General features: G+C 62.0%; 59 protein-coding genes, 1 tRNA gene and 1 other annotated feature. Of the genes, 45 read left to right on the top strand and 15 right to left on the bottom strand.

The features are described from left to right. Window positions 1-150 precede the first annotated feature (150 nt). From NUH19_RS09500 to NUH19_RS09460, 9 genes are all read left to right on the top strand, one after another. Window positions 151-510 (top strand): winged helix-turn-helix transcriptional regulator, encoded by a 360-nt coding sequence (locus NUH19_RS09500; RefSeq protein WP_262316318.1) that lies wholly within the window; start codon window positions 151-153, stop codon window positions 508-510. A gap of 326 nt (window positions 511-836) precedes the next feature. After that, window positions 837-1,883 carry a phenylalanine--tRNA ligase subunit alpha gene (gene pheS / locus NUH19_RS09495; protein WP_262316317.1) on the top strand — a complete coding sequence of 349 codons (1,047 nt, stop codon included), beginning with the start codon at window positions 837-839 and terminating at the stop codon, window positions 1,881-1,883. A 3-nt stretch (window positions 1,884-1,886) separates the two neighbouring features. Beyond that, window positions 1,887-4,301 carry a phenylalanine--tRNA ligase subunit beta gene (pheT, locus tag NUH19_RS09490; protein ID WP_262316316.1) on the top strand — a complete coding sequence of 805 codons (2,415 nt, stop codon included), beginning with the start codon at window positions 1,887-1,889 and terminating at the stop codon, window positions 4,299-4,301. Between the two features lie 269 nt (window positions 4,302-4,570). Beyond that, on the top strand, window positions 4,571-5,665 hold the full coding sequence (mltG, locus tag NUH19_RS09485; RefSeq protein WP_276580280.1) for an endolytic transglycosylase MltG: 1,095 nt from the start codon (window positions 4,571-4,573) through the stop codon (window positions 5,663-5,665). Between the two features lie 56 nt (window positions 5,666-5,721). Next, window positions 5,722-6,360 (top strand): uridine kinase, encoded by a 639-nt coding sequence (gene udk / locus NUH19_RS09480; RefSeq protein ID WP_262316314.1) that lies wholly within the window; start codon window positions 5,722-5,724, stop codon window positions 6,358-6,360. A 73-nt stretch (window positions 6,361-6,433) separates the two neighbouring features. Continuing rightward, complete coding sequence (greA, locus tag NUH19_RS09475) at window positions 6,434-6,910, top strand: transcription elongation factor GreA (protein ID WP_262316313.1); 477 nt, start codon at window positions 6,434-6,436, stop codon at window positions 6,908-6,910. A gap of 131 nt (window positions 6,911-7,041) precedes the next feature. Further along, on the top strand, window positions 7,042-7,755 hold the full coding sequence (gene liaF / locus NUH19_RS09470) for a cell wall-active antibiotics response protein LiaF (RefSeq protein WP_262316312.1): 714 nt from the start codon (window positions 7,042-7,044) through the stop codon (window positions 7,753-7,755). Next, entirely contained in the window at window positions 7,752-8,813 is a 1,062-nt protein-coding gene (locus NUH19_RS09465) for a sensor histidine kinase (RefSeq protein WP_262316311.1), read from the top strand. Before liaF ends, NUH19_RS09465 begins: the two co-directional genes overlap by 4 nt. Then, entirely contained in the window at window positions 8,810-9,454 is a 645-nt protein-coding gene (locus NUH19_RS09460) for a response regulator (protein WP_262316310.1), read from the top strand. The genes NUH19_RS09465 and NUH19_RS09460 overlap by 4 nt, the downstream gene beginning before the upstream one ends. A gap of 58 nt (window positions 9,455-9,512) precedes the next feature. Here NUH19_RS09460 and NUH19_RS09455 read toward each other — a convergent pair whose 3' ends face one another. Further along, window positions 9,513-12,134 (bottom strand): YfhO family protein, encoded by a 2,622-nt coding sequence (locus tag NUH19_RS09455; protein WP_262316309.1) that lies wholly within the window; start codon window positions 12,132-12,134, stop codon window positions 9,513-9,515. A gap of 139 nt (window positions 12,135-12,273) precedes the next feature. On the opposite strand from NUH19_RS09455, the gene NUH19_RS09450 reads away from it, so the two are divergent. From NUH19_RS09450 to NUH19_RS09430, 5 genes are all read left to right on the top strand, one after another. Then, window positions 12,274-14,403 (top strand): peptidoglycan D,D-transpeptidase FtsI family protein, encoded by a 2,130-nt coding sequence (locus tag NUH19_RS09450; protein ID WP_262316308.1) that lies wholly within the window; start codon window positions 12,274-12,276, stop codon window positions 14,401-14,403. Window positions 14,404-14,707: 304 nt separating this feature from the next. Then, window positions 14,708-15,385, top strand: coding sequence for a rhomboid family intramembrane serine protease (locus tag NUH19_RS09445; protein ID WP_262316307.1), 678 nt, complete (start codon window positions 14,708-14,710; stop codon window positions 15,383-15,385). 4 nt (window positions 15,386-15,389) lie between these two features. Then, window positions 15,390-15,623, top strand: coding sequence for a YqgQ family protein (locus tag NUH19_RS09440; RefSeq protein ID WP_262316325.1), 234 nt, complete (start codon window positions 15,390-15,392; stop codon window positions 15,621-15,623). Further along, the gene (locus NUH19_RS09435) at window positions 15,616-16,572 is read left to right on the top strand and encodes an ROK family glucokinase (RefSeq protein ID WP_262316306.1); all 957 of its coding nucleotides are present in this window, start codon (window positions 15,616-15,618) and stop codon (window positions 16,570-16,572) included. Before NUH19_RS09440 ends, NUH19_RS09435 begins: the two co-directional genes overlap by 8 nt. Window positions 16,573-16,595: 23 nt before the next feature. Beyond that, window positions 16,596-17,000 (top strand): rhodanese-like domain-containing protein, encoded by a 405-nt coding sequence (locus NUH19_RS09430; protein ID WP_262316305.1) that lies wholly within the window; start codon window positions 16,596-16,598, stop codon window positions 16,998-17,000. Window positions 17,001-17,049: 49 nt separating this feature from the next. On the opposite strand, the gene NUH19_RS09425 is transcribed toward NUH19_RS09430, so the two are convergent. After that, entirely contained in the window at window positions 17,050-17,229 is a 180-nt protein-coding gene (locus tag NUH19_RS09425) for a DUF3042 family protein (protein ID WP_262316304.1), read from the bottom strand. A gap of 86 nt (window positions 17,230-17,315) precedes the next feature. Between NUH19_RS09425 and miaA the strand changes: the two genes are divergently transcribed. The 6 genes from miaA to NUH19_RS13105 all read left to right on the top strand — a co-directional run bounded on the left by miaA (window position 17,316) and on the right by NUH19_RS13105 (window position 23,332). After that, window positions 17,316-18,257: a tRNA (adenosine(37)-N6)-dimethylallyltransferase MiaA gene (miaA, locus tag NUH19_RS09420; RefSeq protein WP_262316303.1), complete on the top strand. Its 942-nt coding sequence runs from the start codon at window positions 17,316-17,318 to the stop codon at window positions 18,255-18,257. Beyond that, the gene (locus tag NUH19_RS09415) at window positions 18,254-19,510 is read left to right on the top strand and encodes a methionine gamma-lyase family protein (RefSeq protein ID WP_262316302.1); all 1,257 of its coding nucleotides are present in this window, start codon (window positions 18,254-18,256) and stop codon (window positions 19,508-19,510) included. The genes miaA and NUH19_RS09415 overlap by 4 nt, the downstream gene beginning before the upstream one ends. Window positions 19,511-19,682: 172 nt before the next feature. Beyond that, a complete protein-coding gene (locus tag NUH19_RS09410) occupies window positions 19,683-20,048 on the top strand; it encodes a MerR family transcriptional regulator (RefSeq protein ID WP_262316301.1) in 366 nt (121 codons plus the stop codon). A gap of 26 nt (window positions 20,049-20,074) precedes the next feature. Continuing rightward, window positions 20,075-21,415 (top strand): type I glutamate--ammonia ligase, encoded by a 1,341-nt coding sequence (gene glnA / locus NUH19_RS09405; RefSeq protein WP_262316300.1) that lies wholly within the window; start codon window positions 20,075-20,077, stop codon window positions 21,413-21,415. 255 nt (window positions 21,416-21,670) lie between these two features. After that, complete coding sequence (gene rbsK / locus NUH19_RS09400) at window positions 21,671-22,588, top strand: ribokinase (protein ID WP_262316299.1); 918 nt, start codon at window positions 21,671-21,673, stop codon at window positions 22,586-22,588. Window positions 22,589-22,744: 156 nt separating this feature from the next. Continuing rightward, a complete protein-coding gene (locus NUH19_RS13105; protein ID WP_262316298.1) occupies window positions 22,745-23,332 on the top strand; it encodes a GNAT family N-acetyltransferase in 588 nt (195 codons plus the stop codon). Between the two features lie 131 nt (window positions 23,333-23,463). Here NUH19_RS13105 and NUH19_RS09390 read toward each other — a convergent pair whose 3' ends face one another. Then, entirely contained in the window at window positions 23,464-25,851 is a 2,388-nt protein-coding gene (locus tag NUH19_RS09390) for a Xaa-Pro dipeptidyl-peptidase (protein ID WP_262316297.1), read from the bottom strand. A gap of 108 nt (window positions 25,852-25,959) precedes the next feature. Here NUH19_RS09390 and NUH19_RS09385 point away from each other — a divergent pair. The 5 genes from NUH19_RS09385 (at window position 25,960) to NUH19_RS09365 (ending at window position 30,977) form a co-directional block, all read left to right on the top strand. After that, a tRNA-Arg gene (locus NUH19_RS09385) sits at window positions 25,960-26,033 on the top strand. Between the two features lie 67 nt (window positions 26,034-26,100). Then, the gene (locus tag NUH19_RS09380) at window positions 26,101-28,284 is read left to right on the top strand and encodes a helix-hairpin-helix domain-containing protein (protein ID WP_262316296.1); all 2,184 of its coding nucleotides are present in this window, start codon (window positions 26,101-26,103) and stop codon (window positions 28,282-28,284) included. Window positions 28,285-28,344: 60 nt separating this feature from the next. After that, the gene (locus NUH19_RS09375) at window positions 28,345-28,725 is read left to right on the top strand and encodes a YueI family protein (RefSeq protein ID WP_262316295.1); all 381 of its coding nucleotides are present in this window, start codon (window positions 28,345-28,347) and stop codon (window positions 28,723-28,725) included. A 13-nt stretch (window positions 28,726-28,738) separates the two neighbouring features. Beyond that, on the top strand, window positions 28,739-29,710 hold the full coding sequence (locus NUH19_RS09370; RefSeq protein ID WP_262316294.1) for a DUF2785 domain-containing protein: 972 nt from the start codon (window positions 28,739-28,741) through the stop codon (window positions 29,708-29,710). 400 nt (window positions 29,711-30,110) lie between these two features. After that, entirely contained in the window at window positions 30,111-30,977 is an 867-nt protein-coding gene (locus NUH19_RS09365; protein WP_262316293.1) for a helix-turn-helix transcriptional regulator, read from the top strand. A gap of 90 nt (window positions 30,978-31,067) precedes the next feature. Here NUH19_RS09365 and NUH19_RS09360 read toward each other — a convergent pair whose 3' ends face one another. The 4 genes from NUH19_RS09360 to NUH19_RS09345 all read right to left on the bottom strand — a co-directional run bounded on the left by NUH19_RS09360 (window position 31,068) and on the right by NUH19_RS09345 (window position 34,531). Further along, window positions 31,068-31,547, bottom strand: a complete 480-nt coding sequence (locus tag NUH19_RS09360; RefSeq protein ID WP_262316292.1) for a glutathione peroxidase — start codon at window positions 31,545-31,547, stop codon at window positions 31,068-31,070. Between the two features lie 54 nt (window positions 31,548-31,601). Further along, complete coding sequence (locus tag NUH19_RS09355) at window positions 31,602-32,096, bottom strand: universal stress protein (protein ID WP_262316291.1); 495 nt, start codon at window positions 32,094-32,096, stop codon at window positions 31,602-31,604. A gap of 54 nt (window positions 32,097-32,150) precedes the next feature. Continuing rightward, complete coding sequence (locus tag NUH19_RS09350; protein ID WP_262316290.1) at window positions 32,151-32,426, bottom strand: hypothetical protein; 276 nt, start codon at window positions 32,424-32,426, stop codon at window positions 32,151-32,153. An 836-nt stretch (window positions 32,427-33,262) separates the two neighbouring features. After that, complete coding sequence (locus NUH19_RS09345) at window positions 33,263-34,531, bottom strand: replication-associated recombination protein A (protein WP_262316289.1); 1,269 nt, start codon at window positions 34,529-34,531, stop codon at window positions 33,263-33,265. A gap of 66 nt (window positions 34,532-34,597) precedes the next feature. Here NUH19_RS09345 and NUH19_RS09340 point away from each other — a divergent pair, with 66 nt between their 5' ends. Next, window positions 34,598-36,214 (top strand): hypothetical protein, encoded by a 1,617-nt coding sequence (locus tag NUH19_RS09340; RefSeq protein ID WP_262316288.1) that lies wholly within the window; start codon window positions 34,598-34,600, stop codon window positions 36,212-36,214. On the opposite strand, the gene NUH19_RS09335 is transcribed toward NUH19_RS09340, so the two are convergent. Then, window positions 36,211-36,651: a YueI family protein gene (locus NUH19_RS09335; RefSeq protein WP_262316287.1), complete on the bottom strand. Its 441-nt coding sequence runs from the start codon at window positions 36,649-36,651 to the stop codon at window positions 36,211-36,213. The two genes, NUH19_RS09340 and NUH19_RS09335, sit on opposite strands and share 4 nt — an antisense overlap. Before the next feature lie 50 nt (window positions 36,652-36,701). Between NUH19_RS09335 and NUH19_RS09330 the strand changes: the two genes are divergently transcribed. Next, on the top strand, window positions 36,702-37,298 hold the full coding sequence (locus tag NUH19_RS09330; protein WP_262316286.1) for a DUF1054 domain-containing protein: 597 nt from the start codon (window positions 36,702-36,704) through the stop codon (window positions 37,296-37,298). Between the two features lie 46 nt (window positions 37,299-37,344). Then, the gene (locus NUH19_RS09325) at window positions 37,345-38,193 is read left to right on the top strand and encodes an aldo/keto reductase (RefSeq protein WP_262316285.1); all 849 of its coding nucleotides are present in this window, start codon (window positions 37,345-37,347) and stop codon (window positions 38,191-38,193) included. A 63-nt stretch (window positions 38,194-38,256) separates the two neighbouring features. On the opposite strand, the gene NUH19_RS09320 is transcribed toward NUH19_RS09325, so the two are convergent. The 3 genes from NUH19_RS09320 to NUH19_RS09310 form a co-directional block, all read right to left on the bottom strand. After that, window positions 38,257-39,114 (bottom strand): TMEM175 family protein, encoded by an 858-nt coding sequence (locus NUH19_RS09320; protein ID WP_262316284.1) that lies wholly within the window; start codon window positions 39,112-39,114, stop codon window positions 38,257-38,259. A gap of 126 nt (window positions 39,115-39,240) precedes the next feature. After that, window positions 39,241-39,861, bottom strand: coding sequence for an isochorismatase family protein (locus NUH19_RS09315; protein ID WP_262316283.1), 621 nt, complete (start codon window positions 39,859-39,861; stop codon window positions 39,241-39,243). 104 nt (window positions 39,862-39,965) lie between these two features. Next, window positions 39,966-40,304, bottom strand: a complete 339-nt coding sequence (locus NUH19_RS09310) for a hypothetical protein (RefSeq protein ID WP_262316282.1) — start codon at window positions 40,302-40,304, stop codon at window positions 39,966-39,968. A 164-nt stretch (window positions 40,305-40,468) separates the two neighbouring features. Between NUH19_RS09310 and NUH19_RS09305 the strand changes: the two genes are divergently transcribed. Further along, window positions 40,469-40,654: a hypothetical protein gene (locus NUH19_RS09305; protein ID WP_262316281.1), complete on the top strand. Its 186-nt coding sequence runs from the start codon at window positions 40,469-40,471 to the stop codon at window positions 40,652-40,654. A gap of 7 nt (window positions 40,655-40,661) precedes the next feature. On the opposite strand, the gene NUH19_RS09300 is transcribed toward NUH19_RS09305, so the two are convergent. Together NUH19_RS09300 and NUH19_RS09295 are read right to left on the bottom strand one after the other, a co-directional pair. Then, entirely contained in the window at window positions 40,662-40,850 is a 189-nt protein-coding gene (locus tag NUH19_RS09300; RefSeq protein ID WP_262316280.1) for a hypothetical protein, read from the bottom strand. After that, window positions 40,843-41,163: a hypothetical protein gene (locus NUH19_RS09295; protein ID WP_262316279.1), complete on the bottom strand. Its 321-nt coding sequence runs from the start codon at window positions 41,161-41,163 to the stop codon at window positions 40,843-40,845. The genes NUH19_RS09300 and NUH19_RS09295 overlap by 8 nt, the downstream gene beginning before the upstream one ends. Before the next feature lie 87 nt (window positions 41,164-41,250). Here NUH19_RS09295 and NUH19_RS09290 point away from each other — a divergent pair, with 87 nt between their 5' ends. From NUH19_RS09290 to manA, 8 genes are all read left to right on the top strand, one after another. Beyond that, window positions 41,251-41,958, top strand: coding sequence for a histidine phosphatase family protein (locus NUH19_RS09290; protein ID WP_262316278.1), 708 nt, complete (start codon window positions 41,251-41,253; stop codon window positions 41,956-41,958). 213 nt (window positions 41,959-42,171) lie between these two features. Further along, entirely contained in the window at window positions 42,172-42,819 is a 648-nt protein-coding gene (locus tag NUH19_RS09285) for a TetR/AcrR family transcriptional regulator (RefSeq protein ID WP_262316277.1), read from the top strand. Continuing rightward, window positions 42,812-44,542 carry an ABC transporter ATP-binding protein gene (locus tag NUH19_RS09280; protein WP_262316276.1) on the top strand — a complete coding sequence of 577 codons (1,731 nt, stop codon included), beginning with the start codon at window positions 42,812-42,814 and terminating at the stop codon, window positions 44,540-44,542. The genes NUH19_RS09285 and NUH19_RS09280 overlap by 8 nt, the downstream gene beginning before the upstream one ends. Next, the gene (locus tag NUH19_RS09275) at window positions 44,542-46,419 is read left to right on the top strand and encodes an ABC transporter ATP-binding protein (protein ID WP_262316275.1); all 1,878 of its coding nucleotides are present in this window, start codon (window positions 44,542-44,544) and stop codon (window positions 46,417-46,419) included. Before NUH19_RS09280 ends, NUH19_RS09275 begins: the two co-directional genes overlap by 1 nt. Window positions 46,420-46,542: 123 nt before the next feature. Further along, window positions 46,543-47,364 carry a class I SAM-dependent methyltransferase gene (locus NUH19_RS09270; protein WP_262316274.1) on the top strand — a complete coding sequence of 274 codons (822 nt, stop codon included), beginning with the start codon at window positions 46,543-46,545 and terminating at the stop codon, window positions 47,362-47,364. A 64-nt stretch (window positions 47,365-47,428) separates the two neighbouring features. Then, window positions 47,429-48,277 carry a VOC family protein gene (locus tag NUH19_RS09265; protein ID WP_262316273.1) on the top strand — a complete coding sequence of 283 codons (849 nt, stop codon included), beginning with the start codon at window positions 47,429-47,431 and terminating at the stop codon, window positions 48,275-48,277. A 26-nt stretch (window positions 48,278-48,303) separates the two neighbouring features. Next, a complete protein-coding gene (locus NUH19_RS09260; protein ID WP_262316272.1) occupies window positions 48,304-49,284 on the top strand; it encodes a serine hydrolase domain-containing protein in 981 nt (326 codons plus the stop codon). A 28-nt stretch (window positions 49,285-49,312) separates the two neighbouring features. After that, a complete protein-coding gene (gene manA / locus NUH19_RS09255; protein ID WP_262316271.1) occupies window positions 49,313-50,332 on the top strand; it encodes a mannose-6-phosphate isomerase, class I in 1,020 nt (339 codons plus the stop codon). A 61-nt stretch (window positions 50,333-50,393) separates the two neighbouring features. On the opposite strand, the gene NUH19_RS09250 is transcribed toward manA, so the two are convergent. Further along, a complete protein-coding gene (locus NUH19_RS09250) occupies window positions 50,394-50,516 on the bottom strand; it encodes a hypothetical protein (protein ID WP_262316270.1) in 123 nt (40 codons plus the stop codon). Between the two features lie 226 nt (window positions 50,517-50,742). Between NUH19_RS09250 and NUH19_RS09245 the strand changes: the two genes are divergently transcribed. After that, window positions 50,743-50,976, top strand: coding sequence for a cytochrome b5 domain-containing protein (locus NUH19_RS09245; protein WP_262316269.1), 234 nt, complete (start codon window positions 50,743-50,745; stop codon window positions 50,974-50,976). Window positions 50,977-51,069: 93 nt separating this feature from the next. On the opposite strand, the gene NUH19_RS09240 is transcribed toward NUH19_RS09245, so the two are convergent. Next, window positions 51,070-51,303, bottom strand: coding sequence for a hypothetical protein (locus NUH19_RS09240; protein ID WP_262316268.1), 234 nt, complete (start codon window positions 51,301-51,303; stop codon window positions 51,070-51,072). A 157-nt stretch (window positions 51,304-51,460) separates the two neighbouring features. Continuing rightward, window positions 51,461-51,530 (top strand) — a sequence feature (ribosomal protein L21 leader region). A 28-nt stretch (window positions 51,531-51,558) separates the two neighbouring features. Between NUH19_RS09240 and rplU the strand changes: the two genes are divergently transcribed. The 7 genes from rplU (at window position 51,559) to nusB (ending at window position 55,285) form a co-directional block, all read left to right on the top strand. Further along, on the top strand, window positions 51,559-51,870 hold the full coding sequence (gene rplU, locus NUH19_RS09235; RefSeq protein WP_262316267.1) for a 50S ribosomal protein L21: 312 nt from the start codon (window positions 51,559-51,561) through the stop codon (window positions 51,868-51,870). Window positions 51,871-51,884: 14 nt separating this feature from the next. Beyond that, entirely contained in the window at window positions 51,885-52,226 is a 342-nt protein-coding gene (locus NUH19_RS09230; protein WP_262316266.1) for a ribosomal-processing cysteine protease Prp, read from the top strand. A 32-nt stretch (window positions 52,227-52,258) separates the two neighbouring features. Next, the gene (gene rpmA / locus NUH19_RS09225; RefSeq protein ID WP_225047541.1) at window positions 52,259-52,549 is read left to right on the top strand and encodes a 50S ribosomal protein L27; all 291 of its coding nucleotides are present in this window, start codon (window positions 52,259-52,261) and stop codon (window positions 52,547-52,549) included. Window positions 52,550-52,631: 82 nt separating this feature from the next. Further along, the gene (locus tag NUH19_RS09220; protein WP_262316324.1) at window positions 52,632-53,702 is read left to right on the top strand and encodes a M24 family metallopeptidase; all 1,071 of its coding nucleotides are present in this window, start codon (window positions 52,632-52,634) and stop codon (window positions 53,700-53,702) included. 151 nt (window positions 53,703-53,853) lie between these two features. Then, entirely contained in the window at window positions 53,854-54,411 is a 558-nt protein-coding gene (gene efp / locus NUH19_RS09215; RefSeq protein WP_262316265.1) for an elongation factor P, read from the top strand. A 31-nt stretch (window positions 54,412-54,442) separates the two neighbouring features. Next, a complete protein-coding gene (locus NUH19_RS09210) occupies window positions 54,443-54,877 on the top strand; it encodes an Asp23/Gls24 family envelope stress response protein (protein WP_262316264.1) in 435 nt (144 codons plus the stop codon). Then, window positions 54,878-55,285, top strand: coding sequence for a transcription antitermination factor NusB (gene nusB, locus NUH19_RS09205; protein ID WP_262316263.1), 408 nt, complete (start codon window positions 54,878-54,880; stop codon window positions 55,283-55,285). Window positions 55,286-55,304 lie beyond the last annotated feature (19 nt).

Below are 55,304 nucleotides of genomic sequence, written 5' to 3'. Positions count from 1 at the left end.
CGGCCGCTTGCCTGAGCCGCGAAGGGCGGCCGCTGGGGCCAGCGCCGCGGCTCTTTGTCACCGCCGCCGCATTGGCCCTTGTAATCTTCGCCGAATGCGTTATACTAATACTATCTAATTGTAAGTGCAAATTCATGAGGTGAGAAGATTATGGCTGTGAGCATTGCGACGACAACGAGTGAGTGCGACAAACTGACGCTTTGTCCGAAGTTTACCAAGACCTTTGCGATTCTGGGCAAGAAGTGGAACGGAATGATTCTCGAGGTGCTGTTGAATCACGGGCCTTCCCGCTTCAAAGACATCGCCGGGGCGATCACCAAGTGCTCCGATCGCGTCTTGGTCGAGCGGCTCAAGGAGCTTGAAGGCGAGGGCCTGGTCGATCGCATCACGCACTCGAACTCGGCTTTGATCGAGTACGCGCTGACCGGCAAGGGTGCTGCCTTGAGCCCGGTGATGGCCGCCGCCCACACCTGGGGCGACGCCTGGCTGTCGGACGCCGAGTGCGAGTAGCCGCTGACCTTGTTGCGCCGGGCAAAACGTGCTACACTGAACCCATCTGAATCAACCAAATACGATGACGGAAGCTCGGGTTGGCGACCTTTTCAGGGAATGGCACTCACAACTGGAAGGTGCCTCAAGGTCAAGAACCTGTTTTCACTTTCAGAGTAGACTTTTGAGGCCTCGCCAAGAAAGCTCCGGTCCTGCCGTTATGCTGTTGAGTTGCACGATTTCGGTCGTGAACAAGGGTGGTACCGCGACGCTTCGTCCCTTATGGGGCGAGGCGTCTTTTTTGCGTCTTGCCGCGATTGTGACCATGTCAAGAAAGGAAGTTCACCATGGATCTTAAGACCAAGTTAGAGCACCTGTTCGAAGAGAACCACCAGCAGATCAAGGAGACCCGCGACCTCGATGCGCTGAACCAGATCCGCGTCGGCCTGTTGGGTAAGAAGGGCCCCATCACCGAGGCGCTGCGCGGCATGAAGGACCTAAGCGCGGAGGATCGCCCCAAGGTCGGGGCCTTCGCCAACAAAATCAAGGCCGACCTGCAAGATGCGATTACGGAGCGCAAGGCGGCCTTGGAACACGCCGCGATTCAAAAGCGCCTGGCGGATGAAACCCTCGATGTAACCCTGCCCGGAGACGCCGTGGTGCAAGGCACCCCGCACATTCTGGCGCAGATCATGGACGACGTCGAGGAGTTCTTCATCGGCCAGGGCTACCAGGTTGTCGACGGTCCCGAGGTCGAGGAGGACCACTACAACTTCGAGATGCTCAATATTCCCAAGGACCACCCGGCCCGGGACATGCAAGACACGTTTTACATCGACTCGCAGCTTTTGATGCGGTCGCAGACCAGCCCGGTTCAGGCCCGGACCATGGAGATTCACGACTTCAAAAAGGGGCCGCTCAAGATGATCAGCCCCGGCCGCGTCTACCGCCGCGACGACGACGACGCGACCCACAGCCACCAGTTCCACCAGATCGAGGGACTGGTGATCGACAAGCACATCACGATGGCCGACCTGAAGGGGACGCTTTTGGCCCTGGCGCAGCACGTGTTCGGCGCCGACCGCCAGATTCGCCTGCGGCCGAGTTTCTTCCCGTTCACCGAACCTTCCGTCGAGGTCGACGTGTCCTGCTTCCGCTGCAACGGCGCCGGCTGCCCGATTTGCAAGTACTCGGGCTGGATTGAGGTACTCGGGGCCGGCATGGTTCACCCGAACGTGTTGAACGCGGCCGGCGTTGACGCCGACGTATACGGCGGCTTCGCCTTTGGACTTGGTCCCGACCGCTTCGCGATGCTTAAGTACGGAATCGATGACATCAGAAGCTTCTACCAGGGCGACCTGCGCTTCTTGTCCCAGTTCCAACAGGAGGGTTAATTCATGGATGTTTCATACGCTTGGCTCAAAGAACTGGTGGACGTACCGGCCACCCCTGAGGAACTGCTGGACAAGGTCTCTCGCACTGGCATCGAGGTCGACTCGGTGCGTTACCCGGACGATCGCAAGATGAAAAAGGTCGTGATCGGGAAGGTGATCGCACTCAAGGACCACCCGGACTCCGACCACCTGCACATCGCCCAGGTCGACGTCGGCGAAGACGCGTTGCGTCAGATTGTCTGCGGGGCCCCGAACATCGCGGTGGGGCAAACCGTGATCGTCGCCTTGCCGGGAGCCCGCATCGGCGGCAACGAGAAGATCAAGAAGGGCAAAATGCGCGGGGTGGAAAGCCTCGGCATGATCTGCGCCTTGCAGGAGCTCGGGTTCAGCGATTCCGTCGCCCCGAAGTCCTTCGACGCCGGCATCTACGTCTTTGACGAACCGCTGGTTCCGGGCAGCGACGCCTTGGAGGCGCTGGGGATGCACGACGCAATCTTGGATTTTGAGATCACGCCTAACCGCGCGGATGCGCTGGGCATGCGCGGGGTGGCCTGGGAGGTCGGCGCGACCTACAACACCGTGCCGCACTTTGAGGACAAGCCGGTGGTTGAAACCGGCAAGCCGGTGGCCGGTTACCTGAAGGCCACGGTTCAAGACGCCACGGATGCTCCGAGCTACCAGATGCGCGTGGTCGACGGCGTCACCATCAAGGACTCGCCGCTTTGGCTGCAGCGCCGGCTTTGGAACGCCGGCATCCGGCCGATCAACAACATCGTCGACGTGACCAACTTGATCATGTTGACTTACGGCCAGCCGCTGCACGCCTTCAACTACGCGGCCTTGACCAGCCACGAAATCCTGGTTCGCCGCGCTGCCGCCGGTGAGCACCTGAAGACGCTCGACGGCAACGACCACGAGCTGGATCCCGAAGACATCGTGATCACCGACGGCACCAAGCCGGTGGCCCTGGCCGGCGTAATGGGGGGGCTGGACTCCGAGATCACTGAGACCACGACTACGGTGGTGATTGAGGCCGCCAAGTTCGCCCCGACGCCGGTTCGCCGCACGGCGCTGCGCCACAACCTGCGTTCGCAAGCCTCCGCCCGATTTGAAAAAGGCATCGACGTCGGTAGCATCAACAAGGCGCTGGATGAGGCCGCGCGGCTGATGGCCGCGCTTGGCGACGGCGAAGTCGCCCAGGGGACGCTTGCGGCCACCAGTATTCCCGCCGAGCCGGCCGTGGTCGACATCTCGTTGTCGCGCATCAACCACGTGCTGGGCACGGCGCTTGACGCAGACGTCGTCACCGGCATTTTCAAGCGACTGGGCTTTGGCGTTACCGAGGCCGATGGGCTCTTCGCCGTGTCCGTGCCGACGCGGCGCTGGGACATCGCCATCGAGGCCGACTTGATCGAGGAGGTCGCTCGGATCTACGGCTACGACAACCTGCCAAGCACCCTGCCGACCACCACGATGACCATCGGCGCCTTCACCCCCAAGCAGGCGCGGATTCGCCGCACCCGCAAGCTCCTTGAGGGGCTGGGGCTGACCCAGGTAATTTCCTACAGCCTGACCAGCGTGGCCAAGGCCGGTCGCTTCATGATTGCACCGGGGGAGGAGACCCATGTCGCCTTGCCGATGACCGAGGATCACGCGGCGCTGCGCCGCAACCTGGTGTCCGGTTTGGTCGACGCCGTCGCCTACAACGTGGCGCGGAAGCAGACCGACCTCGCGCTTTACGAGCAAGGCCGCGTGTTCTTGCGCAGCAGCGGCCACACCCGTCCGTCCGAGCACGAGTACGTTGCCGGGGCCATCAGCGGCAACGTGATCGCCAAAAACTGGCACCAGGCCGCTGAGCCCGTGGACTTCTACTACGTCAAGGGCATCGTCTCGGCGCTTTTGGCCGACTACCGGCTCAAGGCCACGCCGCGCTTTGAGGCGCTGACCACGCTGCCCGAGCTGCACCCGGGCCAAAGCGCCGCGATTCTGCTGGGTGACCAGCAGATTGGGCTGATTGGGCGGCTGCACCCGCAGTTCGAGGCCGAAAACAGCCTGCCAGAGACCTACGTGTTCGAGCTCAACTTGGACGCCTTGATGGCCGCCGACAGAAGCCAGATGCAGGCCGTGCCGGCGCCGAAGTTCCCGGAGATGACCCGCGACATCGCGGTGCAGGTGGCCACCAACGTCACCAACGCCCAGGTTCAGGCCAAGATTCAGGAGGCTGGCGGCAAGTACCTGCGCGACATTCACTTGTTCGACCAGTACCTCGGCGTCAACGTCGGCCCAGGCCAAAAGAGTCTGGCCTACACGCTGACCTACCGCAGAGACGACGCCACTTTGACCGAAGACACCGTCAACGCGGCTTACGCGGCCGTGACGACGATCTTGCAAGAGCAGCTCGGGGCGCAGATTCGCTGATCGCCTCGCCGATCCTTGCCGCCGCTGCGTGATCCAGCGGCCAGCCCGTCGCACGTGCGGCGGGTTTTTCTGTTTAAGGAAACGTTTGCTTTGCCAAGAGCAATTGCCGCCGCGGGTCTTCGCGGGTACAATGGTTTCTGACGGCGTGGCCAAGGTCGCGCCTAACAGCTTGGAACGGCCGTGAACGCAGCGGTCCGGTCATTTTGAGGAGGGCAATCGTGGAGAACTTGCCGAATAACAACGCGCAAAAACAACGTGATCAGCAGGTGATGCAGGCCTCGCGGCACATCGTGGCTTGGGTGGTCGGGATTTTTGCCACCTTGCTGGTGGTGGTTGGCCTGATGGCGGCCCTGTACGTTCGCCGGGCCCTACAGCCGCTGGACGACAGCAGCCACACCAAGATTGAGGTCACCGTGCCGATGGGGGCCAGCACCGGCGACATCGGCACCCTGCTCGAGCAAAAGGGCGTGATCAAAAGCGCCTTGGTGTTCAAGTTCTACGTGAAGTTCCACAACGTCCCGAGTTTTCAGGCGGGGCCGTACCAGTTCACCAAGGCGGATTCCTTCGACGACATCCTGACCGCGTTGCGCGGCGGTGCCGGATCCGATGTGACCGTCGGCTCGGTGCTGGTGGCCGAAGGGGTGCGAGCCGAGCAGGTCGGCGATCAGATTGCCAAGCTCAGCAAGAAGAACCCGGCGATGACCAAGGCCAACTTCCTGTCGGCGCTGAAGGACGACACGTTCTTCAACTCGCTGGTCAAAAAGTACCCGAAGCTGCTCAAAAGCGCCCAGAGTGCCAACGGCGTTCGCTACCGGCTGGAGGGTTACCTGTTTCCGGCGACCTACGACGTCGGCAGCAAAACCACGATGGAAGCCCTGATCACCCAGATGGTGGCCAAGACCGACTCGGTGATGCACAGCTACTACAGTACGATTGCGGCCAAGTCCTACTCGGTGCAAGAGGTCATGACCCTGGCCAGTCTGGTGGAGCGTGAAGGCGTCAACGCCGTCTCCCGTCGCAAGATTGCCGGCGTGTTCCTGAACCGCCTGGCCATCAAGATGCCGCTGCAGTCGGACGTCGCGGTGATGTACGCGCTGAACACCTACAAGACGCAGCTGACCAACAAGGACACGAGCATCGACTCGCCGTACAACCTGTACAAACACGCCGGCTTTGGCCCGGGGCCGTTCGATCAGCCGTCCGAAGACGCGATTCGCGCGGTGTTGTCGCCGACCGACCGCGCGGCGAACTACCTGTACTTCGTGGCCAACCTCAAGACCGGCGAGATTCTTTACGCCAAGACGTTGGCCGAGCAGAACGTGAACGTCGCGAAGTTCGCGGCGGACAACGGCACCGCAAAGTAACCGCGTCAAAGGTGCAGCGCCGCCACCACTGGCGGCCGGATTTGGAGGCAAGTTTTTTGACAGTTCAAAAACCTATCGTGATCGGCGTGACCGGCGGCTCGGCCAGCGGCAAGACCAGCGTGTCTCGGGCCATCTTCGACCATTTTTCCGGCCACTCGCTGCTGTTGCTCGAGCAGGATTCCTACTACAAGCACTCGGATCTGCCCTTTGAACAGCGGCGCTTGATCAACTACGACCACCCGCTGGCCTTCGACACCCCGCTGCTTCACCAGCAGCTGCGGGAGCTGATCGCCGGGCGGCCGGTCGACAAGCCGGTTTACGACTACGCCGACCACAACCGCTCGACCCAAGTGGTTCACGTCGAACCCAAGGACGTGATCATCGTCGAAGGCATCTTGATTCTGGCCGATGAGGAGCTGCGCAACCTGATGGACATCAAGGTCTACGTCGACACCGACGACGATATCCGCATCATCCGGCGCATTCGCCGCGACATGAAGGAGCGGGGCCGCGACCTCGACGACATCATCCGCCAGTACCTGAAGACGGTGAAGCCGTCTTACCACCAGTTCATCGAGCCGACCAAACGCTACGCCGACATCATCGTGCCGGAAGGCGGCAGCAACTCGGTGGCCATTGACCTGCTGGTGACCAAGATCAAGGCGATTTTGGACGCCCGGGGGCTGACCAACTGAGTGCCTGGTTGTTGACAAGGGCCAACGCCAGGTTGTATATTGCGACTGATAAGAAGAAGAATTGAGGGATACCATGGCAGATAAAGTCTACCCAATGACAGCCGCCGGTAAGGTGAAGCTGCAAGAAGAATTAGAGAATCTCAAAACCGTGAAGCGTCCGGAGGTCATCAACCGCATCAAGGTGGCCCGAGGCTTCGGGGACTTGTCCGAAAACTCCGAGTACGAGGCGGCCAAAGACGAGCAATCCACGCTTGAGACCCGCATTGTGACCGTCGAGAACATGCTGCGTTACGCGCAGATCATCGACGCCAACGCGGTGGCCGCAGACGAGGTGTCGCTGGGCAAAACCGTCAGCTTCGTCGAAGACGGCGACGACGAGGAGGAAACCTACGAGATCGTCGGTGCCGCCGAGGCTGATGCCTTCAACGGCAAAATCTCCAACGAAAGCCCGATCGCCGAAGGGCTGATCGGCCACAAGGTTGGCGACGTGATCAGCATTCAGACGCCGGGCGGCGACATGACCGTCAAGATTACCAAGGTGCAGGGTTAACCTGCCGCGTCAGACTCCGGCTTGCCGGGGTCTTTTTCGGTCTCAAGCCGGACGCGGCAGGGGGCAGGGTTCGGTATAATGGGCCCATAAGCCCGACGCGATTTGGCAAGTGACCGGGCAGGGAGGTAATCATGCATAGGCGATGGCAACTATTTTGGCTGATTGAGTGCGGCCTGTTAATTCTGCTGGGCTTTCAAACTGTCACCAACCCGTCGTCTCTGGCGTCGCTTCTGGTCGGCAGCTTCGCTCTGGTGCTGGGGCTCAAGGGCCGCTTTTGGCGAACCTTCTGGCTGACGCTGGGCGCCGTTTTGATCGTGGTGGCGGTGTTCTCCAACCCCACGGTCTGGGTGATTCTCTTCATCGGCCTGATTGGGCTTTTGAGCGTGTTTTCGGGCAAGCAGCACGACCGCATCGTGCCCTGGGCCAAGAAGCAGTACGTCGCGGTTCGGGCCGGCGAAGCCGCACCCAAGGGCGGCACCCGCCGGCGCCACCCGTGGTTTGGTGACGAAACCATCGGCCAAAGCGTCTACGAGTGGGACGACATCAACCTGACTCTGGCCGCCGGCGACACCATCGTCGACCTCGGCAACACCTTGCTGCCCCAAGGCGACAGCACGATTGTGATCCGCAAGGGCTTTGGCAAGACCCGCATCCTGGTGCCGGTCGGCGTCGGCATCATGGTCGATCACAGCGCCGTTCTCGGCGATTTGACCCTTGATGGCGTCGAGCTTTCCCTGCATAATGAATGTGTGAAGCACTTCAGCCAGGATTACGACACCGCCAGCCGGCGCGTCCACATCATCACCAACGTGCTGATCGGCGACTTGGAGGTGTTATCGGTATGAAGCGGCAACGAATTTGGTGGCAGTTCTTGGTCACCTTGGTGCTCACCGGGGCCCTCGAGTTCGGTCTGGTGTACATGGTCGCGGTGCGAACCAAGACCGGCTACCTGAACCTGCTGATGACCACTGTGTTCGCCGGGCCGGTGTTGGCCTACCTGATTTCCGGTGCGGTGCTGGTCGCGCTGATCGTCAGCCTGTCGACTTACGGCATCGTGCGGTACCAGCACAATCAGCTGTCGCGCCGGCTCACACAGCTGGTGGCGGGGCAATACGAGGCGCCGGTGCTGGCGCGAACCGGCCAGGCCAACGTCGCCCTGGGCAACGACGTGGCGACGCAGCTTGAGTCCCTGCGGCAGAAAATGATTCGGCTCCAGCACGAAATCGAGCGCTACTCCAGCGCCCCGGTCATGGTCGACGGTGAATCCAAGGAACAGATTCTGACCGGCGAGCGCCACCGGCTGGCCCGTGAGCTTCACGACTCGGTGTCCCAGCAGCTGTTCGCGGCGATGATGATGCTGTCGGCGCTGCGGTCGGTGGTCACCCAGACGCGGCCGGAGGCGCCGGAGCTGCGCCAGATCACCACCATCGAAACCGTGATCAACGAGGCCCAGGCCGAGATGCGAGCCTTGCTTTTGCACCTGCGGCCGACGACGCTTGAGGGCAAGTCGTTGCGGGAAGGTATCATTGCCTTGCTGCAGGAGCTTCAGACCAAGATCAAGATTCACATCACCTGGGAGCTGGCCGATGTTCACCTGTCTGCGGCGGTGGAGGACAACCTCTTTCGCATCGTGCAGGAGCTGTTGAGCAACACCCTGCGCCACGCCAAGGCCCAGAACCTGGAGGTCTACCTGCGCCGCATCGATACCAACGTGATTTTGCGGGTGGTCGACGACGGTGTGGGGTTTGACCCCAAAACCGAAAACACGACCGGCAGCTACGGTCTGTCCAACATCTCCGAACGTGCCGCCAGCATCGGCGGGGCGGCCAAGGTGATTTCGTTCCCCAAGCAGGGAACCAGCGTTGAAATCCGCGTTCCGCTCTCAAAGGAAGTTAAAGCATGATAAAAGTTTTGATTGTCGACGACCACGAAATGGTGCGATTGGGCATCTCCACCTACCTAGGCGTGTTGCCCGACCTTGAGGTGATCGGTGAGGCCACTGACGGTCGCGAGGGGCTGACCATGGCGCTTGACCTGCGTCCCGATGTGATCTTGATGGACCTAGTGATGCCGAACATGGACGGCATCGAGGCCACCCAGAAGATCCTCGCGGCATGGCCCGAGGCCCGCATCATCATTTTGACCAGCTTCATCGACGATGAAAAGGTCTATCCCGCCATCGAGGCCGGCGCGGCCAGCTACATTCTCAAAACCGCGACCGCCGAGGAAATCGCCAACGCGATTCGCCAGACGGCCCAGGGCGAATCGGTGCTCGAGCCGCAGGTCACCACCAAGATGATGAACCGGCTGACCCAAAAACAAAAGCCCGAGCTGTACGACGACCTGACCAACCGCGAGCGCGAGGTACTGATGCTGATCGCCAAGGGCAAGAGCAACCAGGAAATCGCGACCGAGCTGTTCATCACGCTCAAGACGGTCAAGACTCATGTCTCCAACATCTTGGCCAAGCTGGAGGTGGAAGACCGCACCCAGGCGGCCATCTACGCCTTTCAGCACGGGCTGGTTCAAAAAGAACAGGATTGATTCCGCAAGACGCAAAATGGCGAGCCGACTCGGCTCGCCATTTTTGCGTTCTGCGGAATCAGCGCCGCCAAGCCAGACGCCTGCGGCCAGCGTGGCGACCCAGCGGCGTCAGCCACCACAGGAGTGCGACGACCAAAAGTGCCAACAGGCTGATCGTCACCCCGAGCCACAGGTAAGGTGGTGTGTAGGTCAGGGTGATGCGGTGGGTGCCAGCCGCAAGCGGCACGGCGATGAACAGGCGCAGCGCCGTCTTTGCCGCGGTGGGGTGGCCATCGACGGTCAGGTGCCAGCCCGGGGCGTTGGGGATCGTGGTCATCAGCACCTGGCGCTTGGCCACGGTGATGGTGGCTTGGGCGCTGCGGTCGCCCAGTTGCAGGTGCTGCCAGGTGCCACGACGCAGCGTGTTGAGGCCGGCCGTCGCCTTGGCGAAGTCGAGCTGGTACAGCTGCAAGTCGGCGAAGTCGGCGCTGTCTTTTTTGAGGGTGAAGGTCAACGTCGTCGGCTTGCCGGGCTCGGTCGGCGTGACGTTCAACAGCTCCTTGTCGCGGAAGGTGTCGTAAATCGGCACGGCGCGACCGTCCTGGGTCAGGCTGACCAGCCCGTCGGTGAAGTTGGCCCCGATTTGCAGGTAGTAGGGATCGGTCGTCTTGGCCGTGAAGGTGTACGACACCGTGGTGGCCTTGGCAATCGGCTTCTTCTTGAACACCGCGCCGGTTTGGGTGACGCCTACCAGGTGCGGCGCGGACAGCGCAAGCGGCGTGAAGTAGGTGCCGGTTTTGGCCCCCAGCAGACCGTTCATCAGCCGTTCCTGGTTGAGCACGGGGGCGCCTGCGGTCAGCTTGGTAGTCAAAATGTCGGCGCTTGCCGCAAAACCCAGCCCCAGCGCGTAAGGGTTCTCGTACAGCGATAGCGCCTCGGTGTGGCCGGCCTGGTCGTAGGTCAACAGGTCGGGTCGCGCCGACACCTGAGGCAAAAAGGCGGTGCTGGTGCCGTCGAGGTTAGGGGTGACAAAGCCCCGCAGGTCCAAGAAGGCGTCGGTCAAAACGGTGCCCGCAGTGTAGGCGACAAAGCCGTCGCCGGCGGATTGGCCGATCGCGCCAAAGAAGGTCGGCACCGCCGGCTCGAACATCGAGTTGAACTGGTCGGTGCCCATGTAGCCGACCTGCATCGCGTCGTTTTTGGTTCGCAAGACGGTTTTGCCGATGCGATCCGCCGTGCCGATGCGGCGCTGCAGCTTGGTCACCCCGCCGCGCAGGGCCTCCGTGTAGGTGTGGTAATCCGAGTGGCTGATGTAGCTGAGCTGATTGAGGGTGACCACGGCGTTGCTGCCGGCATCAAAAATCAGCAGCACGCAGACCAGCGCGTGGAACCAGGGCTTGGTGTCGTCACGAATGGCGAGTAGCACCAAGGCGGCGGCCAGCATCAGGGTGGTCAGCACAATCTGGTGGGTGCTGAGGTAGGGGTAATCGTCGGCCTGCCAAAAGACGAAGGCGCAAAGGGCCGCGGCCGCGACGATGGCCCCAATCAGTTGAACGGCGCTGGGCCCCGCGGGGTGCAGCGCAAGCTCCCGCCAGCCGAGCTGAATCACCCAAAAGACGATGACAAAGGAGAAGCGGTAGGGGTACCAGACGGGAAATTGCATGCCGTGCCACAGCAGGTCCAGTGGCTCGTACATCACCGACAGTAGCAAAAACAGGCTCCAGCCGCCGGCGACCAGCCGCTCGCGCCAGTTGACCTGGCGATCGAAGAAGTACAGGGCAAAGCCGATCAGCGCCAGGCTGCCGACGAAGATGTTGGCCTCACCGCTTGGCATCTGGTCAAAGGAGAACGAGCCGGCAAACAGCTTGCCCAACAGCTTCATCGGGTCGGACTCGAAGCGCCAGTGGATCTTGGTGACGGTGTAGGTCCCCTTGCTTTGCGCCAGCTGAAACAGTGTCGGCAACAGCACCCAGGCCGACGCGGCCCCGGCCAGCAGCGACCCGCCGGCAAAGCGGCCGAACGCTTGGATAGCCTGGCGGCGGGTCGGGTGAGCGGCGACCAGCGCAAAGCCGAAGTAGCCGATCAAAAACAGGCAGATCATGTAGCCCATGTAGTAGTTGGCCACAATCGCCACGGCCAGCCACAAGGCGTAGCCGACCACGCGCCGCGAGGTCACCAGCCGGTCGAGCCCAAGCGCCACCAGCGGCAAAAACACCGCGGCGTCCAGCCACATCAGGTTCAGCTGATTGGCCAGCATCCACCCGGACAGCGCGTAGGCGCAAGCCAGCCCGATCAGCCAGCCGCCTTTGGCCCCGTGAAAGCGCAGGTAATGGCCCATCGTCAGGCCACAGGCTGCATACTTGGCCAGCGTCATCACGGTGATGGCCAAATCCAGCGCCGTTTTGGGGAACAGCAGGATGATGACGTTGAACGGACTCATCAGGTAGTAGGCGAACACCCCGAACATGTCGCCGCCCAGGTCCTTGCTGAAGGCGTAGAACAGCTGACCGGGGTGGCCCAGCACGGTCGAACGCCACAGGCTGTAAAAATCGATGTACTGCTGGCCCATGTCGACGGTCATGACGCTGCTGTTGCCGAAGGGGTAAACCTTGGTCGCGATGAAGTAGCCGGCCATGATGACGGCCGGCATTAGGGCCGCAAACCACAAGGCGTGGCGCTGAATGAAGCGGATGAGTCGCATGCAAAACCTCCAAGAAACCTTAAAGTTCTTCAATGAATGGGTCAAAAGCGATACCCATAGTCTAACATACTGGTTGAGCCGTGGCGTTTGGTCACGATTTTTGCTACACTCGAGGCAGACACTTAAAGGGGATCTGATTTTGAAATACATCCGGACGCCAAAACCCAAGCGCGAGCACTCACACATTCCGTTTCGCCTGAACCTGCTGTTCTTTTTCGTGTTCGTCCTGCTGGCGGCCCTGGTCGCCCAGTTGGCATACCTGCAGATTATGAACGGCGGCAAGTTTCGGGCCGCGGTCGATAGCACGGGTACCGCGACGGTGACCGGCACGGTGCCGCGCGGCGAGATTTTCGACAGCAAGGGCCGGGCCTTGGTCACTAACCAGCCGGATTCCGCCATCACCTACACCAAGGGCGTCGGCGTGACGTCTGAGCAGATGCGCCAGGTCGCAGACACGCTGGGCGGCTACATCACGGTGACGGTCGAGAGCATGCTCGACGGCGACTACGCGGATTACTACCTGGCCGATCCGGCGACCTCCAAGGCGGTGATTGCCAAGCTGCCGGCCGCCATGCAAAAAAGCGGTGTGAAGCCGGCGGTGTTGTACCAGGCCGAGCGTGAGTACGCCAAGAAGCACCTGCCGACCTTCACGGACAAACAGCGGCAGGCCGCCTTTATCTACAAGAAGCTCAACGGGGCCTCCCAGCTGACGACGGTGTACGTCAAGGACCAAGACGTCACCACCAAGGAGGTCGCGACCGTCGGCGAGCACCTGACCAAGATGTCCGGGGTCAACCTGGGTACCAACTGGACCCGCACCTACCCCAACGGTAGCTCGATGGCCGGCATCATCGGCACCGTGTCGAGTGAAAAGGCCGGGCTGCCCGAGGAAACCATTAACGCATACCTGGCCAACGGCTACGCCCGCAACGACCGGGTCGGGACGTCTTACCTCGAAAAGGCCTACGAGAACGTGTTGCGCGGTGCCAAGTCCCGCACCCAAGTCGAGATCGGCAACAACAACGCGATTGTCGATCAGGTCCAGCAGTTCAAGGGCGAGCAGGGGGCCAACCTCAATTTGACCATCGACTCCCAGTACCAGGCCAAGGTGCAAAGCGCGTTGACCAAAACCTTCGCCGCCGCGCTGAAGGCCGGCAAGGCGCAGTACGCCGACGGGGCCTACGCCGTGGCCATCAACCCCAATACCGGGGCGATTCTGGCCATCGCCGGCCGGGCCCACAACACCAAAACCGGCAAGGTGACCGACGACTCGCTGGGCGTGATCAACCGCGCCTTCACCATGGGGTCCGTGGCCAAGCCGGCGATGGTGCTCGGGGCCTTGCAAGACGGCGTAATCACCACGACCAACAACACCCAGTCCGATGTGCCGATCTACCTGACCGGCACGGCGGTCAAAAAGTCCGACTACGCGGCCGGTACCTTTGGTAGCCTGACGGCGGCCAAGGCCTTGGCGGTGTCTTCGAACATCTACATGATGCGCCTGGCCATGAAGGAAGGGAACGCCAAGTACGTGCCGCACAAGCTGTTTGGCATGGACAACGACATTTTCACCAAGATGCGCTACTACTTCTCCCAGTTCGGGCTGGGTCAAAAAACCGGCATCGACCTGCCCGGCGAAACCACCGGCCAGGCCGCCAACACGATCAACCCAGACACCGGCCTGCCGCTCTACGGTTCGGCGCTGGACTTCTCGTTTGGTAACTTCGATACTTATACCCTGATTCAAGAGGCCCAGTACGTCTCGGCCATCGCCAACAACGGCTACCGCCTCAAGCCTTACGTGGTCAAGAGCATCAGCAAGACGCTGAGCAACGGCCAGGCCGGGCCAACCGTCTCGACCACCGTCCCGACCGTCCTGAGCAAGGTCAAAAACACGCAGGCCCAGCTCAACTTGGTTAAGCAGGGGATGTGGGAAGTGGTTCATGGCACCTCGGGCTGGTCGACCGGCATGGCGCTGAAGCCGCTGAACCCGGGCGTCGCCGGTAAAACCGGGACCGCGCAATCCTTCGCGCATGTTGATCCCGACAACATGAACTCCAAAATGGTCGAAACCATCACCCAAAGCTTCATCGGCTTCGCCCCGGCCAAGAACCCGCAGGTCGCCATCGCCGTGGTGGTCCCGAACCTGTCGGAGCAGACGAGCTACGCCTTGGACATCGCCAAGCAGATGTTCACCGATTACTACAGCCTCTACAAGGTGGCCAAGGTCAAGAACTACTCGGAGACCCAGGCGACGATTAACGGCTGAGCGCCAACCCGAACCGGCGCGATCCGTCGGCGCTGGTCAGGTCACGCGGAGCCGCTTGAAAGCGCCGGTAAGGCAATGACTGCCTCACCGGCGCTTCTCGCGTTGCCCGTTTCGCGCAAGCGTGACCATCCGCGCGGGTATGCTAGGCAGTGTCTTCAAAAAATGCTACACTGTAAGGGATAACTGGACTGACCAGTTGTAGGGGAATCGTTTGGCTCCTGTTTGTGAACGGGAGAGTAGAAGCGCCCCGTCCGGGTGACCGCGGCGGGGCGTTGTGCGTGAGCGGATGCTAAAGGAGGGTGCCATGCAGCGAACTTGGCGCAGACTTGATGACACACCGTTCGTGACTTATGCCTTGCTGGCGGTCACGGTGCTGGTGTTTGTGCTGGAGACGCTGGGCGGTGGCTCGACCGACAGTTACGTGCTGTTGCGCTTCGGGGCCCGGTGGAACCCACTGATCTACTTGGGTCAGTGGTGGCGCCTGTTCACGCCGATGTTCGTGCATATCGGCCTGATGCACATCGTGGTCAACGCCGTGTCGCTGTTTTACCTCGGGGCAATCACGGAGCGCATTTTTGGTCACTGGCGTTTCCTGGTGATCTACCTAGTGTCCGGGGTGGCCGGCAACGTGGCGAGCTTCGTGTTCAACGCTAACGGCCTGGCCGCCGGGGCCTCGACCGCAATCTTCGGGCTGATGGGCGCGTTTTTGATGCTCGGTGACAGCTACCGGCACAACCCGGTGATCACGCAGCTGTCGCGGCAGTTCATGATGCTGGCGGCGATGAACCTGGTGTTCAACCTGTTCTCAAGCGGAGTGGACATCTTCGGGCACATCGGGGGCCTGGTCGGTGGCGTGTTGATCGCGTTTGCCGTCGGCGCCCCGCAGCTCGGGCCGGTGCCGACCAGCCGCCGGGTGATCGGCGGTACGGTGCTGGTCGTCGGGCTCGTCGCACTGCTTTATGTGGGGTTCACTTATGCCTGAGACGCTGAGAACATACTACGACGTGCTGCAGTTGCTGAAGCGCTACGGCACTTACATCCACGTGGGCAAGCGGCTGTGGGACATCGAGCTGGCCGCCGTCGAGGTCGACCGGCTCCACGCGTCCGGCTTAATCGACGACCGGCTTTACGCATCGGCTAAAATTGTGCTGCGCCACGCTCACGAACAAGAGCAAAACCACCCCTTAATCCAATCTGACGGAGGAAAAACTGATGACTGACAAGAAGCTGATCGGCGTAGACTTGGGCGGGACGACCTGCAAGTTCGCCATTATGACCGCGGAGGGCGAGATCCAGCAGCGCTGGAGCATCGACACCAACATTCTGGACGAGGGACGCCACATCATCCCGGACATCATCGCGTCCATCACCGACCACCTGGCGCTTTACAACATGAAGGCCGAGGACTTCAACGGCATCGGCATGGGGACCCCAGGCACGGTCGACACCGAGCAAGGCACCGTCATCGGCGCCTACAACCTGAACTGGAAAACCCTGCAGCACCCCAAGCGCGACATCGAGGCGGCCACCGGCATTCCCTTCAGCATCGACAACGACGTCAACGTGGCGGCGCTGGGCGAGCAGTGGAAAGGGGCCGGCAACAAGTCCAAGAACGTGACCCTGGTGGCCCTGGGCACCGGCATCGGCGGCGGTATCATCGCCGATGGCCTGCTGCTGCACGGGGCGGCCGGCTCGGCCGGTGAAATCGGTCACGTCACGGTCGACCCGAATGGCTACATGTGTACCTGCGGCAAGAAGGGCTGCCTTGAAACCGTCGCCAGTGCCACCGGCGTGGTTCGCGTGGCCCGTGACATGGCCGAGGAATACGCAGGGGACTCGACACTCAAGCAGATCCTTGACAACGGCGACGACATCTCCTCCAAGATTGTCTTTGAATGCGCCCAAGCCGGCGACAAGCTGGCTTTGATGATTGTCGACAAGGTATCCTACTACCTGGGTCTGGGCCTGGGCAACCTGGGCAACATGCTCAACCCGGAGTACATTTTGATCGGCGGCGGGGTCAGTGCCGCCGGCGACTTCCTGCTGTCGCGGGTCGATCAGTACTTCCAGTCCTTCGTCTTCCCGAACGTGCGTAACACGACGCACCTGCGGCTGGCGACGTTGGGCAACACGGCCGGCGTCATCGGGGCGGCCAGCTTGGCACGATAAGTTAGCGAATAGGGGCGAGATTTTTGATTCAATTCTTAGTTATTTTACTGGGGGCCGGGCTGATTGTCTGGGCGGTGTCTTGGGGCATCGGTGCATTCCAGAAGTCGCGGCTGAAGTCCGTCGGCGGGGAGCTGTCTCCCGAGGACTTTGAAAAAACCATGCGCAAGGCGCAGATTATCGACCTGCGCGAGAAGAAGGACTTCGACGCCGGCCACGTGCTGGGGGCCCGCAACCTGCCGTTCACGGTGCTCAAGACCCGCATGAACGAGCTGCGCAAGGACCTGCCGGTGTATATGTACGACCTGACCGGCCAGATGTCCGTTCGCGCGGCCACGCGCCTGAAGAAGGCCGGCTTCACGAAGCTGTACTTCCTTAAGGGCGGCTACGATAACTGGTCCGGCAAGACCAAGGCCAAGAAGCTCTCTTAGGTAATCAAAAACGGCGACCACGAATGCGGTCGCCGTTTTTTTGATTGGGCTAGCCCATGTGAGCGCCGTGGCGCTTGCGGTTGGCCTTGCGCCGGTTGGAGTTGATCTCTTCAACCTTGTCTTCGACGGGTTCAATGTAGGATTTCTTGAAGGCGACGACGCTTCCGGCTACGGCGCCGGCGGTTGCCAGAACCCCGAACAAGAAGCCCTTGAAAAATTTGTGCTTCATACAGATCCCTCTTTTCACTAAGCCGCATTCCGCGGGTTTGGTAGAACTTAGGTGCTACATTCAGTATACTAGAAGCTGGTGATGAAATGAACTCTGAGGCTTTTAAAACCCAAATTTTGATGATTGGCGGCCCGACCGCTACCGGCAAAAGCGCCCTGGCCGTTGCCTTGGCCAAGCGCTTCTCCGGTGAGGTGATCAACGGCGACGCCTACCAGATCTACACTGGCATGGACATCGGCACGGCCAAGGTCACGCCCGCCGAAATGGCGGGGGTGCCACACCACTTGGTCGATATCGTGGCGCCGGGGACGCCGTTTTCGGCCGCTCAGTTCGCGGCCCGGGCCACGGCGGCCATTGAGGCGGTGAGCGGCCGCGGTCACCTACCGATTGTGGTCGGTGGCACCGGCTTTTACCTCAACACGCTGCGGCTGGGGCTGAACCTGGGCGGAGCGGCCCCGCCCGCTGGCCTGCGAGCGGCGCTGAACGCCGAGCTCGCAGCGGCCGGGCCGGCCGCCTTGCACAAGCGGCTTGAGGCGGTTGACCCGGCCGCGGCCGCGGCGATTCCCGAAGGCAACCCGCGGCGGGTGATTCGGGCGCTTGAGGTCGCCGCCACCGGCCAGCTGTTCTCCAGGCAACAGCAGTCGCCGCCGGCCTACGATGCGCTGGTGCTCGGGTTGACCACCGAGCGGTCGGCCTTGTACGCGCGAATCAACGCGCGGGTTGACCAGATGCTCACCGCCGGGCTGCTCGCCGAGGTGCGGCGGGTGGTGGCCGCGGCCGGTCCCGAAGCGCAGGCGCTGAGGGCCATCGGCTACAAGGAATTCCTGCCGTACCTGAATGGGGATTGCGACCTGGCCGCTGCGGTGGCCGCCGTCAAGCAGAATTCGCGGCGCTACGCCAAGCGCCAGCTGACCTATTTTCGCCACCAGATGCCGACGCACTGGTTCGACCTGGTGGCACACCCAGAGGAACTTAAAGACGTCGAGGCGCTGGTCGCCTCGTGGCAAACAAAGGAGAACAAGCATTGAGTTGGAAAGATGAGTACGATGCCAAGCTGATTGCGCTGGTAACGGACGTCGATCGGCAGATTGCGCCGCGGCTGGCGGAGATTGACGAGCAGATCATGGATAATCAAGCCAAGGTCCTGAAGGCCTACCGCGATCACCACGTGGCGGAAAGCAGCTTGCTGGGCACCACGGGGTATGGCGACGATGACTTCGGCCGCGACACCTTAGAGGCCATCTACGCCCAGGTGCTGGGCGGCGAGGACGCGCTGGTGCGGCCGCAGTTCGTCTCCGGCACCCACACCATCGGCGTGGCGGAGCTCGGCTTGGTGCGGCCCGGCGACGAGCTGCTCTACATCACCGGCGAGCCGTACGACACGCTGCAGCAGGTGCTGGGCATGGCCGGCAACGGCATCGGCAGCGCCAAGGAGTACGGCATCAAGTGCGATTACGTGCCGCTGCTGCCGGACGGTTCGGCGGATTTGCCGGCGATCAAGGCCCGCATCCGGCCGGAGACCAAGGTGGTCTGCATCCAGCGCTCGCGCGGCTACGCGACGCGCGACTCCTTCACGGTGGCCAAGATCAAGGAGATGGTAGCGGCGGTGCGGGAAGTGGCGCCTGACGTGTGGATTTTCGTCGACAACGCGTACGGTGAGTTTTCCGAGACCCTGGAGCCCCTGGACGTCGGGGCGGATCTGATGGCCGGGTCGCTGATCAAAAACGCCGGCGGTGGTATCGCCAAGACCGGCGGCTACATCGTCGGGCGCAAGGACCTGGTCGAGCGGGTGTCCTACCGCATGACCGTGCCTGGCATCGGTCCGGCGGAAGGGGCGACGGGCAGCAACCTGTTCGACATGTACGAGGGCTTCTTCCTAGCGCCTTCCGTCACCGGCAACGCGATCAAGGGGGCAATCTTTGAGGCCGCCTTGCTTGAACGGTTGGGTCTGGACGTGGCGCCGAAGTGGGATGCGCCTCGCACCGACTTGATTCAAACGGTCAACTTCGGCAACCCGACGGACATGGTCAGCTTCACCAAGGCCGTCCAGGAGAACTCGCCGGTCGACGCCTTCGTCACTCCGGAGCCGTCCGAGATGACGGGTTACGAGGACAAGGTCGTGATGGCCGCCGGTAACTTCGTGTCCGGCTCGACCATCGAGTTCTCCGCCGATGGCCCCCTGCGGCCACCGTATACCCTGTACATCCAGGGGGGGCTGACCTACGCCCATGTGCGGTTAGGCATCATCGGCGCCGCTCAGGTCACCTTCTTCACCAAATAGTGCCGCAAACGTGAACAACTGCCGCAATCCCGAACGATATTGTTCGGGATTTTTGCGTTGTGCCGAAAAAAAGTGACGGCCGGGGCCAATCTTGTCAGCTATTGTGACATCGACCGTTGACAAGCCGGAGGGGGATTGGTAGACTGAACCACGTTATGAAGGGAGCCTTGTCATGACCGAGATCAGCGATTTGCGCAACCGCCCCGTCCTGCCGATTGGTACAGTAATCGCGTTGACCGACCTGACCGCTCGCCAGATCCGCTACTACGAGGCCCAAGACCTGATTCACCCCGAACGCAGCCAGGGCAACCACCGGCTGTACGCCTTGCGCGACGTCGACGCCTTGCTCGACATTCGCTCGCAGCTGGCCGCCGGTTTCACGCTGGCCGACATTCGCCGGCAAAAACAGCGCCAGCCAGCGCAGCCGACCAGCGACTCGGCCGTGCGGCACATGCTGCGTTCGGAACTGATGAACCAGGGCCGGCTGAACCCAAGCGACCGCAACTTCCCGACTCAGGGTTTTGGCTTCCGCAACTAACCCACTTGCAAAGGAGTCTTCATCTGATGGCAAAAAAACAGATCACGGCTGACATGATTCGTGAAAGCGTGGCCAAGGAAAACGTCCAATTCCTGCGCCTCATGTTCACGGACATCAACGGCATCATCAAGAACGTCGAGGTGCCGGTGTCCCAGCTCGACAAGGTCCTGGCCAACAAAATGACCTTCGACGGCAGCTCGATCGACGGCTTCGTCCGCATCGAAGAAAGCGACATGCTGCTGTTCCCGGACCTGAACACCTGGCTGCTTTTCCCCTGGGAGAACGATCACGGCAAAATCGCCCGGCTGATCTGCAGCGTTCACGAGCCGGACGGCAGCCCGTTCGCCGGTGATCCCCGCAACAACCTGATTCGCATCGTGGCCGAGATGAAGGCCGCCGGCTACTCCGCCTTCAACATCGGACCGGAACCGGAATTCTTCCTGTTCAAGCTCGACGAGAAGGGGGAGCCGTCGCTGCAGCTCAACGACAAGGGCTCGTACTTCGACTTCGCGCCGCTGGACATGGGCGAAAACTGCCGGCGCGACATCGTGCTGGAGCTTGAGAAAATGGGCTTTGAGGTCGAGGCCTCGCACCACGAGGTCGCGCCGGGCCAGCACGAAATCGACTTCAAGTACGCCGACGCCCTGAGCGCCGCCGACAACATTCAGACCTTCAAGCTGGTGGTCAAGACCATCGCCCGCAAGCACGGGTTGTACGCGACCTTCATGCCAAAGCCCTTGCACGGCATCAACGGCTCGGGGATGCACATCAACATGAGCCTGTTCAAAGACGACGCCAACGTCTTTTACGATGCGCACTCAGACAGCGGTCTGTCTGCCGACGCGATGCATTTTCTGGCGGGGCTTTTGCTTCACGCGCGTGGGTTGACCGCCATCAACAACCCAACCGTGAACTCCTACAAGCGCCTGGTGCCAGGCTTCGAGGCGCCGGTGTACATCGCCTGGTCCGGCACCAACCGCAGCCCGTTGATCCGGGTCCCGAACGGCAAGGGGCTGTCCAAGCGCCTCGAGCTGCGGTCGGTTGACCCGACCGCCAACCCGTACCTGGCGATTGCCGCAATCCTGGAAAGCGGCCTGGACGGCATCAAGAACCAGCTGACGCCGGAGCAGGGCATCGACCGCAACATCTACCGGATGCAAGACGCCGAGCGCAAGGCCAACCACATTCAGGACCTGCCGTCGACCCTGCACAACGCGCTGAAGGCCCTGGAGGACGATGCGGTGGTCAAAAAGGCGCTGGGTGATCACCTGTACCAGTCCTTCAAAGACTCCAAGGACCTGGAATGGGCGGCTTACCGTCAAAGCGTCTCCGAGTGGGAACGCGAACAGTACCTCGAGCTCTACTAAAGGCCCAGTGATTCTTCCCAAAAGCCTGGACCCAACCGGTTGGCCAGCGCGGCCGGCCGGTTTTTTTGCGCTCGCAAGGCGGCTTGAGGCGGCCAAGCGGGTGACGCCCAACAAGGCCAAGCGGGTGACGCCGAACGAGGCCGGCGGCACCTGCGGCAGCCCGGCCAGGAGCTGGCGGTGAGGACGGCCGGCAGCGACCGGGCCGGACAAGCGTCTTGGGATGTGGTATGCTGTTGTCGCACAAGGAGGACGAACATGAACAGCGTAACGATTCTCGGCAGCATCAACGTCGACAGCATTTTGCACATTCCGGTCCTGCCCAAGCCCGGCGAAACCATCCGCATGACCGCCTTCTCTCAGGCGGCCGGCGGCAAGGGCGCCAATCAGGCCGTGGCCGCGGCGCGCTCGGGGGCGCAGGTGGCGTTCATCGGTGCCACCGGCGATGACGCCAACGCAGGCTTCATGCGCAACCAGCTGGCAGCGGCCGGCGTTGACCTGACCGCCGTGGCCACGGTGGCCGAGACGGCGACCGGCCAGGCCTACATCCTGCTTCAGGCGAGCGGCCAAAACTCGATTGTGATTCAGGCCGGCGCCAATGAGACGATCACCGCCGAACAGGCCGTGGCCGCATACCACAAGACGACCTTCACCGTGGCGGAGTGCGAGACGCCGCTTGCGGCGACCCAGGCGATCTTTGCGGCGGCCCGGGCGGCCGGTTCGGTCACCGTGTTGAACCCGGCACCGGCCCAGCCGCTGCCCCAGGCGCTTTTGGCCGTCACCGACGTCATCGTGCCCAACGAGACGGAAAGCGAGAAGCTGACCGGTATCACGACGGCGACGGCGGCCGGGCTCGCGCAAAACGCGGCCTTTTTCCACGCGCAAGGGGTGCAGGCCGTGATCATCACGCTGGGGGCCGCCGGGGCCTACCTCTCGCTGGCCAAGCGGGCGACGCGGGTGCCGGCCTTTGCGGTGACCGCAGTCGACACGACGGCGGCCGGCGACACCTTCATCGGTGCGTTGGTGGCGGTGCTGTCACCGGACCTGCACAACTTGCCGGCGGCGGTCGAGTACGCCAGCATGGCCTCGGCCCTGGCGGTTCAACGGCTCGGTGCGTTGCCGTCGATTCCGCTGAGGGCGGAAGTCACCGCGGCCTTGGCGGCGGCGCATGACTGAGGCGGCGGTCGCCCTGTGGCGACACCGCGCCGCGTGTGCCTATATTTCAGACACAGTGGCCGCGGTGGCCGCCGACCTGGCGGCGCCCACCATCACCGTGGTTCAAACCGCCGACTGCCTGGCGGTTTTGGATCAGTACCAGAAGGCCCCGACTGCGTGGCCGAGTGTTGGGGGCCCTTCGCCCAAGACCTTGATGCGGCCCTCGCCGCGCTTGGAACGCGGTTGTTGCACCGGCCGGCAAAACTGCGCTTTTTTGCCGCGGCCGACAGCGCAGTAACCAAGTGGCTGCGGCAGCGGCGGGTTGCCCTGAAGGGTCAGACGATTTGGTCAATGCCGCAGTTGGTGGCGCGACCGCCCGTAATGCCGCTGACGACGCCACCGGCCGATATGGCGGCGGTACTGGCGCTGCACCACCAGTTCTTCGCCGGGTCGGCTATCGCACAAGTCGATGCGACCCATCCGCTGTTTGTGGTGCGTCAGGGCCAAGCCGTGGCGGGTTACGCCTACGCTGAACAAGAAGGGACGATTGGCCGCTTGCTGTACGTGGCGGTGGCCCCAGCGTTTCGCCGGCAGGGGCTGGCTGCACGGCTGGTGCGGTCGGTTCAGGCCGACCTGACTGCCGGCGGGGCGACGGCGCTCACGCTGGTTCAAAGCGAGCAGGCCCAGGCCGCTGGCCGCTTGTACGGCCGCCTGGGGTTCGCGCCGGGGCGGCGGCTGGTCAGTGGCGAGCTGATGGTGCGATAATTGCGTGTTTCCGTGGTGGGGCTAGGTCGCTGGCGCCGCCTTTTTTGCGTTAGCGCCAGGACCGCACGGCCGGCGCCGGACGCAAAAACCGCGCGGCGCCGTCAGTAGCGGGGTCGCGCGGTTCAGATTGGTTAGTCGGTGCTGCGAAGCGGTAGCGTCAGGGTGCTTTGCGCAAGGTCGACGTGATAGTTGGTGACCGCCACGGGGCGGTGGGTCTGGGCCATGTCGGCGCCGTGGATGATCAGCGCCAGGTGGCGAGCGGCCGGCAGCGTCAGGTGCGTCGGCTGAAGGTCAAAGTCGATGGTGAACGGTTCGCCCGGCACCACCGGCACGTTTTCGTAGGCGTTGTGCTGGTTTTGGACGTTCGCGTGGCCGAAGGTGATCAGCTTGCTGGCGGTCGGTGCCACCTTGGCGAACTCTAAGATGTTGGTGGTCTTGTAGTCGTAACCCAGTGGGTAGCCGCCGCCTTCGACCAGCTTGGCCGTGGTGCCGAAGCGCTCAGCCTCACCGACATCGACCAGCCGCACGGAGAGAATCGCGGTCGGCTGATCGACCCACAGCCGCAGCTTAATGTGCGGGGTACCCTCAAGCGTCACGGTGTCGTCAAAATTCGGCAGGTCCAGCCACAGGCGGCTGGTGTCGTATAGGCTCTTTGGTTTGACGATCTCAAGCTCGAAGGAATCCGAGGTCTCGTGGTTGGCGGTGAAAATCTGCGTCGCGGTGTCGGCGAAGCTGGCGCGGCTGCTGGTGAGGTCGGAGGCCAAGTTCAGCGTCTGCTCGCGGTGCTTGGGGCCGGCCCCGAAGTCTTCGTAGGCGTGCCAGGTCTGCTCCTCGACGTTGTCTTGAACCAAGACGTTGGGTAGAACCTTCGGCGCGTCGTTTTGGACGTCCAAGAGCTCGTAGGACAACCACAGGTTCATCATGTCGGTGAAGTCAAGCGACAACACGTTGTTGACGTAGACGTGCTGGCCCTGGTGCAAAATCAGTTTCTTGTTGATCGGCAGGTCGCGCAGGCCGTCCCAGAGCTTGATCACGTTCTTGGGCTTGACGTTCCAGTCGTTGAGGCCGTGGGTCGACACGACGTCGCAGGTGATGTTGGCCAGGTCGTTGCGGTAGTTGCGGGCGTCCCACCAGGCGGTGTAGTCGCCGGTGGTGCGGTCCTGGTCGCGGGTGATCGCGGCCAGTGCCTTGTCCCAGGTCGGCTTCATCTTCAGGTAGTCGCCGGTGTTCTTCTGGCGCGAGTAGGTGTCGACGGCCAGGACGTCGGCGTCCTCGCCCTGGAAGCCGCCCGGGGCGACCACCAGACCGTTTTCACGGTAGTAGTCGTACCAGCTGGAGATTGCGGACTCGGAGATCACGGTCTTGAGGCCTTCGACGCCGGATGTGGCGGCGGCCACGGCCAGGGTGCCGAGGTAGGACTTGCCGGTCATTGCGACCTTGCCGTTGCTCCACCAGGCCTTGATCTCGATGTTGTCGGTGCGGTTGGTGAAGGCGCGACGGGCGCCGGTCAGCCACTCGATGACGGCGACGGCGCTGGCCGTCTCACCTGGGCCGCCGGTTTCGCGAACGCCGTCGGAGCCGCGGGTGCCGATGCCGGCGGCGTAGACGGTGGCAAACCCCCGCGCCAGGAAGTAGTCGTTGAGCGGGTAGATGCCGTTCTCGTCGCCGTAGACCTCGGCCGTCTGGCGCTCGCCCTTGACCTCGCGGTGCGGTAGTGCCGGCTGCGGCGCCGGCTTGGCGGTGACCTCCGCCAGGGTGCGGGAGTGGGTCTTGACCGCCACGGTGTCGCTTGGCTTGTGGGTGATCCAGTCGACGTCGTTGGTGCCGTGGAAGTAGGGGTTGGCCGTGAACAGCACGGGCACGCGCAGCCCGGCGTCGGTTTCAAGCGGTCGGAAAATCGTCGCCTCAAGTAAGTCGCGCTGCCCGTCGTGGTCGGTGTCGAGGTCGGATTCAATCCAGACGACCTCGCGGTGAATGCGGCGCGGATCGAACACGTTTTGCGCCTTGCCGTTGAAGAACAAGAAGCGTGGCGTGTCACCCTGGAAGTCCTTGAAAAAGCCGCGGGTGGCCAGCGCGTCCAGGTAGTTGACTAGGTGCTTGGTGCGAGTGGTCAACAGCAGGTACAGGGCCGCCAAAAATTGCTGCGGGGTGGTGATGTCTGAATCGACCACCGGCAGCTTGGTGGCGGCCGCGAAGCGCAACGGGTCCTCGAGCTTGAAGTCGGTGAGACCCTCAAACCCTAGCAGCTGAAGCGCCGCGGCGTAGAACTGCTGGCGGGTGATGGCGGTCAGGTTCGGCTGCAGCAGGTCCAGCAGGGTGGTGTGGTCGTCGATGGCGATGCCCTGCAGCTGCTGGGCCTTGGTGGTGGCGGTGTGGGCCTCCGGGAACAGCAGCGCAAAGTCGGTGCGGGCGAGTTTGGCCAGGCCCAGCTCGGGTGCGACGGCGAAGCCGAGTTCGGCCAGCTCCTTGATCTGCGTCGCGGCCGCCGGGGTCAGACGGGCGAATTGATTAAGTTTCAATGAGATCACTCCAATGTCTTATAATGGTTCAAGTGTAAACAACTGGGCCCAGGCTTTCAAGCGTTGACTCTCCGCGAGGCTATCCTTATAATAATTAGGTTCGATCAGGTGCCAGTAGCTCAGTAGGATAGAGCAATGGTCTTCTAAACCATCGGTCGCGGGTTCGACCCCCGCCTGGCACATTGGACAGCAGCAAGCCCGGGTTCGGGCTTTTTATTTTCGCAGCGCAACGCAGAAAGGCAGGCAATCATGACTGAAGACAACACCGTCACGCTCGTTCACCGCGAGCTGACCGGCATCAGCACCCGGCAAATCGACGCCGTTTTGACCCTGATGGCGGCCGGCAACACCGTGCCGTTCATCGCGCGTTACCGCAAGGAGGCCACTGGCAGCCTCGATGAGGTGCAGATTCAGGCCATCGAAGATGCCGAACACCGCGTGGCCGCACTCCTGGAGCGTAAGGCGGCGGTCCTCAAGAGCATCGAGGCGGCCGGTAAGCTGACGGCCGCCCTGCAAGCCAAAATCACGGCGGCGGCGAGCCTGCAAGACGTCGAGGACCTGTACCTGCCGTACAAGCAAAAGCGCCTGACCCTGGCGGCCAAGGCCAAGGCGGCGGGGCTTGAGCCCTTTGCCCGGCAGCTGCTCGCCTTTCCCCAGGGGCCGCTTGCACCCGCGGCCGCCAAGTTCGTCTCGGCCAAGCGCGGCGTCGCGGATGTCGCCGCGGTGCTGGCCGGGGCCCATGAGATTCTGGCCGAGGCCTTCAGCGAGGACGTCGCGATTCGCAACTGGGTGCGGCGGGAGACCACCCGCAACGGCGTTTTGCAGGCGACCGTTCGGCCCAAGGCGCAGGCCCTCGACGAGCGCGGCGTCTACCAGCAGTACTATGAGTTCAAGGCGCCGCTGTCGCAGGTGACGGCGACGCAGACGCTGGCGATGAACCGCGGCGAAAAGGAGAAGATCCTGACGGTCAAGGTGGTGGTCGATCCGGCCGGTATCCTGAATTTCTGCCGCTTTCGCCTGATCGGCAAGCGGCCGCAGACCCCGGCGACGGCCGCCGTCACCGCCGCTTACACCGACGCCTACAAGCGCTTCATCGCCCCGGCCATTGAGCGGGAGGTCCGCGCGAGCCTGACCGAGGCGGCCGATGCCAAGTCGATTCAGGTCTTCGGCCAAAACCTTTACAACCTGCTGATGCAGGCCCCGCTGCGCGGCCGAGTGGTGCTGGGCTTTGATCCGGCCTACCGCACTGGCTGCAAGCTGGCGGTGGTCGATCAAAGCGGTAAGCTCTTGACCACGGCGGTGATTTACCCCCACAAGCCGGCGCCGGCGGCCCAGCGCGAGGCGGCCGCCGGGCAGCTGCGCGAGCTGATCGGCCAGTACCGCGTGACCACCATCGCCATCGGCAACGGCACCGCCAGCCGCGAATCCGAACAGTTCGTGGCGGCCGTCTTGAAGACGCTGCCTCAAGACGTGATGTACGTCATTGTCAACGAGGCCGGCGCGTCGGTGTACTCGGCCAGCGCCCTTGCGCGAAGCGAATTCCCGCAGCTGCCGGTTGAAAAGCGCAGCGCCATCAGCATCGCCCGGCGCTTGCAGGACCCCTTGGCGGAGCTGGTCAAAATCGACCCGGCCGCGGTCGGCGTCGGCCAGTACCAGCACGACCTGCCGGCCAAGGACCTCGCCGTGGCGGTCGACGCCGTGGTTGAACGCGCGGTCAACCGCGTCGGGGTGGATCTGAATACCGCAAGCGCCGCGCTGCTGCGCCGCATCTCGGGGCTGTCGGCCACCGTCGCCGACAACATCGTCGCCTACCGCGAGGCCAACGGGCGCTACGCCAGCCGCGCCGCCTTGAAAAAGGTCCCGCGCCTGGGCCCCAAGGCCTTCGAGCAGGCGGTCGGTTTCCTGCGCATTCCAGGCGGCCGCGAGCCGCTCGACAACACGGACATCCACCCTGAAAGCTACCCGGCGGCCAAGGCGTGGCTGAAGGCGACCGGCGTCAACGCGGCCGACCTGCAAAGCCCGGCGGCCAAGGCCGCGCTGGCGACCGCCGACCTGTCGCCGCTTTTGGCCGCTGGCGTCGGCGCCGCCACCGCCCAAGACATTGCGACCAGCCTCCAAAACCCCGGCCGCGACCTGCGCGACGGGATGCCGGCGCCGCTCTTGCGCCACGATGTGTTGACCATGGCGGATCTGTTGCCCGGCATGAAGCTGGAAGGCACGGTGCGAAACGTCGTCGACTTCGGGGCCTTCGTCGACATCGGCGTCAAGCACGACGGCCTGGTTCACCTGTCGCACATGGCCCAAAGGCGTGTCAGCGACCCGTACCGCGTGGTCGCGGTCGGCGACGTGGTGACCGTGTGGGTCCTGAGCGTCGACCAAAAGCGCGAGCGCATTCAGCTGACCCTGGTCGACCCAGCGGCGGCCGCGAACTGAACCGCCGACGGACTTGTGGTACCATGAAGGGGACGGCACAGGCCGCCGAAAGGAGTCACGATGCCAGAATCTTTGAACGACTTCATCAAGGCCAAGGCCTTGGGCATTCCCACCCTGCACCCCGACGAAAAACGCGCTTTTTTGGGCAACTTCAAGGAGCGCGTCGCCATGGCGGTGACCATTCGCCAGTTGCACGACCCGCGCATCGCGGATTTGCTGGACTCGGTGCTGACGCGTTACCCGGGCTATCGGGTCTACCTCAACGGGCTGATGATGCCCGACATGATCGATTACTACTTGAAGCAGGCGCTGGCGCATGATTATCCCTTCACCATCATGGCCCAGCCGGGGATGCGGGTCAAAAAAGGCCCCCACGCCGCCGATTTTGGCTGGGTGCTGGCGCATCCCACCGAGAAAATCACGCGGCCCATCCTGATTTGACAAAGGAGACACAATGACAGAAGAACTCGTTCGCGTCAAGGCGCAGGTTCAGGACCTGCGAGCGGCGCTTTTGGCCGGCAAGGTGTTCGCCAAGCTGCCGGCGGCGCTGGACGGCATCATGGCCGGCGTGACCCGCAGCCAGCCGACGCCCCTGATCCTGCCGAGCGACGACATGCGGGCGATTGCCCGGATGCAAACCATCAGCCGCCGGATCAAAAACACCAAGCAGCCCGACGTCAGCGATGAGGAGCTGCACTTCTTGCTGGATCACCTGGCTAGCCGCAACCCCGCGGTGCGAGACAAGGGGGTGTTTTACCTGATCTCGGACCTCTTTCAGGCCGACGCCTTCACCCAGCCGCAGGTCGAGTGGCTGTTCCACGAGCTCCAGGCGCCGGGTGTCTTGTTCTCGCACATTCTGGAGCCCGAAAACTCCGGCGTGTTCGGGCGCAGCTTCGCCGTGATGCTGTTGTCCGGGCTGGTTTACGCGGATCAAAACCGCTACCACGCGCTGAGCCAGGCGGATTACCAGCTGCTTTTGATGAACCTCGTAACCTACGTCGTCTTGGAGCGAGACGGCCGGGGCTTTGTCGAAGGCGCCGGCTGGGCCCATGCCTACACCCACATCGGCAACCTCGCCGACGAGCTGACGCAGGTGCCGGTGCTGACGCGCGGCGAGAAGGTGCTTTTGATGGCCGCCGTGTTTGCCGGCTGGCAGCACAACGATTACGCGCTGGCGTTCGGCGAGGATCAGCGGGTGGCCGGCTACCTGGTGAACCTCGCGGCCAAGCACCAGTTTTTCGCCGAATCGCAGGTGCTGTGCCTGACGGCGTGGCAGAGTCGGCTGAAGGACCTGCACCCGCAGGAGTCCGTGGCGTTTTGGAACCGCTGGTACAACCGCAGCCGATTGCTCGAGGCGCTGCTGATGCGTGCCGACTTGCCCAAGGTGGTCGTCGACTACCTGCAAAAAATCATCGATCTGTACTGAGGAAGGCCGTGTCTTGAGGGACGCGGCCTTTTTGCTCGCTTTTTTTTCACGAGGCGACTGAAACTGCGGTGAGGATTGACGACGAATTGCGTGAGGACCGACCGAAAAAGTCGCCATCTGTATCTCATTGAGCGAGTCGAACCAGGTCGGCTTTAATAAATTCGGTCGCCGAACCGCTCTGATTCAAGCTGTCACGACAGCCGTAATGGCTATGACCAAACGGGCGGGACGTATTGCAATGATATTCACATGTATAAGTAATAATAAAAATAATTATGAAAGCTTGGAAAATACCGCACAAATGAAGAAAAGTAGTCAAACGGCATAACTTTAAGTATAATACAAAGATAGAAATGGTCTCAGTTGGATTGGCGCATGGCCGTCAAAGGAGTGTTTAATCATGAAGAATTCCCAACCCGCCTTGCGGATCCTGGGCGAACGGGTCCGCCACTACCGCAAGCTCAAGGGGCTGTCGCAGGCCGAACTGGCCAACGGCATCTGCACCCAGGCCACAATCAGTCTGATCGAGAAGCGCAACAAGGTCCCGAGCATGAATATCCTGTTGCGCCTGATTGACCGGCTGGGCATCACGCTGGAGGACATTGTGGTCGAAAACCGCACCCGGGTGCAGCGCAACCTCGCCGAAATCGACACCCTGATTCGCCACGGCGATTTTGACCAGGCCGACGCGAAGCTCAAAACCATTCGTAGCGTCAAGACGCTGCGGGTGGAGGACGAGCGGCGCTACTACTACGCGATAGGGATGGTGCAGCTGTTTGGGCACCGCAACCAAGACGAGGCGATCTACTACTTCGGGCGGGTGCTGAACCCGCTGGCCGCCACGCTCAAGGACCTGCCGGCCATCATGGCGACCCTGGGGCTGGGGCTGGCCTACGCGGAGAAGGGCACCACCGAACGCGCCAGAGTCTACATCGACTCAGCGCTGCAGCTGCTGCAGGCGATGCCGCTGGCCGAAGGGCGCTACCTGGACGTGGAGCTGACCATTCACTGGCACGTGGCGCGAATTTACTACGAGCTGAAGGAGGACCAGCTGGTGCTGCACCACGTCAAGCTCGGCATCGACAACGCGGTTCGCAACGACAGCCTGTTTCTGCTCGACGAGTTCTACGCCTTACGGGCCCGGGCCCTGCTGCGCATCGGGGATCAGGCGGCCCCTCAGGCCTACCAGATTGCCTTGGCGCTGGCGCGGGTGACGCAAAGCACGCGCCTGATTGAGGCGCTGGAGGCCGATCCGATCAGCGCGTGAGCTAGGCACGCCAAAAAAGGGCAGTCACTGGATGTCCCCCGAATCTGGGGATGACATCCAGTGGCCGCCCTTTTTGCGGTGGCGCTGAAGTTAGGCCTGGGCCAGCGCCTGCTCGATGGCCGGAGCCATGGTGAGCGGCGCGGTCTTGGGCGCGACGCGTTCGACCACGTTGCCGGCGCGATCGATCAAAAACTTGGTGAAGTTCCACTTGATGCTGGTGCCTAGGGCGCCCGGTGCCGCCTTTTTGAGGTAGGCGAACAAGGGGTCTTGGGCCGGGCCGTTGACGGCGATTAGCTGGTGCATCGGGAAGGTGACGCCCCAGGTCGTGCGGCAGGCCGCCGCGGCGGCGTCTGCGGTGTCGAGTTCTTGGTGAAATTGGTCGGAGGGAAAGCCCAGCACCACCAATCCCTGGTCGCGGTACTTCTGGTACAGTGCCTCGAGTTCCTTGAACTGGGGCGCAAAGCCGCACTTGGTGGCGGTGTTGACGATGATCATCGGCCGGCCGCGGTACTTGGCCAGCGGGTAGGTGGTGCCGTCTTCCAAGGTGGCGGTGAAATCGTAAATGCTCATGTTGAACCTTCTTTCGGGTTGAAAAAGCCAGGCACGAGGCCTGACTTCAGCGGGTTATTTGGCTTGCGGCCGCGGCTTTTTGGTCGAGGCCAACGCCGGCTTGTTGTTCAGGTCGGTGCGAACGACCAAGACGTCGCAGGTCGCGTTGCGGGTGACGTACTCGGTCACGCTGCCGATCAGCAGGCGTTCGACGGCGTTCAGCCCGGTGGCCCCGATCATGATCAGATCGATGCTCTTGGCCTTGGGGACGTCGCGGGCGATGATGGTCTTGGGGGCGCCGTACTCGATGGTGTACGAGACCTGCTCGAGGCCGGCCTTGTGGGCCTGCTCGATGTAGCCATCCATGGTCTGCTTGGCGGTTTCGGTCACCTGTTCGACCATGGCGGAGTCAAAGCTGGACACGTTTTGGAAGGCGCGGGTGTCGACAATGTGGATCAAAAACAGTTCACTGTGGTTGCGTTTGGCGACGGCCACGGCCTTTTGGAAGGCCAGCTCCGACTCGTAGGAGCCGTCGATCGCGACTAGAATGTGTTTGTATTGTTGTAACATGTCAATCACCTCTTTACTTCTATTGTACCCGACTGAGGTGCGTGCCGCCAGTCTTTACCGCACGTATTTTGGGATCAAAAGCCCCAGCAGACCGGCGACCGCGGCGGCCACCACCAAGGCGGCGACCTGCCAAAGCGTGGTGTTGATCCAGGCCGCGACCAGGCTCAGGCACCCGCTTGCGCCAAAGCCGCAGGCAAAGGCGACCAGGGTGTGGCCGACCGGCGCCGGCACCGTGGTCAGGCTCAAGAAGTTGGTGCGGCGATGGGCCACGAGGTAGTAAGCCAGCCCGAATTGCAGCAGGGCGAAGACGACGAAAACAAACGTGATCAAGGCGTTCATCCTTTCCGATTCGATGTCTCCATTGTACGCGCCGCGCCAAGAGATTGCGACCAAGACCGCTACCCGCGCCAAAAAGCCGGCGAAGGGGAAACTTCGCCGGCCGCACCGAAACCAGCGGTAGCATGACCACCGCTGGCCGTGGCATTCTTGCTGTTGGTTGAGCTGATTTTGTGGCCGCAAGTTGGCGCGTGGTCGACTTGCGTGGTACAAGCCACCGGTCAATGCCCCGCCGCAGCTACCTCGCAGCGCGAGTAGGCGGAACACTAAGCAATCGGTGGGTGGTGGTCCACACCCTGGTGGTCGGTCCCAATCGGAGGGGACCGTTGCGCGAAAACGTCGACGTTGTTGCCTGGTTCGGCATGGCATGAGTGGGGGTACTGGGAATGCTTATGTCCCGGACCTTCCCCCTAAGCAGTAGAGTTGCAAGCGCCGCGGCCGCGGCGTTTTCCCTGCCCGTTGATAATCATCTGAGGCCAGTGTAAGCCCTGTCATTTTAGCTGTCAAATTTTAAGCTCAGACACAAAAAAACCGGCGCGAAGCCGGCCATGGAAGGCTAAATTGGTGCCGTTCTCTTTCCAAATCGTTGAAACCCGCCGTTAAGCAAGTGGGCCCAGACGACGCGTGCGTCAGCCGTTAAGTGAGATAACAGCACGGCACGCGCCACTTCCGGTCCCAAGGTCTCGAAACTGTTCGGTCAACTGATAACAGGAAAGCGCGAACACCTTAGGAATCTCCCATGCACTTATGGTAGCACGGTGGCGGCCAAATGGCAAGAAAACGTCACCGCGATGTGACGGCGAAAGATTGATGCACCGCGCTTGTAACCGCTATTGCTGCCAGGTTCGCAGCTGGGCCAGCCGGCTGGCGAGGGCCGCCTCGTACTTGCCGGTGGTTTTGGGCTGGTAGTAATGGACACCGCGCAGCTTGTCGGGCAGGTACTGCTGCTTGACAAAGCCGTTGGGGTAATCGTGCGGCAGCTTGTAGTGCAGGCCGTGGCCCAACGCGGCTGCGCCCTTGTAATGCGCATCGCGCAGGTCGGCCGGGATGCTGCCGGCCTTGCCGGCGGCGACGTCTGCGATGGCCGCGTCGATCGCCACCATCGCGGTGTTGCTTTTCGGCGCCAGGCACAGATCAATCACGGCGTTGGCCAGGGGAATGCGGCCCTCCGGCAGCCCCAGCCGCTCGGCGGCCTGAATGGCGGTCAAGGTGCGGCTAGCGGTTTGGGGGTTGGCTAGGCCAACGTCCTCGTAGGCGATGACCAACAGGCGTCGCAGGATGCTCGGCAGGTCGCCGATGACGATCAGCCGCGCGAGGTAATGAAGGGCCGCATCGACGGCCGAGCCGCGAATCGATTTTTGAAAGGCCGAGATCAGGTCGTAATGCGCATCCCCGTCGGCGTCTCCGGCGATGGCGCGTTGCTGAAGCGACTGGTGCATCACCTGGGCGTCCAGGGTGATGCGGCCGGCCTGCTCGGGCGTCGACAGGGTCGCAAGCTCCAGCGCGTTGAGCGCCGCTCGCAGGTCGCCGTTGGTGGCCGACAGTAGAAAGTCGCGCCCGGCCGGCGTCAGCGTCACCGGGTAGTGACCCAGGCCGCGGTCCTTGTCGGCCAGCGCCCGGTCGACCGCTTGACCGATGTCATCCGGGGTCAGCGGGAACACCTGAAAAATCTGGCTGCGCGAGCGAATCGCCGGGAGTATGCTCATGTACGGGTTCTCCGTGGTGGCGCCGATCAACACGATGCGCCCGGATTCCAGGTGGGGCAACAAAAAGTCCTGCTTGGTCTTGTCCAAGCGGTGGATTTCGTCCAAAAGCAGGATGACGGTGCCCGACATCTTGGCCTCTTCGGCAACGATCTGCAGGTCTTTTTTGGTGTCCGTCGCCGCGTTGAGCATGCGAAACGCGTACTTGGTGGTGCCGGCGATGGCGCTTGCGATGCTGGTCTTGCCGGTGCCGGGCGGACCGTAGAGAATCATGGAGCTCAGCCGGTGGGCGGCCACCATGCGGCGGATGATCTGATCGGGGCCGACCAGGTGCGCTTGGCCGACCACCTCATCCAGGTTTTGCGGGCGCATGCGATACGCCAGGGGTTGTTGCATTTTGCCACGTCCTTTCGCATTCAGTATAGCACGTGGTACAGTAGAGGGATTGAACGGAGGATTGACATGACGACTTTGGCAGACAGAATTCAGGCGCTGGGGCTGGCCGCGCTTCAGGGTCAGACCCAATTTCAACTGGTGATGACGCTTCGGGCCCAAGCGGCCAACACCGGCGCCTATGTGGCGTTGCAAAATGGGCGGGTGACGGTGACCACCGATGCCTGCGACTCGGCCCAGGCCACCGTCGATCAGCTGGCCGCAATCCTTGCGACCAGCCATTTGAAGTCACCCCAAGACGTCGCGCTGAGCGTTCGCCTGACGCTACCGGAGCCGCTGTTTGCGCGGCTTTATCAGGATCTTGAAGGGCGCAAGCTGCCCGAGTACCGCGACTTTCGCACCACGCTGTACAAGCAGTGGCTGGCGATTTTGGCCGAGCGGAGCCAGGATTTGGCCCGGGAGCTCGGCGGTCCGATTCAGCTGGGGTTGGTCCAAGCCAAGGATCGCATCATCACCGCCGTGGCCCTGCTCAACCTGCCGGTGACGGCGAGTCCGGCCGGCATCACGGCTGCCACCTTGGACTGGCTCAACGCGACGCTGTGGCAGGCGGTGCAGGCGCCAGATGCGCGCACACTGGCGGCGCGTTCCGCTTCCGCGCGGCTGCCGGTGGCAGCCCTGCCCCAGGCGCTGACGCAGCCGCAAGCGGTGCTGCCAGGGTTTGCGGCGTTGGACGAAAATACGCAGCGGCTGGCCGCGGCGGCCTTTGAGGCCGGCTTGGCCGTGCGGGTACACGATGCCGGCGCGGCGGTGATGAGCCTGCAGCGGGGGGCAACGCGGCAGCTGGTGGTGCAAGGCGTCACCGCGCTGAACACCGCGGCGGTCCAGGCCGTCGGCGCCAGCAAGCTAGCCCAAAAGGCGCTGTTGGGGGCGGCCGGCCTCAAGGTCCCTCGCGCCGCCAAGTTCACCGACGCGGCCGCCGCCATGGCCGCCTATGATGCCGGGTTGAAAAACAAGAGCCTGGTGGTCAAGCCCAACTGCGGCCACCACGGTCAAGGGGTGACCGTGTTCATGCTACCACCGACGCGCCGTGACTTCGCCCAGGCGGTCACCGCCGCGAGTGCCTTCGGGGCGGTACTCGTCGAGCTGTTCGTCCCGGGCAACAGCTACCGCTTTTTCGTCTTGAACCGGCAAGTGTTGGCGGTGCTTGAGTGCGAGCCGGCCAGCGTGGTCGGTGACGGTCGCCAAACCGTCGCCGACCTGGCCAAGCGCCGCCACCTGGTACTTGGCCCCACCGAACAGGCGGTGCTGACCAGCCAGGGCAAGACCGGCGGCACCGTGCCGCCGCGCGGCCACGAGGTGTTTTTGCGCTTCAACAGCAACCTGACCACCGGCGGCCGCGGGGTGGCGGTGACGGCAGACATCGCACCGGGCTACAAGGCACTGGCGGTGGCGGCGGCCGCGGCCGTCGGCGCCACCGTCGCCGGGGTGGATATCGCCATTCCCAACCTGTACTTGGAACCGACGATCGACCACCCCGAGGCCGCCCAGGTGCTGGCGGTGACGCCCGACCCGCGGCTGGCAGTGCATGAGGCCCCGGTGATGGGGGCAGGCGTCAACGTCGCAGCGGCGGTGATCGCCGCGCTTTTTCCGCCGATTAAAAAAGCCGCCGAGGCGGCAGACGATTAGTGAAAGAGGCGCTCGAAAAACCCTGGGGCCGGCTTGGCCGGCGCCTTTGGCTCCGGTAGCGCGATGTCTGGCTTGTTAATGGCGGCACTGGCGGTGACCAGCACCGCGCAGCCGGCCGGCGTCAGGTCGGCTTGATCGTTGTTGACCAGCGTGAAGGGGTAGTCCAGCGCGTTGGCCGCCGCCATGAACGGCGCGGTCACGTCGGCCGCGAGCTTGCCGTTGAGCAGCAGCTTGAAACCGGTCTCGTGCTTCGTGGCGTCAAGCGCCGCCTTGACGGCCGGCAGGGCCTCGCGCTGGCGAACCTGCGCGTTGGTCACCTTCAGGTAGGCTCGTTCGCGCAGGGAGCCCAGGTAGTGCCGCCGCTCGTCGGGATTGGTCTGCAAGGGGCCGCTCATGCTTTGAGTCAGCCGGGATTGAACGTCTTCGTTGTCTGTCATGGTTACCTCCGCGGGTGTTTGCCCTCAGTTTAACATAAGGAAGTGCTTTCATGTTTGATCGTGATGATTTTGCGCCCTTCGCCGATCCCACGCTGCCCGGGCGGCTGGGCCTGATTCGCCAGCGCCTGGATCCCAAGTTTGAGGCGGCCGGGGCGGTTTTGCAGACGCTGTTGGCGGCGCAGGGGGTGCCAACGCAGTTCCTGCACCTCGCGCGTCACGCCCGTCGCCACAAGAACCCGCCGCCGGACACGTGGCTGGCCCTGTCTGCCGGCAAGCGCGGATACAAAATGCTGCCGCACCTGGAGCTTGGGCTGTGGGACGACCGGCTGTTTTTGTGGGTCGCGCTGCTGGCCGAAAGCAAGGGTGAGCCAGCGTTGCGGCCGGCCGCCTTGCGGCCGTTGGCGCTGGCCTTACCCGGAAACTTCGAGCTGAGCGGCGATCACACCAAAAAGGCGGTGCTGCCGCTGAATGAGGCAAACTTCGACCGCCTGGCGACGCGCTTTGAGACCACCGCCAAGGCCGAGTTTCTGATCGGGCAGACCTACTTGCTGACCGACCCGCTGTTCGACGCGCCGGATGAGCTTTGGGCCGACATTCAGGAGCGGGTGGTGGCCCTGGCGCCGCTTTACCGGGCGTTACTGGCGTGAACATCGAAGCGCCGTTGCGGTACAATGAGGGCAAAGGGGTGATAAGATGACAGTGTTAACTGAAACCATGACGCTCAACAACGATATTTTGATCCCACAGGTGGGCTTTGGCACCTGGCAGATTCCCGATGGCGACGTCGCCTACCAGGCGGTGAGTGCCGCCTTGGCGGCCGGGTACCGCCACATCGACACCGCGTATGTGTACGGCAACGAGCGCAGCGTCGGCCAGGCGATCAAGGACTCTGGCATTCCGCGCAGCGAGCTTTTCGTGACCTCGAAGCTGCCGGCCGAGGTCAAGGACCCGACCGCGGTTCGCGACTACTTCGATCAGACCCTGGCCAACCTCGGCCTGGATTACCTGGATCTGTACCTGATCCACGCACCGTGGCCGTGGCGTGAGGCCGGCACCCGCTACGACAAGGCGAACACCGCCGTGTGGCAGCAGCTGGAGGAGCTTTACGAAGGCGGGGCGGCCCGGGCCATCGGGGTGTCGAACTTCGACGTCCACGACCTGCAAAACCTGCTGGACACCACCACGGTGGTACCGGCGGTCGACCAGATTCAGTACTACATCGGGTTCACCGAGCCGAAGATCACGGCCTTTGCCAAGGCCCATGGCATTTTGATTGAGGCCTACTCGCCGCTGGCGACCGGTGGCCTGCTGCAAAACCCTGCGGTGGCCGGCATCGCGGCGCATTACGGGGTGACCACCTCGCAGCTGGCCTTGCGCTACGTCCTGCAAACCGGGGCGCTGCCGCTGCCTAAGGCGACCAGCAAGGCCCACATTGAGGCCAACACGCAGCTTGCCTTCACCATCTCGGCGAAAGACATGGCGGCGCTTGACGCGATGCCAGACGCCGCGGCCGGCAAGTCGCACAACCCGACGCAGGGCTGATTCGCTGTACAGCACACAAAGGGCGGCTCGCCTCAGTGACGGGCCGCCCTTTGTGTGCTGTGTTTACCGCTCTGCGTCCTGGCGGCGGCCGGCGCGGTGAGCCTGGCGCAGCCAAAAGGCCATGCGTGCTTGCTGCTCCGGGGTGGCGTGTAGGTAGCGGTTCTTCAGCTGCTCGCGGCGTCTGGGGTCGATGCTTGAGTCCAGCCACTGGCCCCAAGTCTCGGGTAGCGGCTCGGCGTCTTGCATAATTTCTTGGTGGACCTTTTGAAAGTCGCGGCGCTGCAAGACGTTGAGCTGCTCGAAGTCTTTTTGCTGCGCCTCGGGCAGGCTTTCGACCTCGGAGAACTGCTGTCGGGCCGTCGCGCTGAGGATGAACATCAAAATCGGGTAGGCCAGGTAAAAGAACATCGCGGCCTCTGGCCAAAAGTACCCGGCGACCAGGGCAATCAGGCTCCAGGCGCTGAGTAGCACGTTGTTGTCGCCGTAGATTTTGGTGTAGACCTTGCGCATCTCCGAGCGGTCGGTGTACTGCAGGTGAATGATCGACTTGGCCAGCAGGCGAAACAGCCAGTTGACCAAAAGCTGCAGCAGGCCGTACAGCATCACCGTCCAGCGGGTGGTGTTCAGGGCCATCATCTTGGTCAACAGGGGCATCAGGGCCAGTGGCCCGAGAAACAGCAGGTCGAGCAGCAGCAGCCGGTAGGTCACGGTGTCGATTTCGGCAAAGGCGGTGGCGTGTTGGTACCAGATGTTGGCGATGAAGAGAAAGGAGATCAGGTAGATGCCGACGCTTTTGCCCAGCTGCAGGTAGCTGGCCACCGAATCGTGTAGGACAGGAGGGATGCTCAGCACCATGATGGTGATGATGATGGCGATGATGGCGTCGGAGAACGCATCGAGCCGGGTTTTAAGTTTCGTCATAATGGCCTCTTTGGTTAGGATGCCCGTATTCTACACGCAAGCGGCGCCGCTTGCAAGCCGCAAAAAGCCCGGTTCGACGCCGCCAAAGCGCGTCAAACCGGGCAAGCCGGGCATCGAATCGGGCAGCTAGGTGAGTTGCACGAAGTCGCCGCCTTCAAGCAGCAGCTTGACGAAGGCGGGGACGGTGGCCGTGCGGTTCCAGTCGCGCTGCCACTCGCAGGCCAGCTGCGCGTTGGTGACCAAGGCGGCCCCGGCCTGGCTGAGCCGGGCGAGTGCCGTATCGTGCGCAACCAAGGAGGTCCCGCCGACGGCATCGACCACCGGGTGGACCTGGTAGCCCTCGCGCAGCGCGTCTAGCGCCGGGAAGGTCAGGCAGGCCTCGGTCCACAGCGCGGCCATCACCAGGTGCGGCCGGTTCAGATCGTGAACCGCAGTCAGGAACTCGCCGTCTTGCCACGCGTTGATGCTGGTGCGATCGAGGCTTGGCACATCCGGCATCAAGCGGCGCAGGGCCGGCACCGTGTCTTGGTTGCGGCCGCTTTCGACGTTGACGGTGGACAGAACAATCGGCACGGCGAAGGCCTGGGCGAGCTTGATGGTCAACGCGATGTTTTGGAGCAGCTGCGGGTGGGGCATTGACTGAATCGACTCAATTTGGGTTGGCTGGTAGTCGATTACCAGCAAGGCGCTGTTTTCCGGGGTCAAGAGCGGATCGGTTGCGGGGTCTCTTCTGGGTAAACTTGTCATGGTACACCTCCTAATAGTGAAAGTGTAACCGCTGCCGGCGGCCTTGGCCAGAAATCTGCCTGGCCAAACCCGGCCACCGGCAAAGGCCCTGGTGCCGGTTGGGCCTAGCCGACAAGCTGCCCCGAGTCGACCAACTGCCGTACCAGCGTCTGCAGGTGCAGCAGCGTGTGATGGGCGTCGGCCTTGAACTGCGCAATCAATGGCGCTGGCTGCAGGGTCGCGTCGGCGTAGACCTGACTGCCGGTGATGCCGGTCACGGTGAGGCCGGCGTGATCGAGGGTGACGGTCAGGTAGCCGCCTTCGAACGCCTCGTCGCAAAGCTCCTGCAGCCAGTTTTGCAGGCCTAAGCGAATCACGGTGTCAAGGCTCAGCGGCGTTTTGCCGGTTGCGGCCTTGGCCACCAGGGCTTGGGCCTCTTCAACGGTTCTTGGAATTTCATGCATGTTTAACACCTCCGCCGCTAGTATACGCGCCAACCGCCGCCTTGGCGATTCTCACGCCACTTTAAAAACGGCCACCAGGCGACGGCCAGCCGCTCGCCCCTGGCGACCGGCCAAATGCGGCGCAAATCCTGTCACCCCGGGAGGGAACGTGTTAAAGTAAGGCCATGACAGAATTGAACAAACAGGCGCTGTTGCGTCAAATGCTGGATGAGGTTTTGGCACTGGTGGTGCTGTTGGCGGCGTGGCTTGGGCGTCATCAGCTCAACGGTTGGTGGGTAGCGGCCATCGTGCTGAGCTTAATCGGGCTTTTCATCGATTACCTGCGCCACGGGGCAGCAAAAAAGCGCTGACGGAAAGTCAGCGCCGAGACAGCCACCACCAAAACACCGCGTAGCCCAAGCAGCCCAACCCGTAAACGGCCAGCCCCAGGCTGACGAACACCAGCCAAGGCCAGTGGAAGGCGAGACTTGACAGCTCGAGCAAGAATGCCAAGATGCCGGCTTGAATCGCCTTTTGGACCAAGGCGCGGGTGCGGGCGTTATTCAAATGACGCCTCGATCAACAGCTGATGCGCGGCCGTCACGTGGCAGAGCGTCAGCCACAAGGTATCAGGCACCGGCGGTTCGTCGGGATCTAGCCGCGAGCCCAGCCAGGCCAACAGGTTGCCCTGCTGCTTCAAAAAGGCGTCATCCACGCGAAACGCGTTGAGCTGATCGGGTGGAAAGACGCTGGCTTGGTACGGAAAAATCACCGTGTCGGGCAGCGCAAAGGCCACCACGTTCTGGTACCCCTGGTCGATCTCGCGGCGGTTCTCCGGGTGTGAATGCAAATAAGTTAAGACCATCTCTGCGATTTTCATGCAGCCACCTCCGACTTAGGTCCCTGTTTGATATCTGGGCAATATGGTACCATGAAAGCACATGAAAGTACAGGAGGGCGATGCGCAATGACGGTACATCTTTACTTAGTCAGGCACGGCGAGACGCCGATGAACAAGGCCCAGCGGCTGCAAGGCTTCACCGACGCGCCGCTGACGGCCAAGGGGCTGGGCCAGGCGGCGCGGCTCGGTGAGCTGCTGGCGCCGGTGGCCTTCACGGCGGCTTACAGCTCCGACCGGCGGCGGGCGGTGGCCACTGCCAAGCAGATTCTCGCCCAGCACCCAGACGCGCCGGCGCTGACGCAGGTGGCGGGGCTGCGCGAGTACTACTTCGGCGGCCTTGAAGGCACCTCCAATTGGGGGCTGATGATGGGGTCGCTGCGGCGTTACGGCGTGGCGACCATGGCCCAGGTCTGGACCGGCGCCGAGCGCTTCCCGCGCCTGATTCGCAATTTCCAGCGCATGGATCCGACCGGCCAGGCGGAAAGCCTGCCGGCGTTGTGCGAGCGCGTCCATGCCGCGGTGGCGGGCATCGTGGCGGCGAGTGTCGATGGCGCCAACGTGCTAATCGTCGCCCATGGGGTGGTGCTCAGCGCGTTGGTGTACCAGCTGGCACCGCAGAAGCTGCCGGCCACACTGCTCAAAAACACCAGCGTGACGCGCATCGATGCTGCGGGGGCCGACTGGCGGGTGCTGGGTGTCAACCTGACGGCCAAGCGCAGCCTGCTGCAGTTGGCCGGGCAGCAGCCGACTGCGGCCAATTCACGTGAGTCCTGAGGGGCATCCGCCTGGCGGATGCTTTTTGCTTGCGCTGGGGACCTGAAATTGTGAATAATTTGTGAATCCGGCGTTGGTCGGTTGTCATCGGGCGTCAAGCGTGTATAATGACATCTTGTCACATGACAGCGTGTCGTATACTGCGACCCTGTCGGCCCCGCGCCTGCGGGACCACCACGATGGCGCGTCACACGCGCTGGAAAGGAGAGCGCCATGCCAAAGCCAACATTTTTCCGCCTGGCCGAAGAGAAGCGGATGCGCCTGGTCAAGGCCGCCTACGCCGAGTTCGCCCGGGCGCCGTTTGCCGACGCCAGCATCTCAAACATCATTAAGGATGCCGGCATTCCCCGCGGCAGCTTCTATCAGTACTTCGAGGACAAGGGCGACGTCTTTTTCTACCTCTTGGAGCGTATGCGCCAAAACACCGAGGACATGATCCGCCAGACGGTAATCGACCAGCACGGCGACTTCTTCGCCGCGATGGCGGAGATGTTCGACCGCATGATCGACACCATCGTTCAGGGGCCACACGCCGATTTTTACGCCAACGTCTTCATGTACATGGACTTTCACTCGGTGTCCAAGCTAACGCCGGGGCCCAAGAAGAAACCCCACGGCCAGCTCACGCAGTTTCTGGTCGACAACATCGACCGAACGCCGCTGCGGGTTCACTCCGATGACGATCTGCGGATGCTGATTCGGCAGGTGATGGGGCTGTTCATGCAGACCATCGGCCATTACTACAACCACCGCGCGGCAGGAGAGGTCCTGCCAATCAACGAAGTTAAGGCCCGGCTGGCCCAGCTGCTCAACTGGATTCAGTACGGCGTCGTCGCACCAAAGGAGGCAACGAATGTTTAAACTAGCAAAGGGTCGCGCGTCGGCCTGGGCGATCACCGGCGCCGTCTTGTTCATGATTGTGCAGGTCATCGCGAGCCTTTACCTGCCGAACCTGACGGCGGATATCGTCAACAAGGGCGTTGCCCTCGGGGATACCGACTACATCTGGCATGCCGGCTTCAAGATGATCGGCTGCGCCATCATCTCCGTCGTCGCCAGTGTCTGCAACGTGTTTTTGGCTGCTCGGGTCTCCCAAAAGCTCGGTCAGCGCATCCGTGCGGACATCTACCGCAAGGTGATCAACTTCTCGCACGACGAGATGGATCAGGTCGGCACCAGTTCGTTGATCACCCGCACCACCAACGACGTCACCCAGATTCAAAACGTGTGGGTGATGATCCTGCGCATGATGATCATGGCGCCGATCATGCTGATCGGGGCAAGTTTTCTGGCCTACCAGAAGAACCACACGCTGACCATGATCTTTTTGATTGTGATTCCAATCATGATGATTTTCATCGGCATCATGATGGTCTTCGCCGTGCCGCTGTTTCGGAAGATGCAGGACAAAACCGATAAGATCAACCTGGTCTTCCGCGAAGGGCTGACCGGGGTCCGGGTGATCCGGGCCTTCCGCCAAGACGACTTCGAGCAAAACCGCTTCGACGTCGCCAACAAGGACTACACCGATAACGCCGTCAAGGTCTTCTCGATTATGGCGCTGGCGATGCCGGTGATGACCTTGATCATGTCCGGGACCAACATCGGCATCGACTGGTGGGGCGGCCACTTAATCGCCCAACAGGCCCTTGAAACCGGGAACCTGATCGCCTTTATCACCTACGCGATGCAGATTCTGATGAGCTTCATGATGCTGTCCATGATCTTGATGTTCATTCCTCGCGCCCAGGCTTCGGCCACCCGCATCAACGAGGTGCTGGATCTGACCACCACCATCAAGGCGCCAGCCACGCCGACGCCGCTGGACGAAAGCCACGCCAGCCTGCAATTCGATCACGTTGACTTTCGTTACCACGGTGCCGAGGAGCCGGCGCTTGCCGGCATCGACTTTAACATGCAGCCGGGCCAGACGCTGGCCATTATCGGCGGCACCGGCTCCGGTAAGTCGACGTTGGTCAACCTGATTCCGCGTTTTTACGACGTTGAAAAAGGCGCGGTCAAGCTCGACGGCACCGACGTTCGCGAGCTCGACCTCAAGGTGTTGCACGGCGCGGTCGCCTTCGTGCCGCAAAAGGCCAACCTGTTCACCGGGACCGTGCGTGACAACCTGAAGTACGGCAACGAAGACGCGACGGATGACGAGCTGTGGCACGCGCTTGAGATTGCGCAGGCAAAGGACTTCATCGAAGAGAATCCGGAAGGCCTGGACTACCACGTTGAGCAAGGCGGCGGTAACTTCTCCGGCGGCCAAAAACAGCGCCTGGCGATTGCCCGGGCCCTGGTCAAAGACGCCAGCGTCTACGTGTTCGACGATTCCTTCTCGGCCTTGGACTTCAAGACCGATGCCTTGTTGCGCCAGGCGCTGAAGGACGACGAGAAGATTTCCAACCGCGTCGTCGTGATCGTCGGCCAGCGCGTCTCCACGGTCGCCGATGCCGACACCATCGTGGTGCTGGACGACGGCAAGATGGTCGGGCGCGGCAGCCACGCCGAGCTGAAGGCCACCAACACCACGTACCAGGAAATCATCAAGTCGCAGATTCGAGAGGGGGATGAAGACTAATGGCAGAATCCAAACAGCCACAGCAGCGGATGGGTGGCGGCCACGGGCCGGGACCGCGCATGGGCCTGGTGGAAAAGCCCAAGAACTTCTGGGGCACCACCATGCGCCTGTTGGGCTACATGAAATCGCGCCTGGTCGGCATCGTCTTGGTGCTGCTTTTAGCCATCGCCGCGACGATCTTTCAGATTCGCACCCCCAAGGTGTTGGGTCAGGTCACGACCGAGATTTTCAAGGGCTACATGAAAGGGGTCGCACAGCAAAAGGCTGGCATCCAGATGGCCGAGTTCCCGATCGATTTTGACAAGATCAAGGGCATCATCATCACGGTCATCTTCATGTACCTGGCGTCTGCGGTGTTCTCCTTCCTGCAGCAGTACATCATGACGCGCATCTCCCAACGCACCGTTTACGACCTGCGCCGCGAGCTCAAGTACAAGATGAAAACCGTGCCGATCAACTACTACGACACCCATTCCAACGGGGACGTGATGTCGCGAGCGGTCAACGACATGGATAACATCGCCTCGACGCTTCAGCAGAGCCTGACGCAGATGGTCACCAGTGCCGTCACCCTCATCGGGACGCTGTGGATGATGATCTCGATTTCGGGCAAAATGACCCTGATCGCCTTGGTCACCATCCCGCTGTCCTTGGTCGTGGTCGGCATCGTCGCGCCGAAGTCTCAGAAGTTCTTTGCCAGCCAGCAAAAGGCGCTGGGCTTGTTGAACAACCAGGTCGAGGAGAATTACGCCGGTCAGGTAATCGTCAAGTCCTTCAACCGCGAAGAGACGGTCATGCAAAACTTCGAGGTGGAAAACCAGAAGTTCTACAACGCGGCCTGGAAGGCGCAGTTCGTCTCCGGCATCATCATGCCGCTGATGACCTTCATCAACAACATCAGCTACGTGTTCGTCGCCATCTTCGGCGGCCTGGCCGTGTCCAACGGCACGGTCAGCCTGGGGGACGTGCAGGCCTTCCTGCAGTACACCCAGCAGTTCTCCCAGCCAATCTCGCAGCTGGCCAACCTGGCCAACACCATTCAAAGCACCATCGCCTCGGCGGAACGGGTCTTTGAAGTGCTGGACGAACCAGATATGACCGACGAGCCATCCGGCATGCCGGCCGTCCCAGACGACCACAACAAGCTGACCATGGACCACGTCAAGTTCGGCTACGACGGCTCACCACTTTTGATGACCGACTACAACCTTGAGGTCAAACCGGGCCAGATGATCGCCATCGTCGGCCCAACCGGTGCCGGCAAGACCACCGTGATCAACATGCTCGAGCGCTTCTACGACGTCAAGGGCGGGGCGATTCGCCTCGATGGCGTGGACACCCGCGACATGTCGCGCGAGGATTTGCGCAGCCACTTTGCGATGGTGCTGCAAGACACCTGGCTGTTCACCGGTAGCATCTGGGACAACCTGAAGTACGGCCGCGAGGATGCCTCCGATGAGCAGATTCTTGAAGCCGCCAAGGCCGCCCATGTGGACAACTTTGTTCGCCAGCTGCCGAAGGGCTACGACACCATCTTGAACGAATCGGCCTCTAACATTTCGCAGGGCCAGCGTCAGCTGTTGACCATTGCCCGGGCCTTCGTCGCCGATCCCGAGATTCTGATTCTCGACGAGGCGACAAGCTCCGTCGACACCCGCACCGAGGTTCACATTCAGCACGCGATGAGTCGCCTGCTGAAGGACCGCACCAGCTTCGTCGTCGCCCATCGCCTGAGCACGATTCGCGACGCGGATAACATCATCGTGATGAACCACGGCTCGATTGTCGAAACCGGCAACCACGATCAGCTGATGGCGCAAAACGGTTTTTACGCCGATCTGTACAACAGCCAGTTCTCCGGCAACGTCGCCATCTAGTCACCATCACCCTCGCAGCTTCGACTGCGGGGGCTTTTGGTGTCTGGCCCGGCGATTAGGCCAGGCGGCGCGGTGGTGGTAGACTGGACGGGTGCGGCCAGGCCGTGCCAAGGAGGATGACTAATGAACGTTACTGATATTGTGGCCGCGATGGGCCTTGCTGCAGACGATGCGATTCAGACGGTGCAGACCCGCTACCGGGTCAGCCTGGTCGAGCACTGGGGCATCCGTCCCGGAGCCCGGGTGCTTGAGGTCGGTTGCGGCCAAGGGGACATGACCGCGGCCCTGGCCGCCGCGGTCGGACCGACCGGCTTGGTTGCGGCCTACGACATCGCTGCGCCCACTTACGGGGCCCCGGTGACCATCGGCGAGGCCCAGGCCAGGCTTGCGGCCGGGCCGCTGGGCAAGCAGGTCCAGGCGCATTTGGCGACCGATGTGCTGCAGGCGGACTTTGCGCCACGCAGCTTCGACGTGCTGGTCATCGCCCATGCAACCTGGTATTTTCCAAGCGTTCAGTCGCTCCTCCACTTGATTGCGCAACTGGCGCCGGCGGTTGACACCATCGCCATCGCCGACTGGTCGCTTGCCGTGCGAGACGCGCGGCAGGTCGCCCACCTGCTTGCGGCCTGGATCCAGGCCGCCTGTGCGGAGACGCTGCCTGATGGGGAAGCCAACATTCGCACCCTGATCACGCCGGCCGAGCTCACCCCGCCGCTTGAGGCGCTGGGCTTTGAGACCACCACGGCGACTTTGCCGACGCCGGGGATGCAAGACGGCCAGTGGGAGGTTTCGGCCACCCCGACGCTTGTCGCGCAGCTGCCCCAGGACACACCTGTGCAGCGCCAGGTAGCGCCGTTGGTCGCGGCCCTGGCCGCGCAGGCGAAGATCGGCACCCAGGCGCTTGACGCCTTTGCCATCACCGCCACGCGCCGCCAGGCAGATTAATCGCTTTTTGCCGGGCCTGCCCTTATGCTTAGGGGTGGGGGAACGGTAAAAAGAGGTGGCGAAGATGCAACGCTTCACATTGGACCGGTGGACCCGCATCGGCTTTGTTGGCCTGCGGGTGCATGACATGACGCAGATGGTTGCGTGGTACCAGCGAACGCTTGGGCTGACTTTGCTGCGCCAGGACGCGCATCAGGCGCTGTTGGGCACCGGGCGGCGCCACGTGCTGGCGATGATTGAAGGCGGCGGTCGGCTGTTGAAGTCGCCGCCCGGTGGCCTGGCGGGGTTTGGGCTCAACATGCCCGACCAGCAGTCACTTTTGGCGGTGGCAGCGAGGCTGAAGGCTCAAGGCATCGCCTTGAGCTGGTGGGAAACCGGCTTTGCGCTGGGCTTTTCGTTCGCGGATCCCGAGCAAAACCAACTGCGCATCGCCTACGACCCCGGGTTGAGCGGATCCATCACCCGCACCTACGATTTTGCGGCGGGAACGACGCTGCCGGCCCAGGCGCCGCCGCTGCCCACAGGCGCCTGGGCCGGGTTGCCGGATCGCGTCTCCTTGGCTCAGATTGTGGTGCGAACCCAGCAGGTCGCAGACACCGTGACCTACCTGGCCGACATCCTCGGCTTTGTGGTGCAGCAGCAGGCAGAAGACCACGCCTTTTTGACCGTCGGTGACGCCGCCAGCCACATCAGCATGGCGGTGGTGTTGGCCAAACGGGCCCGCCCGCGCCAGCCCAACCACGCCGGCGGCCGCTACGTCAACCTGGTCGTCTCCAGCGCCGCGGCCTTGGCCGCGCTTGAGGCCAACGTGCGGGGCCACCACTGGCCGGTCAAGGCCGTGGTGCCGGCGCAGTACCTGATGGTGACCGGGCCCAACCGACTTACGCTGTGGTTTTCTGTCGGCGGCGTTTAATATTTTGGTGAGTGAGAAGTGATGACATGGGACCATTGACGAATCTTGCAAATAAGCTTTCCGGCTGCACCCCTGGATGGTCTGCGGCCTACCTGCACGACGGCGTCAGCGAGCTGCGGGTGAGCGGGCAGCGCCAGCTGTGGCCGCACCCGGCGCCGCTGCATTCCGGCAGTCTCTACGACCTGGCGTCATTGACCAAGGTGGTGGGGACCACGACGCTGTTCTTACAAGCGCTGGCGGCCGGTTCGGTGAGCCTGGATCAGCCGCTGAACACGCTGCTGCCGGAGTTTGGCGCCCAGACGACGTTTCGCCAGGCGCTGACGCACACCTCGGGGCTTGAGGGCTACATTCCTCACCGCGACGAGCTGGCAGCCACGGCCTTGCGCCAAGCGCTTTTGACGCAGCTGACGGTGACGGCCGAGTGTGACACTCAGGTGGTGTACCGTGACGTCAACCTGCTGTTGGTCGGCTGGGCGCTTGAAAAGCTGTACCTGGCGCCGATTCAGACACTGATCACGCGGCGCGTCCTCAAGCCGCTGGGACTTGACTCGGCGACCTTCACCCCGGCGGCTTCGCGGTGCGTGCCGACCAGCTATTCACCGGCGACGGGGCTGCGCCAAGGGGTGGTGCATGACCCCAAAAGCGCGATTTTGGGCTGTCACAGCGGGGCGGCCGGGCTGTTTGCCAGCCTCGAGGACCTGATGCGCTTTAGCGAGTTCGCGTTCGGCGTTCGCCTTTCCGCGGCGTGGCCGGCGCCGTTCGGTCGGCTGGTGGCCGATTACACCAAGGCGGGGCTTGGGCGTAGCCTGGGGTGGGACCTGCGGATCGATGCGGCCAAGCGCCTGTGGCTGTACCACACTGGTTACACCGGCACCTTTTGGCTGCTACAGCCCAGGCTGCACCGGGCCTTGATTGTGTTGAGCAACCGGGTTCACCCGCAGCCCAATGTCAACTTCTTGGCGCGGCGGGACGAATTCGTTGCCGAGTTCCTGAAAGCGCAACATTGAGGCGGCCGTTATGTTAGAATGAAAGCGGATGAAAAGTCTAAAAACACGCATTTGCCTTCAAGGAGGAAGTATTTTGACTGAACCTATTTTTCTCGAACCTGTCTTTCACCACAAGATCTGGGGCGGCCGCAAACTCGAAACCGACTTCGGCTACCACCTGCCGGAAGGTAAAATCGGTGAGCTGTGGGCCATCTCGGCTCATCCCAACGGGCCGGATGTCATCGCCAACGGGCCGCTGAAGGGCACCACGCTGGACATTGCGTGGCGGGATCACCAGGAATACTTCGGCCACCAAAAGAGCAAGGTCTTTCCGTTGTTGACCAAGATTCTGGACGCCAACGACAGCCTGTCCGTCCAGGTTCACCCGGATGATGCCTACGCCGCCGCCCACGAGCGGCCTGGCGAGCTTGGCAAGACCGAGTGCTGGTACGTCATCTCCGCCGAGCCCGGTTCGTACCTGATTTACGGCCACCACGCCAAAACCCGCCAGCAGCTCGCCGACATGATTCACCAAGGCGACTGGGAGCACCTGCTGCGTAAGGTTCCGGTTAAAACCGGCGACTTCGTGTACGTGCCAAGTGGGACCATCCACGCGCTGAACAAGGGCATCATGGTGCTTGAGACCCAGCAAAGCTCCGACACGACCTACCGCCTGTACGATTACGACCGCACCGATGCGCAAGGCAACAAGCGTGAGTTGCACTTGGCGCAAAGCATCGACACCACCACGGTGCCGAGCGTCGACCCGAAGCTTGACATCACGACGGCCAAGGTAGACGATGCGACCATCACGACCTTCGTGACCGCGCCGATTTCCAAGTTCTTCTCGGTTTACAAGATCGACCTGAACGGTAAGCTGAGCCAGACGCCAACGGTGCCTTACACCTTGGTGTCCGTGCTCGATGGTGCCGGCAGCATCGAGGCGGATGGCCAGTCCTACCCGCTGAAGAAGGGCGTTCACTTCATCATCCCTAACCAGATCAAGTCCTGGACCTTCAGCGGCAAGATGATGCTGATCACCTCGACGCCTGGGGCAGAAGAAGCCTAACTCATGAACGAGCAAAAACCCCCGGATCGCGATGATCCGGGGGTTTTTGTGGCACAAGGCATCAATTGTTCAGTTGTGCGACCGCCTGCTCGATGGTTCGGCCGGTCCCAGTGTGCTTTTGATCACTGAGGTCGATCGCGATGAAGAGTTGGTTGGACGTGTCTAATTGAATCTTGTATTTCATGTATATTACCTCCATTCTTAGGGTACATGAATGGCCTTGAAACAATGTGATTATTCTACTTGTTATTAATAAGTTAGTCAAGCGTTATTGACTAAATAAGTCGAATTCAGCCCTGCGACCGAGGCGGGTTCGGCCCTCAGGCGGGTGAGTGAATTCCTAGACAACAGGCGGCCAAACGGCTATGATTAGGTTGTTGACAACTTTGTTTTAGGAAGGAGAACTGACGATGACAGAGACATTCACAAAGGAGACGCTGGCTAAGTACAACGGGGTGGATGACCCCAAGAAGTACGTGGCCATCGATGGCGTCGTGTACGACCTGACCAACGTGCCGGCTTGGGCTGGTGAGAACCACCACGGTAACCACGCCGGCCAGGACTTGAGCGCGGTGATCGCACACGCCCCACACGGCAAGTCGGTGTTGGCCAAGTTGCCAGTGGTCGGCAAGTACGTCGGCTAAAAAAACGCGCTGACAGCGTCAGCGCGTGGTATACTGAAGGTCCTTGGCAGGGGCAAGGCGGCGGTGCTTGACGCCGCCTTTTTTCCTCTCGGGTCACTGGCGCCGCAGGAAGACGCGCAGCGCGGTGAGGCCGCCGACAAGCGCGGCCAGCCACACCGCCAAGCCGATGGTCATGGGCCGGCCGGTCAACTTGGCCGAAGCCGTGAGCACGACTGCGGCGACAAGCCCTGCCACCACGTAGCGCCACGGGGCGTGGAGCTTGGCCATCGCCATCACCGTCAGGCCGCCGGTCAGCACAAATATAAGCAGAACTATCAAGCCAGTCATTCGATTTCCCGCCTTCATCTTATCTGCAAGCCAGTATAGCGCAATGCGACAGGTGACGACAACCGCCAATGCCAGGCGGGGGTCACCGGCGCCGCCGCACATTTTGCTTGCGTCGGCCAGGGGTCTTTGGTACAATCGATACGTTGTATTTGTCACCCCTCAACTGCAACCGCGCAACGCCGGGTTTCAAAGCTTAGCACCCGGCTTGGCGAGTCCTCAGGGGAAAAAGCCTACGGGCAACAGGAGGTGCACAAGATGTACGCAATTATCAAAACTGGCGGCAAGCAGTACAAGGCCGCGGTCGGCGAAGCACTTTACGTCGAGAAGCTCGATGTTGAAGAAGGCGCAACGGTGACCTTCGACCAGGTCATCCTGGTCGCAGGTGAAGGCGATGCCAAGATCGGCACGCCTACCATCGACGGTGCGACGGTCACTGGTAAGGTTGAGAAGCAAGGGCGCGAAAAGAAGGTTGTTACCTACAAGTACAAGCCTAAGAAGCACAGCCACCAGAAGAAGGGCCACCGTCAGCCTTACACGAAGGTCGTCATCGACGCAATCAACGCCTAATAGGAGTTGAGCCTATGATTCGCGCAACGTTTTTTCGCACCGCGGCCGGCACGTTCCAGCAGTTCACGCTGCAAGGACACGCCGACGCCGGTGATTACGGGCATGACATCGTTTGCGCCGCGGTTTCGGCCGTGGCCATCGGTGCCGCCAACAGCATCGAGGTGATGGCCGGGTTCGACCCGGTCACGGCCGTCGACGCGGTCAACGGGGGTCACTTGACGGTGACCGTTCCCGCGGTCCTCAAGGGTGAAAGCGCCCATGTGACGCAGATCCTGCTTGAGAGCTTGCTGTTGACCCTGACCCAGATTGAAGAGACTAATCCCGATCATATTCGCGTGAAGACGCACAACAGTTAAACCTAATTCAACATTCGGAGGTGTACAGACTTATGTTAAAGATGGACTTACAATTCTTCTCCCACCATAAGGGGGGCGGCTCCACTTCTAACGGCCGTAACTCTGCCGGTCGTCGTCTTGGTGCCAAGCGTGCCGATGGCCAGTTCGTTTTGGCCGGGAACATCTTGTACCGTCAGCGCGGTACGAAGATCCACCCAGGGACCAACGTTGGTCGCGGCGGCGATGACACGCTGTTTGCAACCACGGACGGCATCGTGAAATTCGAGCGTCTGGGTCGCGATCGCAAGCAAGTATCCGTTTATCCAGTCGAAAAAGCTGAATAACACGAAAATGCCCCGGTCACGGGGCGTTTTTTTTTGCCGAGGTGGCACGGTGAGTGAGAAAGGAATGGATAACATGACGACTCTGACACGTCTGGAACGGCTGCAACACAAACTGGCGGAACACGATTTGGATGCGGTGCTGGTCACCAATGCGACCAATGTCTCGTACCTGACGGGCTTCACCGGCGACGAAAGCGCCTTGCTGGTCAGCCGATCGCACAGCTACCTGATCACGGACTCGCGCTTCACCACTCAGGTGCAAGCCGAGGTCCACAACAGCGAGCTGGTGTTGCACCAGGCCGGGTTGTTCGCCAAGACCGGCGAGCTGGCGGTTCAAGACGGCCTGCAGCGCGTGGGCTTTGAGGGTGAAATCCTGGTTTACGAGGACTTCAAGCGGCTGCCGGCCCCGACGACCTGGGTGGCGACCCACAATTTCGTGGCGACGCTGCGCGAGGTCAAGGACGACTCGGAGCTGGCCTTGATCCAAAAGGCGATTGAAATCGCCGAGGCCGGCTACCAGCACGTGCTGGCAACGATTCAGCCGGGCGTGACCGAGGCCGCAGTCGCCTTGGACCTGGACTTTTTCATGCGCAAGCTGGGCGCGTCCGGGACCTCCTTTGAAACCATCGTCGCCAGTGGGGCCCGGTCGGCCATGCCGCATGGCGCCGCCACCGCTAAGGTGATTGAAGCAGGCGATGTGGTGACGCTGGATTGGGGCTGTGTTTACCAGGGCTACGTCTCAGACATCACCCGCACCTTTGCCGTCGGTGAGCCGGATCCGCGCATCAAGACCATTTACAAGGTGGTGTACGCGGCCAACCGCGGCGTCGCCGAACTGATGGCCCCGGGCGTCACTGGGCGCGAGATCAACGACTTCGCCCATGGCTTCATCGACCGCGCCGGCTACGGTCAGTACTTCGGCCACGGCACCGGTCACGGCATCGGCCTTTCGATTCACGAAGGACCCGGTGCCTGGGGTGTGTACAACGCGGTGCCACAGGTGGCCGGTAACGTCGAAACCGACGAGCCGGGCATTTACCTGCCTGGGGTTGGTGGGGTCCGGATTGAAGACGACCTGCTGATTACGCAAGACGGGGCCCGGGTGCTGACCACGCCGGCGCCGCCAGAAATTCTAGTCGTGAAGGTGAAGTAGTGCAAAAAACGCGAGGCGGTCCAGCGCTGAGTCCAAAGCTCGGCGTCAGTGAACGGGGACACCCATTATCGTGAGCCGGCCGGCGGTTGCGCCGGTTCGACAGTCTTGATATAGTAAAGTGGAGTTTACAAACGATAATGGAGGAACCATAATGATTTCTGTCAATGATTTTAAAAACGGCTTGACCATCGAAGTGGACGGCGGTCTCTGGCGGATCGTCGAATTCCAGCACGTGAAGCCGGGGAAGGGTTCCGCGTTCGTGCGGTCGACCTTGAAGAACCTGCGGACCGGTGCGGTGCAGGAAAAGACCTTCCGTTCCACCGAAAAAGTGGAGAAGGCCCAGATCAATACCAAAACCATGCAGTACTTGTACGCAGATGGCGACAACTATGTCTTCATGGACATGGAGACCTACGAGCAGCTGTCTTTGCCGGGCGAGGAAATCCAAGAGGAGCTCAAGTACCTCAAGGAGAACATGGAGGTCAAGGTGATCATGCACGACCAGGAGACCCTGGGCGTTGAAGTGCCGAACACCGTCGATCTGACCGTCACGGCCACCGAACCCGGCGTTCGCGGCAACACCAGCAGCGGCGGCAGCAAGCCTGCGACGATGGAAACCGGCCTGGTGGTTCAGGTGCCGTTTTTCATCAACGAAGGCGATGTGCTGACCATCAACACGCAGGACGGCACCTACATTTCCCGCGCCTAGCTGCGTCGACCACAATTGAGGAGGATGCCTAATGGCTGAAGAAACAAATATCATACTTGCGAACCGCACGGATGCTCAGGGAACAATCGAGATTGTTCCGGAAGTTTTGGAGGTCATTTTGGGCATCGCCGCAGTCGGCGTCGATGGCGTGTACCAGATGCGCGGTAGCCTGACTAGCTCGATCAACGAGTGGTTCGGCCGCGCCAACCACGGCAAGGGCGTTGCCCTGACCGTGGACGGGACGCAGCTGACCGCCGACGTCTACGTCTACTTGGACTACGGGGTTTCCGTGCCCAAGGTGGCGCTTGACATGCAGCAGACGCTGCGCGAGCAGCTTTTGTACATGACGGATCTGACGCTGGCCGCGGTGAACGTGCATGTGGTCGGAGTGGTGCCCGAAAAGGCCGCTCCGGTCGACCCCGAGAACTTATTTGCAGACGACGAAGAAACCGAGGATGACGATTAGATGCTAGGCAGACATGAATCACGGGAGGCGGCGTTTCAGGCGCTGTTCGCACTTGCGGGCAACCCGGACGCCGACCGCCAGGCGGTGTACGCCGATGTGCTGGACGAAGACGAGACCGCATCCGCGTACATGATTGCGCTGATTGACGGGGTTTTGGCCCATTCCGCCGAACTAGACGCTGCCATCACCGGCAAGCTCAAGAAGGGCTGGACGCTCAGCCGCCTGACCAAGCCGGATCTGATTGTGCTGCGGCTGGGTCTGTACGAGTTGCAGTACGAGCCGGAGCTGCCGGCCAAGGTTGCCGTCAACGAGGCTATCGAGCTGGCCAAGAAGTACAGCGACGAGTCGGCCGCGCGTTTCGTGAACGGTATTTTGGGGCATTTTGTGTCCAAGCCGGCCGAGGCGTGAGCCAATAGTGTGACAGCAA

The sequence above is a fragment of the Lacticaseibacillus parakribbianus genome (assembly GCF_025490915.1).
In the GTDB taxonomy this organism is placed as follows: Bacteria; Bacillota; Bacilli; order Lactobacillales; family Lactobacillaceae; genus Lacticaseibacillus; species Lacticaseibacillus parakribbianus.
Note: the sequence above shows the minus strand (reverse complement) of the source record. Positions and strands in the feature narration are given on the sequence as shown.

Bases quoted from the DNA above. Each gene is read 5' to 3' on its own strand.
- NUH19_RS09500 (WP_262316318.1), top strand. From the start codon at position 151: ATGGCTGTGAGCATTGCGACGACAACGAGTGAGTGCGACAAACTGACG.
- pheS (WP_262316317.1), top strand. From the start codon at position 837: ATGGATCTTAAGACCAAGTTAGAGCACCTGTTCGAAGAGAACCACCAG.
- pheT (WP_262316316.1), top strand. From the start codon at position 1,887: ATGGATGTTTCATACGCTTGGCTCAAAGAACTGGTGGACGTACCGGCC.
- mltG (WP_276580280.1), top strand. From the start codon at position 4,571: ATGCAGGCCTCGCGGCACATCGTGGCTTGGGTGGTCGGGATTTTTGCC.
- greA (WP_262316313.1), top strand. From the start codon at position 6,434: ATGGCAGATAAAGTCTACCCAATGACAGCCGCCGGTAAGGTGAAGCTG.
- liaF (WP_262316312.1), top strand. From the start codon at position 7,042: ATGCATAGGCGATGGCAACTATTTTGGCTGATTGAGTGCGGCCTGTTA.
- NUH19_RS09465 (WP_262316311.1), top strand. From the start codon at position 7,752: ATGAAGCGGCAACGAATTTGGTGGCAGTTCTTGGTCACCTTGGTGCTC.
- NUH19_RS09460 (WP_262316310.1), top strand. From the start codon at position 8,810: ATGATAAAAGTTTTGATTGTCGACGACCACGAAATGGTGCGATTGGGC.
- NUH19_RS09455 (WP_262316309.1), bottom strand. From the start codon at position 12,134: ATGCGACTCATCCGCTTCATTCAGCGCCACGCCTTGTGGTTTGCGGCC.
- NUH19_RS09445 (WP_262316307.1), top strand. From the start codon at position 14,708: ATGCAGCGAACTTGGCGCAGACTTGATGACACACCGTTCGTGACTTAT.
- NUH19_RS09435 (WP_262316306.1), top strand. From the start codon at position 15,616: ATGACTGACAAGAAGCTGATCGGCGTAGACTTGGGCGGGACGACCTGC.
- NUH19_RS09425 (WP_262316304.1), bottom strand. From the start codon at position 17,229: ATGAAGCACAAATTTTTCAAGGGCTTCTTGTTCGGGGTTCTGGCAACC.
- miaA (WP_262316303.1), top strand. From the start codon at position 17,316: ATGAACTCTGAGGCTTTTAAAACCCAAATTTTGATGATTGGCGGCCCG.
- NUH19_RS09410 (WP_262316301.1), top strand. From the start codon at position 19,683: ATGACCGAGATCAGCGATTTGCGCAACCGCCCCGTCCTGCCGATTGGT.
- glnA (WP_262316300.1), top strand. From the start codon at position 20,075: ATGGCAAAAAAACAGATCACGGCTGACATGATTCGTGAAAGCGTGGCC.
- rbsK (WP_262316299.1), top strand. From the start codon at position 21,671: ATGAACAGCGTAACGATTCTCGGCAGCATCAACGTCGACAGCATTTTG.
- NUH19_RS09380 (WP_262316296.1), top strand. From the start codon at position 26,101: ATGACTGAAGACAACACCGTCACGCTCGTTCACCGCGAGCTGACCGGC.
- NUH19_RS09375 (WP_262316295.1), top strand. From the start codon at position 28,345: ATGCCAGAATCTTTGAACGACTTCATCAAGGCCAAGGCCTTGGGCATT.
- NUH19_RS09370 (WP_262316294.1), top strand. From the start codon at position 28,739: ATGACAGAAGAACTCGTTCGCGTCAAGGCGCAGGTTCAGGACCTGCGA.
- NUH19_RS09365 (WP_262316293.1), top strand. From the start codon at position 30,111: ATGAAGAATTCCCAACCCGCCTTGCGGATCCTGGGCGAACGGGTCCGC.
- NUH19_RS09360 (WP_262316292.1), bottom strand. From the start codon at position 31,547: ATGAGCATTTACGATTTCACCGCCACCTTGGAAGACGGCACCACCTAC.
- NUH19_RS09355 (WP_262316291.1), bottom strand. From the start codon at position 32,096: ATGTTACAACAATACAAACACATTCTAGTCGCGATCGACGGCTCCTAC.
- NUH19_RS09345 (WP_262316289.1), bottom strand. From the start codon at position 34,531: ATGCAACAACCCCTGGCGTATCGCATGCGCCCGCAAAACCTGGATGAG.
- NUH19_RS09340 (WP_262316288.1), top strand. From the start codon at position 34,598: ATGACGACTTTGGCAGACAGAATTCAGGCGCTGGGGCTGGCCGCGCTT.
- NUH19_RS09335 (WP_262316287.1), bottom strand. From the start codon at position 36,651: ATGACAGACAACGAAGACGTTCAATCCCGGCTGACTCAAAGCATGAGC.
- NUH19_RS09330 (WP_262316286.1), top strand. From the start codon at position 36,702: ATGTTTGATCGTGATGATTTTGCGCCCTTCGCCGATCCCACGCTGCCC.
- NUH19_RS09325 (WP_262316285.1), top strand. From the start codon at position 37,345: ATGACAGTGTTAACTGAAACCATGACGCTCAACAACGATATTTTGATC.
- NUH19_RS09320 (WP_262316284.1), bottom strand. From the start codon at position 39,114: ATGACGAAACTTAAAACCCGGCTCGATGCGTTCTCCGACGCCATCATC.
- NUH19_RS09315 (WP_262316283.1), bottom strand. From the start codon at position 39,861: ATGACAAGTTTACCCAGAAGAGACCCCGCAACCGATCCGCTCTTGACC.
- NUH19_RS09310 (WP_262316282.1), bottom strand. From the start codon at position 40,304: ATGCATGAAATTCCAAGAACCGTTGAAGAGGCCCAAGCCCTGGTGGCC.
- NUH19_RS09305 (WP_262316281.1), top strand. From the start codon at position 40,469: ATGACAGAATTGAACAAACAGGCGCTGTTGCGTCAAATGCTGGATGAG.
- NUH19_RS09295 (WP_262316279.1), bottom strand. From the start codon at position 41,163: ATGAAAATCGCAGAGATGGTCTTAACTTATTTGCATTCACACCCGGAG.
- NUH19_RS09290 (WP_262316278.1), top strand. From the start codon at position 41,251: ATGACGGTACATCTTTACTTAGTCAGGCACGGCGAGACGCCGATGAAC.
- NUH19_RS09285 (WP_262316277.1), top strand. From the start codon at position 42,172: ATGCCAAAGCCAACATTTTTCCGCCTGGCCGAAGAGAAGCGGATGCGC.
- NUH19_RS09280 (WP_262316276.1), top strand. From the start codon at position 42,812: ATGTTTAAACTAGCAAAGGGTCGCGCGTCGGCCTGGGCGATCACCGGC.
- NUH19_RS09275 (WP_262316275.1), top strand. From the start codon at position 44,542: ATGGCAGAATCCAAACAGCCACAGCAGCGGATGGGTGGCGGCCACGGG.
- NUH19_RS09270 (WP_262316274.1), top strand. From the start codon at position 46,543: ATGAACGTTACTGATATTGTGGCCGCGATGGGCCTTGCTGCAGACGAT.
- NUH19_RS09265 (WP_262316273.1), top strand. From the start codon at position 47,429: ATGCAACGCTTCACATTGGACCGGTGGACCCGCATCGGCTTTGTTGGC.
- NUH19_RS09260 (WP_262316272.1), top strand. From the start codon at position 48,304: ATGGGACCATTGACGAATCTTGCAAATAAGCTTTCCGGCTGCACCCCT.
- manA (WP_262316271.1), top strand. From the start codon at position 49,313: ATGAAAAGTCTAAAAACACGCATTTGCCTTCAAGGAGGAAGTATTTTG.
- NUH19_RS09250 (WP_262316270.1), bottom strand. From the start codon at position 50,516: ATGAAATACAAGATTCAATTAGACACGTCCAACCAACTCTTCATCGCG.
- NUH19_RS09245 (WP_262316269.1), top strand. From the start codon at position 50,743: ATGACAGAGACATTCACAAAGGAGACGCTGGCTAAGTACAACGGGGTG.
- NUH19_RS09240 (WP_262316268.1), bottom strand. From the start codon at position 51,303: ATGACTGGCTTGATAGTTCTGCTTATATTTGTGCTGACCGGCGGCCTG.
- rplU (WP_262316267.1), top strand. From the start codon at position 51,559: ATGTACGCAATTATCAAAACTGGCGGCAAGCAGTACAAGGCCGCGGTC.
- NUH19_RS09230 (WP_262316266.1), top strand. From the start codon at position 51,885: ATGATTCGCGCAACGTTTTTTCGCACCGCGGCCGGCACGTTCCAGCAG.
- rpmA (WP_225047541.1), top strand. From the start codon at position 52,259: ATGTTAAAGATGGACTTACAATTCTTCTCCCACCATAAGGGGGGCGGC.
- efp (WP_262316265.1), top strand. From the start codon at position 53,854: ATGATTTCTGTCAATGATTTTAAAAACGGCTTGACCATCGAAGTGGAC.
- NUH19_RS09210 (WP_262316264.1), top strand. From the start codon at position 54,443: ATGGCTGAAGAAACAAATATCATACTTGCGAACCGCACGGATGCTCAG.
- nusB (WP_262316263.1), top strand. From the start codon at position 54,878: ATGCTAGGCAGACATGAATCACGGGAGGCGGCGTTTCAGGCGCTGTTC.